This window comes from Mesorhizobium sp. LEGMi-168a (genome assembly GCF_058312955.1).
This window is the reverse complement of record NZ_JBZEGV010000039.1, coordinates 1-48,819: the sequence shown is the minus strand read 5'-3', so window position 1 is coordinate 48,819 and position 48,819 is coordinate 1. Positions and strand designations below refer to the sequence as shown.

The following is a 48,819-nucleotide window of genomic DNA, read 5'->3' as shown; positions in this document are numbered from 1 at the left end:
TCTTCGACAGGCTGGGCCTGCCCCAGCTTGCCAGTTGACCTCAACCCAACGAACCGCCCGGTGCGGACCCGCATGCCGGGTGGTGTGGCAGGGGACGTGGAGATAACCTCCACGCCCCTATGCCGATTCTGGAACTCCTTCCACTCAGACCGTCAGCACGACCTTGCCGATCGGCCGGGTGGCAAGGAAGGCTTGGGCGGCGCCCGCCTGATCGAGCGGGAAGGTTTTCGCCACATGCGGCGACAGCTTCTTCGCATCGACCAGCTTGGCGAGCTCGACAAGGCCTTCGCGGTCAGGCACCACCGACATGCGCTCGACGCGGATGTGCCGATCCTTTGCCTTCGCCTTTGTCGCGTCATGGACGTTGAGCAGCGAGACCAGCACGCCGCGCGTTTCGCAGCACCTTCAGCGAGTCTTCGGCGTGATCGTCGCCGAGCGTCTCCAGCACAAGATCGAAATCGCCGGCATGCTCCGCGAAATCACTCTTTGTATAGTCGACGACCTCATCGGCGCCGAGCGAGCGGACGAAATCGAGCTTGTCCGGGCTGGCGGTCGAGACGACATAGGCGCCGCGCGCCTTGGCGATCTGCACCGCCAGATGGCCGACGCCGCCGGCGCCGGCATGGATCAGCGCGCGCTGGCCTGATTGAATGCGGCCGTGGCGGACAAGACCCTGCCAAGCGGTGAGACCGGCGAGCGGCAGCGCCGCCGCATGGACATGATCGATGCCGGCGGGCCTAATGGCGATCTCGTCCGCCGGCGAGGCCGCGAGCTCGGCATAGGCTCCTGCCTGTTTGGGAAAGCGCGGCATGCCGAACACCTCGTCGCCGACCTTGAAGGCGCCCATGCCGGCGCCCAGCGCCTCGACGGTTCCGGAAATATCCCAGCCGAGAATGAAGGGCGGTTCGCCAAGCCGCGGGTAAAAGCCGCCGCGCACGGCGCCGTCGACTGACGGAGCTTGGGCAGAACCTGGCGGGGCTGCTCAGCCAGATCCGCTCCTGGGCTGAAGAACATGCGCCCGACATCAAGGAGGCCCGCGCACGGGCATCGGCGGACCATCAGGATGATATGGCAATGCAGCCCTGAAGGGGAAGCGCGAGCAGGATCCGTCCTGGCGCGGTTCAAGGGCGACGCCGGCCGGCCCCGGCGATAGCGGCTAAAGCGCGTCGCGATCTTTCAGATTCGCTCCGTGCGCTTTAGGTTTTTGATTTTACGCATGTCTTTGTCCCGAAACCGGTCCCACTTTCGGAGACATGCTTTAGCGCGCTGGCTCAGCCGATCATGGCGCTGCGGCCGCCCATATCCGCATCGCGGATCTTGCTGTCGCGCGATTCCAGCATCTCCGCCTTGGAAAGCTCCGCTTCAGCTTCGCCGAGTAGTGATTCGGCCATGGTTCGTTGCTGGGCGAGGTCGCCCTGCGAGTTCCTGAGGTTGTCGCGGCGCAGGCGCGCCGCCTTGGCGAAGGTCGGATAGGCAAAATGATTGATGTCGGTGATGCCGGCTTTTTTCTCTTCGGCGACGATCTGCGCCTCCAATTCGACGGCCATGCGTTCGAACTCGGCGATCATCATGTCCAGCTGCAAGAGCTGGCGCCGTTTCTCATTCACCTGAAACTGCTTCAGCCGAACGAGGTTTTCACGTGACTTCATGACTCGGTACTCCGCAAAACGCACACCTGCATATCGTCCCATCGGCCTGGAAAGGCCCATGCGTTGCCCGTTTCCCCCGGCTTTCCCCCCACTATGGGAAACAAAGCCCTAAAGATTTTTGCCGGCGGTAACCATTCGTTTACGGGCATTGTTAATCATACGGGCGAGGACTTAAGGCCGGGTAAAAATTCCGGCGTCGGCGGGAAGCGCGGCCTGCGAGTCTCTGGAGTCACTTAGGCTGGCTTATTAATGTGGTACGTGAGCGATTTGGGTCCGTGATTCGTTATTAGATTCAAGTGGGTGTAGAAAGGGGTTAAAAAATCTGATATCGTGACCAGCACGAAATTAGGATTTGTTAACCAGTCGGTGGCACCTTCTGTTCAGGCAATCACTGCTCCGGGTTCCGGACGGGTCGTGACGCGGTCCGGCAGCAGAAAAGGGGAATGAAATGCGTGTTCTGCTGATTGAAGACGACAGTGCAACCGCACAAAGCATCGAGTTGATGCTGAAATCGGAAAGCTTCAACGTCTATACGACCGACCTCGGCGAAGAAGGGGTCGATCTCGGCAAGCTTTACGACTACGACATCATCCTTCTCGATCTCAATCTTCCCGACATGTCGGGTTACGAGGTGCTGCGCACGCTTCGCCTCTCCAAGGTCAAGACGCCGATCCTGATCCTCTCCGGCATGGCCGGCATCGAGGACAAGGTGCGCGGCCTCGGTTTCGGCGCCGACGACTACATGACCAAGCCTTTCCATAAGGACGAGCTGGTGGCGCGCATCCACGCCATCGTGCGCCGCTCCAAGGGCCATGCCCAATCGGTCATCACCACCGGCGACCTGGTGGTCAATCTCGACGCCAAGACGGTCGAGGTCGGCGGCCAGCGCGTGCACCTGACCGGCAAGGAATACCAGATGCTGGAACTGCTCTCGCTGCGCAAGGGCACGACGCTGACCAAGGAAATGTTCCTCAACCACCTCTATGGCGGCATGGACGAGCCGGAATTGAAGATCATCGACGTCTTCATCTGCAAGCTGCGCAAGAAGCTCGACGCGGCGTCCGGCGGCCAGAACTACATCGAGACGGTCTGGGGTCGCGGCTATGTGCTGCGCGAGCCGGAAGACATCCGCGTCAGCGCCTGATCTACGACCAAGCGATTCAAAAAACCCGGCTCCGGCCGGGTTTTCGTTTTTTGGTATCGAAAGCTTCAGGCTGCGATCTTCAGGAAGCGGAAGCTCTCGAGCAACTGTGCCCGATTGAAGGGCTTCAAGAGATAGCCTTGGGCGCCGGCACGCTTCGCCCGCATGATCGAGCCGACGTCGACTTCGACGAGCGAGACCAGGATCTGCGGCTTGACGGGGCTTTCGATGGCACGGATGCGGCGAATGAGGTCGACCGCCTGCATGTCCGGCAAGCCGCCGTCGACAACGACGACATCGGGCATGTCGCCGGAGCAAATCTCGATCGCATCAAGCCCGGTGGCCGCTTCGACGACCATGATGTCCGAACCGCCAAGGATACGCTTTGCGACCTTCCTGATGACGCTCGAATCGTCCACGAACAGGCAGCGCTTCATTTCCGGGCCCTCTTTGCCATCTGCCGAACCGGCAACCTCCGGTAACCGTGGGGCACCCTAGAGCAATCTGGTAAAGAAGCCGAAAAGCCGTTAGGTAAAGTTTTTCCAAATAGACGCATGGCACGGTTTTTCACCGCCATGCCAATACGCCGGCAATGGCAGAAATTGCTTTTCTCGCACTGCAAGCAGCAATATCACCGGAAATAAATACTTGGTCTGTTCTTGGCCTTTGCCTCAAGCCGCCGACAAGACGATCTCGTCGGCGGTTGCATGGATCGAGATCGTCATGTTGGCTTCACGCGCCAGAAGCAGCGTGTAATAGGGCTGGACCGTATGGGCGTCGATCGCTTCCTCAGGCTTGTGGCCGGAATGCAGCTCGAGGAATTTCGGCGGCACGCGCAGCATCGGGCCGCTGGCCGACAGCGAAAAACGCGGTTCGGTCTCGAGGTTCTCCAGCGTGACCACCAGCTTGCCGCCGCGCGGTATGGCCGCATTGGCGACGAGAATGAGATTGAGCAGCAGCTTGACCTTGTTCTTGGGTAGCAGCGCGCGGGCACCGTTCCAGATCAGCTCCGGCTTTTCGTTCTTCAAAAAGGCAATGGCCACAGCCTCGGCGTCGCCGGTGTCGATCATCATGCCGGCCGAGCCGGCGGCGCCGAAGGCGATACGGGCAAATTGCAGACGCGCCGAGGCGTTCCTGGCGCTCTGACGAATCAGTTTCATGGCGTCTTCGTCGGCACCGCCTTCGTCGAGCAATTCGAGGCCGTTGTTTATGGCGCCGACCGGCGAAATGATGTCGTGGCATACGCGACTGCACAGAAGCGCCGCCAGATCGGGGGCGGAGAGGGTGAAGAGCTCGGCCATCGGAGAATCCCTGCTAGTTCACATATTCATGGCCGAGCGACCGATTTCGCGCCCGCCACGCGAATCACGCTCTTTCCAAGGCTTTCTGAATACACAGCGCCCGCCCGCGCATCAACAAATCCGCAACCGCGGATGGCGAAAATGCTGCATTCACGCCGCGAAAAGCAAGCCGAAGGGGCCATGTCGGGCCGCAAGCCTTCGAACCGCCATCTTCCTGCGCCAGCTTAATGGTTGAAAAAGGATTACGGCATAGTTTGCCCGTGATAGTCATCTCGAAGCGGCCGCCAAGAGCCGTAGGGGTACGAGGCGTCGGCGAAAGTGCTCCCTGACGGAGATTGGAAGCATGTTTTCCCGATTCTATGACCGGACTCTCGTCCGCGTCCTCACCATGACGATCGCCCTCATGGGTGTTCTCATCTTCTCAACCTCCGCGTCGCGGGCCCAGGAATACACCGCGCAGGAGATCATCGATTCCGGCCACAAGTTCTTCGGCGCGACGTCGGGCGGCCTCGCCACCGTCGTGGAAAAGATCTTTGCGTCCTACGGCCTGCCCAACGGCTATCTGCTCGGCGAGGAGGGATCCGGCGCGCTGATCGGCGGCCTGACCTACGGCGAGGGCACGCTCTACACCAAGAACGCCGGCGACCATAAGGTGTTCTGGCAAGGCCCATCGCTCGGCTGGGATTTCGGCGGCGAAGGGTCGCGCGTGATGATGCTGGTCTACAATCTCGACGACATCAGCAGCCTCTACAATCGCTTCGGCGGCGTCGCCGGCTCCGCCTATGTCGTGGCCGGCGTCGGCTTCAACGTGCTGCAGAGCAACAGGGTGCTCATCGTTCCGATCCGCACCGGCGTCGGCGCCCGGCTCGGCGTCAATCTCGGCTACCTGAAGCTTACGGAACGGGCGACCTGGAATCCGTTCTGAGCGGACAGGATTGCCACAACCGCCCGGATAAGACCGATCGCGCCGCGGCATGCTCTTGCCGCGGCGCTGGATTTCCGCCATGCCAAGATGGCACAGTCGGGCATTGGCGGATTGCCGCCTTGCATACGGAATAGTCCACCTTGGTCCAGTCGATCCTGTTCTTCGCACTCGGCTTCCTCTGCGCCGTCTTTCTGGTGTCGCTGATTGCGCCGGCCGTCTGGCGGCGGGCCGTCGTTCTGACGCGCAGGCGCCTCGAGGCCTCAATGCCGCTGACGCCCGCCGAGATCCTGGCTGAAAAGGACCGGGTCCGCGCCGAATTCGCCATGAACACGCGCCGGCTCGAGATGAACATCAAGAGCCTCAAGGAGAAGGCGGCCGAGCAACTGGTCGAGATCGGTCGCGGCCGCGAGGCCCTGAAGGGGCTGGCGGTCGAGACGAAGGACAAGAACCAGGCGCTTTCGGACCTGCAGGCCAGGAACGCGGAGCTCCGGCAGCGCGAGGAAGAACTGCGCAAGCTGTCGGAAAAGCTGGGGCAAACGGAGCGCTCCCTGGAGAAGCGCGCGCTGGAGCTGCAAAAGCTCGAGCAGATGTATGATGATGCCAGCTTCTCATCCAGCAACCGCCAGATCGAGCTCGTGGCTCGTGAATCGGAACTGGACAAGCTCGCCAATGATATTGCGATGCTGCGCAGCCAGCGCAAGGAAGCGGACCGGCGCAATCAGGAAATCGCCGCGGAAGGCAAAGCAGTCCGAGACACGCTCAAGGCGGAAAAGAAGCGGGCAGCCGAACTGGACAAGAAAGTCGAGCGGCTGCTTGCGACCCTTGCCGACCGCGAGGAAAAGCTCGACAGGCGTGAGAAGGAGCTTGCCCGGATGCGCGAACGCTCAAAGCAGGGTGCCGAGGCAAACAATGGAACGCGCCAGGTTGGCGAGGTCGAAGGCATCGACAAGGCCATCGCCAAGCTCGAAGGCGATCGGGAGCGGCTGGAGGCGAGGCTGACGGCGCTGGCGCGTGAGAACAAGCGGCTCAAGACCGACCTTGCCACGCTCGAAACGGCGAGGCCCGAACAGGCCGGCGACGCGCGACGCGCCGGTGCGGCGCTTCGTGAACAGATGAACGAACTGGCGGCCGAGGTCGTCAACCTGACGATGAAGCTGGACAGGCCGGATTCGCCGATTGTGAAGGCCTTGGCGACCCCTCGCGACGGGCAGCAGGGCGCGGGCGAGCGCGGCATCAGCCTCGCGGACCGTGTAAGGGCCCTTCAGAAGGCCGACCCAACCAGCTGATCCAAACGCAGCCAGTCGGCCAGGCGGCGCTGTCCCTGCTTGCTGGACAGCTATCGTTTCGAGAAGTGGTGCAGAGCGATGGCCGAAGCGGCGGCAACGTTCAGGCTGTCGAAACCCTCCGCCATGCCGATCCGTACCGTCCGCAGCCGGATGAGCAGGGCTTCAGGCAGGCCTTCGCCTTCCGTGCCGAGATAGAGCGCCAGCCGCGACGTTCTTTGCGCGGCGCGAATGTCGGTCTCGCCGTGCGGCGAGAGCGCGAACTGGCTGAAGCCCAGCCGGTCGAGCATCGCAATCAAGCTCATGGCGTCGCCGAAGGGGGCGAAAGGGACTTTTAGCGCCGCGCCGACCGAAACGCGGATCGCCTTGCGGTAGAGCGGATCGCAGCAGGTGGGATCGAGAAGCACGGCGTCCGCGCCAAAGGCCGCGGCGTTGCGGAAGATCGAGCCCATATTGTCGTGATTGGATATGCCGACCAGAACCACGACCAGCGCGTTTGCCGGCAAGGTTTCGAGCAAAACCTCCGCTGGTCGAGGAGTGCCGCGAACGCCGATCGCCAATATGCCGCGATGCATATGAAAGCCGGCGATCCGGTCCATGACCTCGCCCTTGGCGACATAGACCGGAAAGTCCGCCGGCGCCTTGCGCAAGACGCCCTCCAGGCCCGCCAGCCTGTTTTCCAGAATGAGAGCCGACTCCGCCGCAAAGCGTCCGGCCGTCAACAGAAGATCCAGCACCACCTTGCCTTCCGCGACGAAGCGACCGTGGCGGCCGACGAGGTCGCGCTCGCGGATGTCGAGGTAGGCGGCGACACGCGGATCCTGCGGGTCGTCGATGGGGATGAGGTTCATGCAAATCTCGCCGGCGAACGATCGTCAGCGAGGTAAGGGGCTTTGGAGAGCGCGGGTCAAGCCCCGGCGCGGCGCATCCTGTAGGCCATCTGGGACAGGTCGCCGTCGCCGAAAATGCCTTCCAGCATGCGAAGCAGCTCGCGTACCGCATCGGATTTGCAGGAATAATAGATCATCTGGCGGTCGCGGCGCGTCTCGACAATGTCGAGCGCTCTCAGCTTGGCCAGATGCTGCGACAGAGCGGACTGGCTCAACCGGACTTTCTCGGCGATGGCACCGACCGACATTTCGCCTTCGATCAGATAGCTGACGATCAGCAGCCGCTTCTCGTTGCCCATGAGTGTCAGAAACGCGGCAGCCGATTCGGCATTGGCGACTAGCTTGCTCGAGATCATAGATGCCCCATGTTTTCTGGCTCATCCAGCCGCCATGGGGGCAATGGTGGCTGATTCCACGATGTTCAGGTCAGGAAGCGCCGCTGAATCAGCGCTGCAACGAAAGGTAGATCATTTTATCTAAATCTCAAGAGTTGCTTTCGATCTGGGGCGATTAACTTTCGCTACTGTGCCTAGCCCGCGGCGCGCCCGCTCTTTGCCATCTCGACCAGCACGGACCGCAACTCGCGGGCAGTGCTCAAAGGCTGCGGGAAGAAGATCCTGCAGATGGCATCCGAAGAAGCCAGATCCATGCCGTCGGCATCGAAACCCGTGGCGATCCAGCCATCGCCTTCGGCCCGGCCGAAATGGCGCGCATAGAGGCAAAGCGCATCGCGATGGTCGGCGTTCATGTGGTCAAGCGCCGACTGTTCGCTCACCGCAAGCTCCTCGACGATCGGACCGCCGGTGATCAGGTCGGCGCGATCCAGAAGATAGGCCTTGCCGAAACCGCCATTGAGACCGGCGCGTTCGGGCTCGAGCCGGAATATCGAGAAGTCGCCAAGCCCGGCATAGAGCTTCGCCTTCGGATTGCGGTTGAGATAGCGCCGTTCGGCGCGGGCGTGATCGGCCGAGCCACGCTCCAGCCGCAGCGCCCGGCATGTCAGGCTGATGCGTGGATGCGCCAGCGGATCGCCCTTGCCGGGTTCGCCAAGCAGCAGCGAGCAGCGCGGGTCGGCGAGAAGCGCGCCGGTATGTGCGGACAGCATCGAGACCAGGATCAGCGGCGCGCCGTCGATGTCGGTCGCCACGCCGACCCGGCTTGCGAGCGGCGCGCCGGTGCCGGGCTCAATCACGGCGAGCGCGCCGAAGCGGGCCGAGCGGATCAGCGTCTTCGCCAGCCTGATGGCCTCGGCGTCGGTCTCGCGGATGACATCCTTCCTGGTCTCGGTCAAAGCGCTCCCCTTTTCGGTCGAAACACTTTCAGGATAAGCTGATTTCTGGTCTCCGGTTTATTGGCCAAACAGGCCGGACCTGACAAGGGCCGCGATTTCACTTTCGCTCATGCCGAAGCGCGCCAGCACGGTTGCCGGCTGACGATCGGCAGCGGTCGGCGTCGTGGCAAGAGTTTGGGGAGCTTCCGAGAAGCGCGGCGAAGGGGCCGGACGTTCGAGCCGGTAGGATCTCACGAAGCTCTGCCTTGCGCGATTGTGAGGGTGGTCCCTGGCTTCGCTCAGCGACAGAACCGGAGCGACGCAGGCATCGGTCGAGTCAAAGACGTCGACCCACTCGTCGCGCGTCTTCTCCCTGATCCTGCCTGCGATCACGGTTCGCATGTCGGGCCACGATGCCCTGTCATATTGGCTGCGGACAAAACGCTGGTCGAGCGGCAGCAGCCTCGCGAATTCGGCGAAGAACTGCGGCTCGAGGCAGCCGATGGCGACATGCCGGCCGTCCGCGGTCTCATAGGTGTCGTAAAAAGGAGCGCCTGAATCGAGCAGGTTCTCGCCGCGTCGGTCGTTCCAGAGGCCTGCCGTCATGAAGGCGTGGATCGGAGTCGCAAGCATCGATGCGCCCTCGATCATCGCGGCGTCGATCACCTGGCCCTTGCCGGTGCGCGAGCGCTGGAAGAGGGCGGCAAGCACGCCGGCGATCAGCATCATGGCGCCGCCGCCCTGGTCGGCGACGAGGTTCAGCGGCGGCACGGGCGGCGCTCCCTGCCTGCCGATCGCGTGCAGCAGGCCGGCATAGGCGAGATAGGTGATGTCATGGCCGGCACGGCGCGAGAGCGGTCCGTCCTGGCCAAAACCCGTCAGGCGGCCATAGATCAGCGCTGGATTGTGTTCGAGCACGACGTCGGGACCGAGACCCAGCCGCTCCATGACGCCGGGACGAAAGCCTTCGATGAGAATGTCGGTCTTTTCCGCCAGACGCAGCAGCAGCCCCACGCCGTCCGGTCGTTTCAGGTCGAGCTTGAGGATAGAGCGGCCGTGGCGGTCGAGGTCGTAGGCCTCCGGCAAGGACAGAAGCGGCTCTTTGGCGTCCGCCCGCTCGATGCGCAGCACCTCGGCGCCCATTTCCGACAGCATGAGGGCGGCGAGCGGCACGGGGCCGAGGCCCGCCATCTCGATCACTTTCACGCCGGCCAGCGGCCCTGTCTTGTCGGCGGCGGCGCCTGTCTGCGGCGTGGTCATTGCCTTCTATTTCGGCGCCATGCGGATGGCGCCGTCGAGGCGGATCGTCTCGCCGTTCAGCATCTGGTTCTCGATGATGTGGAGCGCGAGCGCGGCATATTCCGAGGGCTCGCCGAGGCGGGGCGGAAAGGGGACCGAGGCGCCGAGCGAATCCTGCACCTCCTGCGGCATGCCGGCCATCATCGGCGTCTTGAAGATGCCGGGGGCGATGGTGCAGACGCGGATGCCGGAGCGCGCGAGGTCGCGCGCCACCGGCAGCGTCATGCCGACGACGCCGCCCTTGGACGCCGAATAAGCGGCCTGTCCGATCTGGCCGTCATAAGCGGCGACCGATGCCGTGTTGACGATGACGCCGCGCTCGCCGCCCGCGAGCGGATCGAGCTTCGCCGCCCGGTCGGCGACGAGGCGGATCATGTTGAAGGTGCCGATCAGGTTGATCTCGATCACCTTGCGATACTGGTCGAGCGGGTGCGGACCATCCTTGCCGACCGTCTTCACGCCGATGGCGATGCCGGCGCAATTGACCAGAATGCGCGGCTCGCCGAGTTTATCTGCCACCTCGGCAATGGCGGCGGCGCCGCTGTCGCCGCTGCTGACGTCGCACTGAACGGCGATGCCGCCGATATCGGCGGCAACCTTCGCCGCGCGCTCTATGCCGACATCCAGTATGGCAACTTTGGCGCCCCTGGCGGCAAGGGCGCGCGCCGTCGCTTCGCCCAGGCCGGAGCCACCGCCGGTGACGATCGCGATCTGGCCATTCGGGTTCATGCAGGCGTCCTCCCAGGATTTTTGGTCATGCTACGAAGCCCGCCCGCGAGGCGCAACCTGCATCGGGGATCGATCCGGCGGGATCATTCGCGGGGCGATTGACGGGATCAATCGACAATGTCGATTAACCCGTGAGTCACGCCATTGCCGGGAGTTGCTCGGGCAGGCGGGCCGTGTCCGCATGGCAGACCTCGCCGACGAACCGGGCCACCGCGCCAGGCTTTATTTCGTGATGGAGCAAGCGGTCGAGATCGACCGGCCGCGGCATGGTAATCTGCCCGCGCGGAAAGCGCTTGAAACCGAGCGGCCCATAATAGGGTTCGTCGCCGACCAGCATCACGGCCGGCGCTCCGGCCTTGGCCGCGACTTCCAGTGCGATCGCCACCAGCCGGCGGCCGATGCCGAGATTCTTGAACGCCGGCCGCACGGCGAGCGGTCCGAGCATCATGGCGCGGCCGGCGCCCGCCGCCACGCGCGTCATACGCACGGAAGCGATTACGGTGTCGCCCTTGACCGCGACAAAAGACATCGAGCGGTCATGCCCGCCGGACTCGCGGATCTTGTAGGCGGCAAGCACGAAACGGCCAGGCCCGAAGGCTTCCTCGTTTATGGCTTCGATTTCAGGATCGTGCGCCGGGGTTTCCGGAAGATATTTCACGTCGGCAAGGCTCATGGTCTTTGCGTTCCGGTATGCGAGGAAAGGTTTGCTGCAAGCGGCAGCGTTCGCCAGTCAGCGCTTCATCAAGCGCGGGCGCCCTTTCGTCGTCGGTCGAACCGGATCAAGGCAAAGTCGAACATGGGCGCCTCCGCTAGCATCAATTTTTCCCGGCTGCAATCGGCGCTTTTCACCTTTCTTTCCACCGCTTGACGATCTGGTTCGTCATTTGACGAACTGGTTCGTCGTTTGACGAACTGTTCAGCGCCTGAGGGTTTCGACATTTCGGCCAAGCGCCTAAATACCATGCGGACCGATAGGGAGATTTCGCATGGGATTGCTGATTGAAGGCAGATGGCAGGATCGGCCGGTTGCCACCGACAGCGGCGGCAGATTCGTTCGGGCCGAAGCGCAATGGCGCGACTGGGTGACGCGTGACGGCGCGCCGCCAGAAGGTCGAAGGCGCGGCTTCAAGGCCGAGCCCGGCCGCTATCATCTCTACGTCTCGCTCGCCTGCCCATGGGCGCACCGGACCTTGATTTTCCGCGCCTTGAAGAAGCTGGAAGACATCGTCTCGGTCTCCGTGGTGCACCATTTCATGGGCGAGAACGGCTGGACCTTCAAGGCCGAGGACGGCGCCACCGGCGACACGCTCTACGGCCTCGACTTCCTGCACCAGATCTATGCGAAAGCCGATCCCGCCTATTCCGGCCGGGCGTCGGTGCCGGTGCTGTGGGACAAAAAGCAGGAGACTATCGTCAACAACGAGTCCTCCGAGATCATCCGGATGCTGAATTCTGCCTTCGACGAATGGGGCGATGCGAGCCTCGACTTCTATCCGCCGGCGCTGCGGACCGAGATCGACAAGATCAATGCGCTGGTCTATCCGGCGATCAACAACGGCGTTTACCGCACCGGCTTCGCCACCACGCAGGAAGCCTATGAGGAAGCGTTCGGCGAATTGTTCTCAGCACTCGATACGATCGAAGAGCGCCTTTCGAAGCAGCGCTATCTGGTCGGCGAGCGCATCACCGAGGCCGACTGGCGACTGTTCACCACGCTGGTGCGTTTCGATCCGGTCTATGTCGGCCACTTCAAATGCAATCTGCGCCGCATCGCCGACTATCCGAACCTGTCGAACTATCTGCGCGACCTCTACCAGGTGCCCGGCGTTTCAGGCACGGTCAATTTGCATCACATCAAGTCGCATTATTACGGCAGCCACAAATCGATCAATCCGACGGGCATTGTCCCGGTGGGGCCGGAACTCGACTATGCGGCGCCGCACGATCGCGGCAGGTTCAAGAAGGCGGCTTGACTACCAGTAGACTGAGATCGGCTCGCCGCCGAAAATTTCGGCAATCCGTCGTCGAGTCGCCGGCGTCGTGTCTTCCGGCAGGCGGTCCAGCGGAAAGAAACCCGCTTCGGCAATCTCATGGTCCGGCAGTTTCGGCGCCGTCTGGCCGAACGCTTCGACCAGATAGAGGCCGACATGGTCGCGGCGGCTGGAGCGGCGGTTGAAATGCATCGATTTCAGCATCGGCGGCGCCGTCAGCGCGATGTTGCCTTCCTCGGCCAGTTCGCGCGCCAGCGCCTCCAGCAGCGTCTCGCCTATCTCGACGCCGCCGCCCGGCAATTGCCAGCCCGGAACATAGGTATGGCGGATGAGGAAGACGGCGTTGGAGGCGCGGTCGTAGACGAGGCCGCGCACGCCAAGCGTCATCGGGCGCCGCAGCAGGAAATAGAGATGGAACAGCCTTGCCCGCAGTCCCGCCCAGCCCGTCTGGCGGAACGCCTCTTCGGTGTCGGGCGAGCCGGTCATCCGGCAATCGCCAAGCGAACAGCAAACGGTGAGTGGAAAGCCTGAACCGTGTCGCTTAAGAAGGGGCTATGCTCAGGCTCGCACATATTTCCGATGTCCATCTGGGGCCTCTGCCCGATGTAACCTATCGCGATCTCGCGTCCAAGCGCGTGCTGGGTTACGTCAACTGGCAGCGCAACCGCCGCCGGCATATGCATGACGCCGTCATCGACACGATCGTCGCCGACATCAAGGCCAACGCGCCCGACCATCTCGCCGTCACCGGCGATCTCGTCAACCTGGCGCTCGACGGCGAGATCGAGATGGCGAAACATTGGTTGGAGACGCTTGGCTCTCCGAACGACGTGTCCGTGGTGCCAGGCAACCACGACGCTTATGTGCCGGGCGCCTTCGACAAGGTCTGCCGGTCCTGGGCGCCGTGGATGACGGGCGACGGCGTCAACAGCCCGGTCGACCGCAATTCCTTTCCCTATCTGCGTGTGCGCGGCGACGTCGCGCTGATCGGCGTCACGACGGCGCGGGCTACGGCGCCCTTCATGGCCAACGGCTTCTTCATGGAGGGCCAAGCGGAGCGGCTCGGCAGGATCCTCGATGCCACGGCCAAACAGGGGCTGTTTCGCGCCATCATGATCCATCATCCGCCGGTGCGCGGCGCTGTCTCGCAGCATAAGCGGCTGTTCGGCATCGCGCGCTTCAACAAGGTCATTCGCCGGCATGGCGCCGAGCTGGTCCTGCACGGTCACTCGCACCTGCCGTCGCTGTTCACCATCGGTCCGCGCGGCGCCAAGGTGCCGGTGGTCGGCGTGGCCGCCGGCGGCCAGGCACCGGGCGGCAGGCATCCGGCCGCTCAATACAATCTGTTCGAGATAGACGGGGGAAAAGACAACTGGAGCATCCGCCTGACACGCCGCGGCCTGACCGGTCCGGCACTGCCGCCCTCGGATATTCAGGTGATGGAGCTCGGCGTCGATATGCCTGTGGTTCGGGAGCCCCTCGTCAGAAGCTGATCTTCATCTGGGCGATGCGGTCCCAGAACAGCACCAGCGATACCGCCAAGCCCACAAGGGCGCCGGCGGCGATCAAACCAATGCCGGCGAAGAAGGTCGTCCAGCCGTTGCGGCGCGCTGCGGATCGCAAGGGCGGCTCCGCTTCCTGGACATCGGCGCGATGCAAGCCAGGCATGGCGCTCTCGACTCCGCCTTCCATCATCCGCTGCCGCTCGACGACACGTTCGGCCACGTAGCGTGTCACGGCGTCCGAAACGGGCTTCATTTCGATGGATTCGGCCAACACCACGCGGCCGATGCGCGTGTCCTTGAGGAAGCGGAAGGTGCGGCGATCCCGCCCCATGGCGACGTGGCTGACGGCATCGATCCACAGCCGCGGCTGCAGGCCCGACGAGACCGCGAAGTCGAAATTGTCGATGTCGGCCGGCACATCGGCAAAGACGGGCGCGAGCTCGGCAGCCAGAAGTTCGAGCCGCATGCGGTGCGCCTCGCGCATGTCGACCACCACATCGTCGCGGTCGGCGAAGGCGTTCTTGACGTCGCGGACCGCATCCGCGAGCTTTCGCGACGGCTCGATCGGGGTGATTTTGTCGCCTGCGTCTTTCATGGCGGCTGCCTCGCTGTTGGTAAACAGCGAGTTAACACAGTCGCCGGCAAAATGCACTGCGAGATGAGGTTCAGCTCGCCGCGGCGCCCAATACAGGCCGCTGGCCTCGGCTGCGCCGCCGCGTGTTGCGGCGCACGACCTCCGCGATCAGGTCGGGCGCCTCCTCGACCAGCATGTGGCCGGCCTCCAGCACGTGGTGCAGGTGGAAATGCGCCGGCAGGCTTTCGGCCTGGTCGACAGGCAGGACGGGATCGTTCGTTCCCCAAACCACCATCACCGGCATGCTCAAGGTCTCCAGCCGTTCGCTCGGGATGACGCCTTGCCGGTCATCCCTGGTCATCGCGGCCGCGATATCGACAAGGCTCTGCAACTGGCCCGGCCGTTCGCGCATGCGCAATAGCGCCTCCACCACGTGTTCAGGAGGCACGCTCCTCGACCCCGACATGGTGGCAAGGCATGCACGAATTTCGTCTCTGTCGGCCGCGGCGGCATAGCGGCGCAGCAACGGACCGTTGATCTCGGGGCCGAAGCCGCCGGGCGCCAGCAAGGTCAGCGAGGCAACCCTTTCAGGATCGGCGAGCGCCATCAACGTCGCGATCGCGCCGCCCATGGAATGGCCAACGAGGTGGACCTTGCCCCGCCGGCGGGCGGCCAGATCCGCGAGGATGGCCCGCGCCGCCTTTTTGGCGCTCCCCTCTTTGCGATGTTCCAGGGAGTTTCCGTGGCCGGGCAGGTCGTAGGCCAATGCCCTTACCCCGGGCACCAATCCCGCAATCACGTCGCGCCAGATCGAATGGCAGCTACCGAAACCGTGCAGGAAGACGATCGTCTTCGAGCCGGCACCGCTTTCGGCGACATGAAGGGACGGGAGCATCAAATTTAATCAAAATTATTAGCTGCGAGACGAAACAAGGCGGCAAAATCAAGATGCGGCTGGATTGCTCCCTGGGCGGACCGATAGCCAGTAAAATTTTCGCGACTGGGATCGTGGCTCAACCGAATGTCGAAGCGAGCCCAATACTTATTGAATTTCGGCCCACTTTGCCGGGCGGAGTCAGCACGGCGGGCACGGATCCAATTTGTAACGCGCCAGCGAACGGCCTGCGGCCGCTCAACTCGGATTGCCGATCCCGGCAGAGCGCAGGGCCTGCACCAGCCGATCGGTGAGATCGGCGGGATATTTCCTGTCGATGAAGGTCGCGCGCGGGTCGGCGGCGAATTTCGGGAATTCGGCCGCGAGTTCGTTTGCCAACTCGCTGGCGAGCTTGTCGCGGCCGGAAATCTTGGCGCCGATCAGGCGCGCGGCAAGGTAGTGCGATTTGGAGGTCGTGGTTCTGAGCGACTCGCTGGCAATCGCCGCCCGCTTCGTGTCGCCTTGCATCAGGGCTCCGAGAAACAGACCGTAATCCCACCAGGTCGGGTGGCCGCTGAATGTTTCGACGGCGTGGCCGAGGATCGGCGTACCTTCCTGATATTTGCCGGCGAAGATCAGACCGTAGCCATAGGCGGCGGCCATACCGAGATCATAGGGGTTGAGCTCATAGGACTTGCGCATCCAGCGGATCGCTTCGTCGGTATTGCCGAGACGCGAGTTGAGATAGCCATAGGCGCGATGCGCGTGCGGGCTCATCGGCCCCATTTGAATGGCGCGATGAGCAAACGACATGGCCTGTTCGATGGTCGCACTGGGCGGATAGGCGTAGTGGTTGTTGACGGCTTCCAGTTGCAGGGAAGCCAGTTCCGAGTAGACGAGCGATGATTTCGTGCCTTCGCCGGCCAGCTTCTCCAGGCAGCGATACGCAGCCTCGTGCGTCCTGGCGCTCTGGTCGAGATAGTAGCGGTCGTTGAGCACCAGACATCCGATCTGGCTGGTCTGGATGTCGCTCTGGTCGATATAACTGTAGATCGCGCCGGAAGCGGGGATGGTCGAAGTCAAAAGACTGGCGATGTTGTTTTCGACCGCACCAGGCGCGCTTTCAGCCGACGTCAGGTTGCGCGACAGGAGAACCCGTCCCGTCGCGACGCTCTGCAATTCGATCATCACGTCGCCGGCGGCGGGTCCGGGAATGACGTCGAAGACGAAGCTGATCGGATCGGCGGAAGTTTCGCGCGTGGCGTCGGCGTCACGCCCGATGAAGTCTATGGTATCGAAGCCGGCGAGGCCTGCGCGCAGCGAAGAGGCGACACGGGCCGCCTCAGGGCCATCGGCTTTGATGGCCATGTAGATCAAGGGCAAGCTCTCGAACGGCTGCGAAGCAACGCTGCCGGTCGCACCTGCCGTTTCGACCGGCGCGGCTGCATCGCGATCGTGGAAAAAGGCGTTGCCCTGGCGGACGACAAGGACACCGAGCATGGCGATGACCAGAACCATGGCTGCCCAGAAGAACCGCAATTGGCGCGTCAGCGAAGAGGCGGATGCCGCCGGGGCCGTCATCAACGGCGCGGCATCGGTGGGTGCGGAATTATCGAGATGTTCGGCCGATGGCGGCGCGGCCTGGCCGCTACCGGCGGGTTTGGCTTCGGCGCCCAGCCGGATCGCATTCAGCTCGTAGGAAGGTACATAGCCGCCACGCGGGATTGCGATACGCACCGGCTCGGCAATGCCCTCATTGGCGAAATAATGCTCCAGAAGCTCACGCAGCCGCCCGGCCTGGACCCTGACGACGGCGTCGGTCGCCGAGTCGAAATCGCCGTCCTTGCCGAAGACGTCCATGGCGATGGAAAGGCCCTTCAGCCTGTCGCCTTCGCCGGCCTGCTCACGCTCCACCAGATAGCGCAATAGCCTGCGAGCACGCTCGGAGCGTCCGAACGTTTCGCTGGCAAGCAGTCGCTCCAATGTCTCGCGCACTGCGGGGGCGGCAGGCGTGGCAGGCTCCAAGTGTCGAACCTTTCAAAGTCGGCACAGGTTAGGACGCGATAATATAGCGCTCGCGCCAGCACACAAGAATGCTTCTGTTATGCTTTCGCGTAAGCCACCGCAAATTTCCCTGCCGGTTAATGAAATGGCAGGGAAATCGCATGGTTTGCAGGGTGGCGCGCTTGGCGGACGCGCCGCGTTCAAGGGCTAAAATGTTCAGCCGGTCTTGCGGCCGAGGATGCGGTTGGCGGCCGAAACCACGGCCTCCAGCGAGGCGGCGACGATGTTGGTGTTTATGCCTGCGCCGAACAGCTTGCCGCCCGGATATTCCATCTCGACATAGGAAATGGCCGACGCGTTGGAACCCCGCTGCAAGGAATGTTCGGAATAGTCGAGCACCGACATCTCCACGCCGACATGGCGCGAAAGCGCATCGACGAAGCCATCGATCGGACCGGTGCCGGAACCGGTGATGGTCATCTCCTTGCCATTGTCGAGGATGACCGCCTCCACCATGCGCCGCCCCTTCGCTGTAGTGTCGGGGTAGGTGTGATGATCGAGGAATTTCAGCCTGGCGCCGGGCTGGTCGACATAGGCTTCGAGGAAGCGCTCGTGGATGCGCTTGGCCGGCACTTCCTTGCCTTCGGCATCGGTGATCGCCTGGATCGCCTGGCTGAACTCGATCTGCAAATTGCGCGGCAGGTTGAGGCCGTAGTCGGCATGCAGCACATAGGCGATGCCGCCCTTGCCGGACTGCGAGTTGATGCGGATGATCGCCTCGTAGGTGCGGCCGACGTCGGCCGGGTCGATCGGCAGATAGGGCACTTCCCAGAGCGGCGTGTTGGCCATGCGCAACGCCTTCATGCCCTTGTTGATGGCATCCTGGTGCGAGCCGGAGAAAGCGGTGTAGACAAGCTCGCCGACATAGGGATGGCGTTCCGGGATCTTCAACTGATTGGAATATTCGTAGACGTCCTTCATCCGGTTGATGTCGGAGCAGTCCAGCCCGGGATCGACCCCTTGCGTGTACATGTTGAGCGCCAGGGTGACGATGTCGACATTGCCGGTGCGCTCGCCATTGCCGAACAGCGTTCCCTCGACGCGGTCGGCGCCGGCCATCAGGCCGAGCTCGGTGGTGGCGATGCCGGTGCCGCGGTCGTTGTGCGGATGCAGCGAGATGATCAGCTTGTCGCGGTTGTCGAGGTTGCGGCACATCCATTCGATGCGGTCGGCATAGACGTTGGGCGTCGACATCTCGACGGTCGAGGGCAGGTTGATGATCAGCTTGTTGTCGGCCGTCGGCTTCACGATCTCGGTGACGGCGTTGCAGATCTCCAGCGCCACCTCGAGCTCGGTGCCGGTGAAGCTCTCCGGCGAGTACTCGAAACGATAGCCGCCGCCTGCCTTGGCCGCCATGTCGGTGATCATCTTGGCGGCGTCGGTGGCGATGCGCTTGATGCCGGCGACGTCCTTCTCGAAGACGACGCGGCGCTGCAGCTCGCTGGTCGAGTTGTAGAAATGCACGATCGGGCGATGGGCGCCCTTGAGTGCTTCGAAGGTCCGCGTGATCAGCTCGGGCCGGCACTGCACCAGCACCTGCAGCGACACATCGCTCGGCACGCCGCCTTCCTCGATGCACCAGCGGGCGAAATCGAAATCGGTCTGCGAGGCCGACGGAAAGCCGATCTCGATCTCCTTGAAGCCCATGTCGATGAGCAGCGCGAACATGCGCGCCTTGCGCTCATGGCCCATCGGGTCGATCAGCGCCTGGTTGCCGTCGCGCAGGTCGACCGAGCACCAGATCGGCGCCTTGTCGATGACCTTGGACGGCCAGGTACGATCGGCGAGATTGACGGTCGGGTAGGGTTGATATTTGCGGGCGGCATCCGACATCTGCCCCGGCGCTTGCGCGCCCGTTTCGGCCTTGCCGGCGCGGATTGCTTCTCGTCTATTCATCGTCGTTTCTCCCGGCGGCTCGTGTGACCGCCTTCAGGCGGATTGGTGCCGAGCGGCGCCTTTACCAAAGTTTCATTCGCTTGATGTGACTTGCCAGTCTGGCCAAGGAGCATGCGCCCTGAGCGGCGGTTTTCGACCGCCGGGCGCTCCTTCAGCGAACCCGGCGATCGCCGATAAGGCCGAGAAGAAGCAGGGTCGAAGCAAGCGCGCGCACGGTCTCGCCGGCAAAGCCGGGGCGAGGAGAAGCGACGGAGCGGGTGCGCGTGGTCATGCCGGCTCTCTTACAGGAGCAGCTATCCGGAGGCAAGTGCCGGGCCGGGCGCGCGAAGCCCGGCACTTCCCCGCATCAGGCAAATGCGCCACACTCGCTCCGGAGGACGTGATCTCAGGGGGAGGCCGTGCATGAATTTCGTGTTCTTCTCGCCGCATTTTCCGGCCAACGGCGCCGATTTCTGCGACCGGCTGAAGAAGGCGGGCGCCACTGTGCTCGGCATCGGCGACGCGCCCTATGAGACGCTGGGCAGCAAGCTCAAGACAGCGCTTTCGGAGTATTACCGCGTCGCTGACATGGAAGACTACGACGCCGTCTTCCGGGCGATGGGACACTTCATCCACAAATGGGGCCGCATCGACCGCTTCGAATCCCTGAACGAGCACTGGCTGGAGCTCGAAGCCAACATCCGCACCGACTTCAACATTTTTGGCACCAAGCTCGATTTCGTGAAGAATTTGAAGCGCAAGAGCCGCATGCGCGCCTTCTTCCGCAAGAGCGGCGTCGAGACAATTCCGCAGCGAAAATGCTCCGACCGCGCCGGGGCCATGACCTTCATCCGCCGCGTCGGCTATCCGGTAGTGGTCAAGCCGGATTCCGGCTCCGGCGCCTCGAACACGTTCAAGATCTCCAACGCCAAGGAGCTCGACCAGTTCTTCAGGGACAAGCCCGAAGGCGTCAGCTTCGTCATGGAGCAGTTCATCGAAGGGTTGGTGGTGACCTTCGACGGTCTGGTCAACCGTGACGGCGAGGTGGTGCTGGCGGCGAGCCACCGCTACGATCAGAGCGTCATGGAAGTGGTCAACCGCGACCGCCACATGAGCTACACCTGCTTTCCCGAGATCACGCCGGCGGTCGAGGAGGCGGGCAGGAAGATCCTCAAGGCGTTCGACGTGCGCGAGCGCTTCTTCCACATTGAATTGTTCGAAACCAGGGACAAGCGCGTCATCGCGCTCGAGGTCAACATGCGCCCGCCCGGCGCCTGGATGACCGATGCGATCAACTACACTTTCGATATCGACGTCTATGGCGAATGGGCCGACATGGTGGTCAAGGACGCAGCCGGCGGCCCCTACAAGGGCAAGTATTTCACCGCCTATGCCAGCCGCAAACGCCACCTCGACTATTTGCACAGCCATGAGGACGTGCTAGCCGCGCACGGCGACAAGATCGTCCACCACCAGGCCATCGAAGAGGTTTTCAGCCGCGCCATGGGCAACTACGCCTACCAGATGCGCTCGAAGGACCAGAAGGCGTTGCGCCAGGCGGTCGACTATATCCATGCGGAAAAGGCGTGAGGCGATGGACGTTTCCTATCACAAGGGCCATGCCCGCAACCTCGGCCGCGACATGGAGTACAAGCGCTACGGCCATGCCGGGCGGCCGGTGGTGGTGTTCCCGACCTCGCAGGGGCGTTTCTACCAGTTCGAGGATTCCGGCGGCGTCGGCGCGCTCGCCGAATTCATCGATACCGGCCGCATCCAGCTGTTCACGCTCGACGGTATCGATTCGGAATCCTTCTTCGACAAGCATGGCGATCCGGCCAACCGCATCGCCCGCCATGAAGCCTATTTCCGCTATGTGCGCGAGGAGGCGCTGCCAGAACTGCAGGCGGTAGCCGCCAAGGCCAATGGCGGACGCAGCTTGAAGCCGCTGTTCTGCGGCTGCTCGATGGGCGGCTATCACTCGTCGAATTTCGTGTTCCGTTTTCCGGAGCTGGCGAGCGGCGTGATTTCGCTGTCGGGCGTCTATTCGACGCGCGACTTCTTCGGCCGGACGCTGGAGGGCAGCATCTTCTACAACTCGCCGCTCGATTATCTGCCCGGCATCGTCGACCAGAAGCTGCTCGGGCGGCTGAGGGCGCTCAGGCTGATCTTCTGCTGCGGGCAGGGCGCCTGGGAAGAGCGCATGTTGGTCGAAACGCGCGAGCTGGAACAGGTGCTGCGCGACAAATCCATTCCGGCCTGGGTCGACTATTGGGGCGGCGACGTCAGCCATGACTGGCCGTGGTGGCATAAGCAGCTCGTCTATTTCTTCGGCCGCTGGCTGGACGACGACCTCATGCACAGGCTGGACTGATGACCACACCCGATCCGATACGCCGTTTCGTCGAAGCCACCAATGCCGGCGACACCGAGGCCTTTCTCGAAACCTTCGCGGCCAACGCCTTTCTGAGCGACTGGGGCCGTTCTTTCCGCGGGCGCGAGCAGATCGCACGCTGGAACCAGACCGACAATATCGGCGTGCAGTCCCGTCTCGACATCGTCCGCATCGCGCAGTCGGACGGCGCCTATCATGTGCGCATCAAGGTGGCCGGCAACGGCTTCAATGGCGAAGGCGACGTGACCTTCACGCTGGACGGCGACCGGATCGCGAGCCTGGTGATCGCCTGACATCGCTCTTTCAGCCATCCATCGGTGGCCGGTTTCTAAAAATATGACTATTATTGTCATCTTTTAGTGGAAAGGCCGCCGTTGCTGTGGCATGTCCGCCAGGACGATGGCGCCGGCCCCGATGGCCGTATCGCCTCAACCCTTGTCGAAAGGCCTGGCGATGGTTCAGCTCAGCGCGCAAACCCATATCCGCAACGACGCCATCCGGGCAGTCATGGACAGGCTGCGCGCCGAGCACAGCGAATATGAGATCGACACCGGCATCAACGATCGCTGGGAGCTCCGCATGCATTACGGCTCACTGCACGTCGCGTTCGAAGACGGCGGCATGTCGATCCGGGTCGCGGCGCAAGACGAGACCTGCCTTTCCTACATGAAGATGATCGTCGCGGGTCATATCGCCGGGCAGCTGGGAACCACCGGCGGCCTGCGCTGGCAGGGCGACGGCAACGACGCCGGCACGCCCATCTTCTTCCGCGAGATCACCGTGCAATCCTCGACGCGGCTGTCGCCGCATATGCAGCGCGTCCGCTTCTCCGGTCGCGACCTCGGCCGCTTCGCCCATGGCGGGCTGCATGTACGGCTGTTGCTGCCCCCTGCCGGACGCCAGCCGGTGTGGCCGTCGATGGGCGCCGACGGCATGATCGTATGGCCGTCGGGCGAGGATGCGCTCACCGTCCGCGTCTACACGATCCGCGCGCTCAATGTCGCCGGCGGCGGGCTCGACATCGACTTCGTGCTGCATCCCGGAATCGAAACGCCGGCCGCGGATTTCGCGCAGGGCGCGCGGGCCGGCGACGTCATCGGCGTGATCGGTCCCGGCGGCGGTGGCGTGCCGGAGGCGCAAAACCTGCTCCTGGTCGGCGATGACACGGCGCTTCCCGCCATCGGCAGGATCCTCGAGGAACTTCCGCCAGCGGCTTGCGCCGAGGCCCTGATCGAGGTCGACGGTCCGGAAGACCGGATCGCGCTGACGCAGGGCGATAACATCGCCATCCACTGGCTCTACCGGCACGGCCGCGAAGCGGGCTGCGCCGGCCTGCTGCCGGCAGCGCTGCGCCAGCGCGGCCATGCAGCCGACGGTCTCTTTGTCTGGGCCGGATGCGAGTTCGCCGACTTCCGCGAGATCCGCAGGATCGTGCGCAAGGAATGGGGTTTTGCACGCGACCGGCATCTGGTCACCGCCTATTGGCGCAGGGGCGCGCAAGGCGAGAGAGGGAGCGGCGAGGAATAGGACAATCCACGAATCGTGGATTTGTCCTCGCCGCCCGTTTTTCAAAGGTCAGCGCGGCCTCAGAAGCGGTAGCGCAGGCTGCCGAACAGCGAACGACCTTCGTCGCGGTAGCAATAGCCGGCCGAGCAGATCGTCTGCTGGTTGTCGAAGAGGTTCTTGGCGTTGACCTGCAGCTTGACCCCTTCCAGCTTCGGATTGCGGTAGCCGAAATCGTAGGACAGCGAGGCGTCGACGAAGGCGCGCGTATCGTTCTTGAAGGTGTTGGTGTCGTCGCCGTAGCTGGCGCCGGCAAAGCGGACGCCGGCGCCGAGCCCGAGCCCAGCAAGCGTGCCGTTCTCGAACTGGTAATGGCCCCAGAGCGACAGGATATGGTTCGGCGTCGCCGACAGTTCCTTGCCGTCGGTGCCTTCGGCGCCGCGTTCGATCTTCACGCGCAGATAGGTGTAGGAGGCGATGACGCTGAACCCGTTGTCCAAAGAGGCGTTGGCTTCCAATTCGACGCCGCGCGAGTTGAGGTCGAGCTGGCGCTGCTTGTTGATGCCGGACGATGCGTCGAAGACGACGCCGTCCTTCTGGTCGATGTCGAACAAAGCCGCGCTGACGGTCGCGTTGTGGTCGGGTATCTCGTATTTGACGCCGATCTCCTTCTGCGTCGCGATCGTCGGGCGGGCGACGCGGCCAACGGTGCTGGTGACGTCGTCATAGACGAAGCCGATGTTGGGCGAGAACGAGGTCGAATAGTTGACATAGGGGATGATGCCCCATTCGGTCCGGTAGGAGAGGCCGAGCCGGCCGGAGAACGCGCTGTCCTTCTGCTTCGACTGGCTGAAATCGGCCGCGGTCGAAGTGGTGTCGACCCAGTCGTAGCGGCCGCTGGTGAACAGGGTGAAATCGCTCCACTCCATCTGGTCGTGCAGGTAGACGCCGAGCTGGTTCATCTGCTGGCCGCCGGAATAGGGAACGGGCGCTGCCTTGATGTCTTCGACCGAGACATAGGAGAGGCCGCTGCCGGCATCGTAATCCGACCAGGCATAGTCGATGCCGCCGACCGCGGTGTGCCGCACCGGACCGGTGTCGAATTCGAGCTGCGCCATATTGTCGACGACGAAATTCTTCATCGTCTCGGTATAGTGGCCCCAGTAGCGCTGCAGCGGCTGGTCGGCGCCGACCGAATAATGGCCGCTATATTCGATGTCTGAGTCGACGGCGTTGTAGCGAAGGTTCTGGCGCACGGTGAGCCAGTCGTTGAAGCGGTGCTCGAATTCGTAGCCGATGCGCCCCTGGTCCTGGCTGAAGTCGTTCCAGGCCGGATCGCCCTCATAGACGTTCGACAGCGCGCCATAGGCCGAGTTGTAGAAGGCGGCCGTGCCGCCGGTGACCGACTTCGAATATTCGCCGAGGATGGTGAGCTTGGTGTCCTCGTCCGGCTTGAAGGTGACGGCCGGCGCCAGATGGAGCTTGTCGTCGGGGTAGGCCGGCAGATCGGTCTCGCCAAGCCGACCAAGGCTGGTGAAGCGGTAGAGGATGCTGCCGTCGTCATTGACCGGCCCGGAGGCATCGAGGGCCGCCTGGGAGCGGTTGTGCTCACCGGCCAGCAATTCGATCTCGCGGAAAGGCTCGTCCTTGGGCCGCTTGGTGACGACGTTGACGATGCCGCCCGGGCCGCTGACGCCGTAGAGCGAGGACGCCGGGCCCTTGAGGATGGTGACGCCCTCGATGCCGTAAGGCTCGGTCTTGAACCAGGCCGAGGGTCCGTTGTACTGGCGCAGCCCGTCGCGGAACATGCCGTTGTAGAAGGCCGGGAAACCGCGCAGGAAGAAGGCGTCGTAGCGCGTGTCGAAGCCGAAGCTGTTGGGATTGGCGCTGGCCGTATAGCCCAGAGCATCGTTCAGCGTGCGCGGCTTCTGGTCCTCGATCTGCTTCTGCGTCACGACCGACACGGCCTGCGGGATCTTGACGATCGGCGTGTCCACCTTGGTGCCGATGCGGTCCTTCTTGGCGACATAGCCGTCCTGCACCAGGATCTCGTTGCTTTCGGCGGTCACCTCGATTTTGCCCAGAACGGTGGCGTCGCCCCCTTCCTGCGCAGTCGCCGGCCAGGCCTGGCCAAGGATCGCGGTGCCCGCCAGCAATGATATCGCTTGATGCGATATCTTTGGGCGCCATGCCTTCGGCCGCTGTCGCATAAACTCGTCTCCAATTCTCATGTTTAATTGCGTTCCCGCGCTCTCAAATATGAGTAACTGAGTCAAGTATTTTTTGATGCCCGTGGCGCAGCCAGGCCGTGACCCTGGGTTATCCGATGCGAAAAGGTGACGCGGGCCGCTTTCGTCGGTTCCCTCAGTAGGTCGCGCGACCGCCGGAAAGATCGAAGGTGGCGCCGGTGGTGAAGGAGTTCTCGTCCGAAAGCATGAATGCGACCATGGCGGCGGCTTCTTCCACTTCGACGAAGCGGCCGCGCGGCACCTTGCCCAGCATGTAGGTCACCTGGGCTTCGGTGAGTTGCTCGAGAATGCGGGTGCGGGCGGGCGAGGGCGTCAGCGCATTGACGGCGATGTCATGCCCGGCGAGTTCCTTGCCGAGCGACTTGGTCAACGCCAGCACGCCGGCCTTGGCGGCCGAATAGGCGGCGGCGTTGGGATTGCCTTCCTTGCCGGCGACGGAAGCGACGTTGACGATGCGGCCGTAGTTGCGCGCGATCATGCCCGGCACCAGGCGCCTGCAGCAGTAGAAGACGCCGTTCAAGTCGATGTCGACGATCTGCCGCCAGGCGGCCGGGTCATAGTCCACCACGGTCGCGGCCGGCCCGGCAATGCCGGCATTGTTGACGAGAAGATCGACGGGCCCAAGCGCCCGCTCGGTCTCGGCGGCGGCTCGGTCGACGGCCTCGACCTGCGACTGGTCGCAAAGGAAAGCTTCCGTGCGGCCAACCAAAGCAAGTTCGGCGACGGCGCTCATCATCGCGGCCTGGTCGATGTCCCAGATGGCGACGCGTGCGCCCGACGACAGCAGACGCCGGGCGACGGCAAGGCCGATGCCTTGCGCGCCGCCTGTCACGACGGCAACACGGCCTGAGAGATCGACGGCGTTCAAACGGCGGGTCATGGGCTGCCTCCTTTGTTCCCCAGAGCAGTTCATCATTTCACGGAGACGCTGAACTGCTCTAACTATTTGTTTTTACGCAATTCCGGACGGAAAACCGTTACACACTTTTCCTGGAATTGCTCTAGCAAAGGGATATCGCGGATTAGTCCTTGACGTTTCGCGCCACCAGCCTGGCTACGCTTGGCCCAATGAGCAGCACGACCAGGAAGCGGGCCGACTGCAGCGCCATGACGAAAGAAATGTCGACGTTCTGCGCCGCGGCGGCGATGATGGCGACGCTGTCCATGCCGCCGGGACTGGTGGCGAGATAGGCCGTCAGCGGGTCGATGCCGAGCACGCGGCTGATGACGAAAGCCAGCCCGCCGCAGAAGGCGATCAGTGCCACGATCGAGGCGACGATTTGCGGCAGGGCGCGTGCCGCATGACGCAGGATCGGCCGGGTGAAGTTCAATCCGATCGACCAGCCGACCATGGCGTAGCTGATCGCGAGCAGCCAGGGCGGCAACTGCATCGGCACGCCGAAGCCGAGATGGACCATGGCGCCGAAGATGAAGGTGCCGAGGAAGAAGGGCGAGGGCAGCCGCAGCAGCCTTCCCAGCAGGCCGCCGACAATTGCGATGGCGAGGGTGGCGGCGAAGGCAATCGGGTCGATCGGCGGAAACCAGACGATGGGCGGCACTTCGACGCCTGACGTGTCGACCCACATCTTGGCGACGAGCGCCGCCGTCATCGAGACGAAGATGACGCGCAGATATTGCATGAAGGCGACGAGGCGCTGGTCCGCGCCGAAGGCGCCGGCCATCAGCACCATGGCGGTGGCCGCGCCCGGCGAAGAGCCCCAGACGGCGGTGGTGCCGGGCAGGATGCGCCAGCGGCTGATCAGCCAGCCGAGCAGGCTGGAGGCGGCGAGGGTCTCGACCACCACCGCCAGGAAAAGCGGCCATTCGGCATAGAACACGGGGAAGATGTCGGCCGAGATCGAGCCGGCAACCAGGCAGCCGACGATCGCCTGGGCCGCGCCGAACAGCGGTCGCGGCACGCGCACCGTGGCGCCGTTAGTGCCGGCGAGGATCGCGGCCATCATCGGGCCGATCAGCAGCGCCGCCGGCAGTGCGGCGAGTTCCAATGCACCGGCAAACAGCAGCGAGAACGCCAGCAGCACAAGCCACTGCTGCGGCAGGCGCAGGCGCGCCATACGTTCAACAGGAGGTTGTTCCGGGGACGGTTGTTCCGGCGTGGAGTCCATATACGGCTCTTAGAGCAATTCCGGGAAAAGTGTGAAACGGTTTTCCGTTGGGACTTGGCGCCAGGACAAAGAGATGGAGTGGCTCGGCGATTCCATGAAACGCTGAACCGCTCTTAGTTCGCGGCGCCTTTTTGCTTTGTGATGATGGCGGCGGCAGGCGCGGCCGGCGTTTCGGCCGCCGCTGCCGGGGCCGGAGCCTGAGGCGCATCCGGTGCCTGAGGGCTGTTGTTGGCGAGATCGACCGAGATGCCGAAGAGCTTCCACTGGTGGTCGGCAGGAGCGAAAAGCAGCTCGACGTTCAGCCGCATGGGCACGGACGGGAAGAAACCCGCCATGTGCAACATGCCGTTGGGCTCGATCCGCGGCAGCAAGGTCAGCTGGGGCTCCAACACGGCGACGCCGGCGAGGTCGGTGCCCTGCTTGCGCTGGCTGGCAAATATCTCGGCCAGTTGCGCGGCGGTGTTGGCCTGCAAGCCGGGCGAGCCGAGATCGCGCAGCACGGTGTAGTTGCCGGTCTTGTTGGCCTGGTCGACCGCCAGCAGCCCGGACCGCACCAGGATCAGCACGCCGTTCCTGTCGATGTTGGCGGGCCTCGGCTTGTCCGGTCCGGTGGGTTTCGCCGCGCGTTGCGTCTTCTTCTCTTGCTGGGCTGTCGCCGGAAGCGGCTGCGCCACAGCAATAGGCAGCGACAGCGCCATCGCGAGCAGGAGGCGGGGCAGGATCGGTTTCATCGGGCCGCTCGGCTTTCGGGCTGTCCGGGCAGGCGGTTGCATTGCGCCATCGGGCCGCCGCAAGTCACCAGGCGTAGGTCAGGCCGGCCCGGCCGCCCACCGTGCCGGTCGAGCCGAGGCCTACGCCGCCATGGACCATGAAGCTCTCGCTGATGCGCGCCTGGGCGGTGCCGGCGAAGGCGTTCTGTCCCTCGAAACCGCCCCAGTTGATGGAGACGGCGTAGTTCTTGTCGGACGGCATCGCCGGCGCGGCCATCGCCATCGCCATTGCCGCGCCTTCGAAGGCCTTGTCGATGCGCCCGTCCAGCTTGGCGAATCCGCCCTCGACGCTGGCTTCAAGACCGGTGAGGCGGCCGTCGAGGTTGGCGATGTCCTGCGTGTTCGTCGTCACCCGGCTGTCAAGGTCGGTGATCTGGAGCGTGTGGGTGTCAAGCGTGGCCTGATGCGCCGCCAGGCTGTTGTCCTGCTCGACGTTCTTGGCATCGACGCCATCGAGCCGGCCGTCCTGCTCGACGTTCTTGGCCTCAACGCCGTCGAGCCGGCCGTCCTGTTCCGTGTCCTTCGCCGCTCCGCTACTTTCCAGACTGTCGACATAAGCCTTTGTGGCCGCATCCGTTCCGGCCGTCGGCGTGCCGACATTCTGGATGCGGTTGCCGTTCATATTGACGGTGGCGCCGGAGGCAGCGCTTAGGCTGCCGCCAAACGTGCCCTGATTGATCGTCGCCTGGTCGGCCTGGATCAGCCCATTGACTTGCACATTGGCGTTAAACGTCGCCTTCGCGCCAAAGGTAGCCTCACCCGTGTTTGCGTCCAGGTTAATCTGGCTTCCTGTGGGGCCAACTTGGATAAACGGCGCGGGCATGAATGAGACGTCGGAACCCGAGCAATCATCGTTCATTGTGGTGCCGATCTCACTGGCATAGCTACACACCGTGTTTTCCGTGTCGCCGGCGTCTCCGCCGAAGGAGACTTGTGCCGAAGCTGGCACTGTCCCCGAAAAAGCCATCAGGAGAAGTAGAAATAGCAGCAAGAACGGCACGCCAACGCCACGGTCTGAATGACTCTCGAAAACATTCCAAATCGAATCCATGATCCCCTCAAGTGCAGTATCGCCAAATCTTCGGGCGCCGGCCCCTCTTTGTCCGTCCGCTAATCTCAAGAGCGAACCGCTGACGCATCGGATTCGTCCGACAGGCTCAATTTCAGGCCGCCTTGTCGCGACTGACCGACTGGATTTTTTCCCAGGCGATTGCGGACTCGGGAACATCGACGTCGAAGACCGTTTCGAACGTGTCGGCGAGATGATCCGCGCTCGTGATTAGTTGTTCGCTGATGCTGTCTGCCGTCACACGACGCAGGCAATCATTTTGCAGGGCGATGTAGCCGTCCGTGGTATGCCGCAGCATCGCCAGCGCGTTTGTGAACGGCGAGCCGGGATCCTGCGTCAGCCAGCCAAACGTGGCGGCCATGGCGGCCTCGTCGCTGTGATCGGGCCGGAAATCGAAACTGGGCGCGAGGCCATTCGAGTGGTTGTTGAAGCGCAGCCAGCCGTCGTCCGTCGGCACGATCGAAAAATCGAATCCGCGCTGGCTGAACGGCCCGACGGCAAGCGGCACAGGTTCGACGATGCCGTCCGCCACGCCGACCTCGGCAAGATATGGGCGGTCGAGATCGACACGCAGGGTCAGATGGTTGCCGATGACGATGTCGCCCAGCGTTTCACGATTGACGCCACCGCACAGGCGGGTCACGCGAAAGCCGAGCGCTGCGAGCGCCGCGCCGAACAGACCGTTCATCTCGTAGCACCAGCCGCCGCGCTTGCCCTCCACCATTTTGGCGAAGGCGGCGGCCGGGGCGATTGAGGACGGCCATCCCATGAAAGCATCCAGCGCCTCCCAGGTGAATGCCATCAGATGGGCGCGGTGAAGTTTCGACAGGCTGTCGACGTCCAGAGAAACCGGTCGGCCGACCCCGATCCTTGCGAGATAGGTGTCCAACTGGCCGGACGTCAGGGTCATTTCACTTTCGCCTGAAGAGGTGCGCGTCATCCTTCGGTTCCTTTCGATGGGCCGTATCCGAGGTTTCCGCCGCGATCAGCAGGTGCCAATCACGCGGCGGACAGGGCTTTTTGGGAAGATCCCAGCACGAAGTCCTCGATTTCCGCGACGAGCCGCGCAGGCCCCGGTCCTTCCTCGGCGATAGCACGCCCAAGTGCCGACGCCCGCTCGGCGAAGCTCGGCTCGGAAAGGACGCGCCGCACGGCCTCGCCGAGCATTTGCGGGAGTACTGAAGGATCGAGGCGCAGGCCCGCACCGTGATAGTCCACGCGCGCGGCGTTGTCGTTCTGATCGCGCCCCATCGGCAGAACGACGAGGGGGACGCCGTGGCTCAGCGATCGCATGATCGTGCCGTGCCCGCCATGGGTGACGACGGCACGGGCTTTGGTCAGGATTTCGTCATGCGCCGCACCGGGAAGAATTGTGACATTCGCCGACGAGCGAAGGCGAAGCCCCTCGAGTGCTTTGCCGAGGGTGACGACCACCTCGACCGGCTCCCCAGCCAAACCGGATATCACCCGCTGGAGCACATCGGCTTGCCCCTGATTGGTGGTGCTGAACGATACCAGGACGAGTGGCCGTACCTCGCGCGCTGGCGGGCTCGTCCAGCGCTCGTGGGCCCAGCTCGGCATTTCCAGCAGCGGCCCCACATAGCGCACGCGGTCCGGCAGGCGCTCGGTGGGAAAGTCGAAGCTGCTGCTGGTGGCGAGGAGATGGCGTCCGGCGCTCAAGGGCTGTTCCCGGACATGGGCCAGCGGCGCGAGGCCGAAATGAGCACGGGCGGCGTTGAGGCCAGGCAGGAAGCCGTCCCACAATTGCTCGGCCATCGCCGAAACCTCGGCGTCGCGCGCTCTGTCAGCCGCCGACCGGGTCGGCTGAAAGCCCGGACCGAACGGCGGATGTCCGGGGAGAGGCCAGAGCGAGACGTTGCTTGCGAGCAGGGCCGTCGGAACCTTCGCAATTTCGCCCGCGAGCATGCTGCCGAACAACATATCCGAGCCGAGAAGGATATCGGACGGCTCCGTTGCCAGCGCTTCGAGAATATCCTCGGCATAGGATTGCGCCGGTCCGACGAAGACCCGTTCGCACGCTCTTTGGAAGCCGGCCACGGGATCGGCGGTCTCCCAATCGCGCACGAAGCAGCTTTCGGGTGAGCGATCAGGACGGTTCGGCGCTCGCTTCCATGGCAGGAATCGAGCTCCCGCCTCGATCGCCTCCGCTCTCATCGTGTCGTCGGCGATAAGGCGCACGTCGTGGCCTCGGCCGGCGAGCGCTCGCACGGCCCCGAGCGTCGGCGGCACGTTGCCGCCGCCTTCCCAGCAGACCGCCAGGATGCGCAGATGCGGCGCCCCATCCGTCGTCTTTGCCATTGCCTTGGTCCTCTCCCGATGGAGACCGGATCGGTTCGTCCTAATCCTCACGCAGCAGGCGCTCGATCGCCTGCGTCATGAGCCGGTGTGTCTCCGCCGCCGTATGTCCTTGCGCCCGACGCAGCAGATGCCAGATCCAAACATCGGTCTGGGCCAACAACTGCGCGAACCGATCCCCGCGGGCCTGGCCGTCGAGCTTGTCGAGCCAGGCCCTGAACATGTCTTCGATCCACTGACGATGACCTTTGCGCCCCTGATCGAGGACGGCGGCGAACTCTGGAATGCGGGCTTCCTGCCCGAGCGTCCGCACGATGATGTCACCGGTGCGTTCATAATCGTCCATCAGGAGCGCGACGATATCGGCCACGCTTTGTGTGGGCATGCTCCAACGCTGGGCCCGGATCGAGACATCCATCCGGGACGCCATGGCGCTGAGCACGCCGGTCTTGCTGCCGAAACGCCGTATCACGGTTTGGCGAGTGGTGCCGGCCGTTGCGGCGATGTCGTCGAGAGTAATCTCGTCGAACCAGCGCTCTGCGAGGAGCGCGGTCAAGGCGTCGACGATCTGCTGCTCGGTATCCTGAACCGCGTTGGCGCGCGCCAACTGGCGATAAGCTCGCGGAGATATAGCGTCGCCCCTCCTCTCCAATTTCGTGTTACACAACGTAACGCGAAATTGGAGAATGTCAACGGGGTTGGCGACGCGCGGAGTTTCAACGTTGGGCTGTGCTCTGCGTGATTGCAGGAAGAACCGCCCCTGCGACCTTGTGTGGCCTGTTGCCCGCTAACGCCACTAAGCCCTTACGGCCTCTATGGAAACGCGTGTCCTGACCGGTCTGCTCGCGGGGGCAGACGTTGCAACAAGTGGCGGACGCGCTCGGGGTCGCGCGAAGCACCGCGCGCACGCATCTCGACAATATCTTCGCCAAAACCGGCGTGGCGCGACAGGCCGACCTCATCCGCGTAGCTATGCAGACCGCGACGATTGTCAGGTCGTAATGGTCCTTGGCCGCCCTATGAAGTAGGCGATGCAATGCTCACCCATGCCGACCGTGGGTGTGCTCGGGCGGGGGTAATGCAAAGCAATTTCCTGCGGAAGTTACCTGACTAACCGGCCTCTTGCGACGGCAGGCCGAAGCCGCCGACCGGATGGGTCTCGACCTGGAATTCGAAGCCGGCAATGAAGGGACGCGCCTTGGCGATGGCCGCCTGGACTTCCGGAAGTTGCAGCGAGGCCTTGTGGCTTGCCTGGTCGGTCCACACTTCTGTGACCCAGATCGCATCGGCGTCGACGGGATCGGTGGCGATGATGTAGCTCAGGCAACCGGGGAGCGCGGCGGTGCTTTCGCGCAGCACGTCCATGACCGCGTCGCGCTGGCCGCGTGCCGCCCGCATCTTGCCGATCAGTCCGAACATGCTTTCCTCCAGGTTGTATGCCGCCCGAGTATGCCGGTCTCGGCTCACGGCATCAACTGGCCGCCATTGACCTCGATCACCTGGCCGATGATGTAGCCGCTCAAGAGCTCTGAGGACAGGAACAGATACGCGCCGACGCAATCCTGCGCCGTGCCGGCGCGGCCCTGCGGTATGGTGGCAACCATGGCTTTCATCTGCTCGGCGCTCGAATAGCGCTCGTGGAACGGAGTCAGGATGGTGCCGGGCGCCACGGCGTTGACGCGGATGCCGAAGCCGATCAGTTCTTTTGCCATGCCGCGCGTCACATTGGAGACGAAGGCCTTGGATGAGCCGTAAAGGCCGGCGCCGCCGCCGGCGCCGTTGCGGGCGGCGATCGAGGTGGTGTTGATGATGAAGCCGCCCTGGCGCTTCAGCCATGGAATCGCCTTGCGCGAGGCGGTCAGCACCGAGCGGGCGTTGAGGTCCATCACCGCGTCGTAGTGCGCTTCGGTCTGCTCGGCATAGGCAACGCGGCCGAGCATGCCGCCGGCATTGTTGACCAGCCCGTCTAGCCGGCCGAAATGTTGCGCACTCTCTTCGACCACACGCTCGACGTCGGCGGCAACCGAAAAATCACCCTGGGTCAGGAACACCTCGCCGCCGCCGTCACGGATGGTTTTGGCGAGGCCCTCGGCGGCTTCCCGACTCGAATTGTAATGCAGCGCGACACGACATTGCTGCTCGGCATAGGCGAGGGCGAGCGCGGCGCCGATCCCGGTCGAGGCACCGGTGACCAGCACTGCCTTGCCGGCAAGGTCTGGGATGAGAAGTGTGTTGGGCACGTCGATACCTCCGGGATTTGCGCTGGCAATTGGTAGCCGCTCGCCGGCCAGGCGTTCAGGTCAAAGGCGAAACCGGGGGCGCGATCACGGCCGGAGATAGACATAGCCCTGGCGCTGCAGTTCCGCGAGCTTGACGACGCCGCCCTTGTCGGCGACCTGGAAGCCGGCGAGCAGATCGGCAAGCGTGATGTCCATGCCGCGCAATGTGTTGCCGCAGGCCTGCGGAACGAGCCCCTGCTGGACGAGGCCGGCAAAGCGGCTTGACGTCGCGCCGGAAGCGCTCTTTGTCTTGAAGGCGGCGAGGGCCGGACCGTGCACGACCAGCACGATCTCGACATCGCCGCCGGTGCCCTCATAGTGGTTCTTGATGTTGCCGAGGACGAAATTGACCTTGTCGGCGTCGCTGAGATGATAGGCGACCTTCAGCCCTTCCTCGCCCGTGGCGGCGCTCGCCCGGCGCAGACCGAAAAGGCCGGCCGCTCCGGCAAGACCGGCGCGGAAAATGTCACGGCGCAGCATCGCATCCCTCCTTCATCCGCCGGCTCGCGCAATTTTGCGTGGCTCGAGCTTTGCCAACCCGTTGTCTTTACGCAATTCCGGACGGAAAACCGCTACACACTTTTCCTGGAATTGCGCCTAGACTAGCATAAATCACAGTCCGGTCGGTGCGAGGAGGGAACACATGACGTCGAGGACCCTGGCGGGCGCGGTGCTTGGCGCTTCCCTCGCTCTTGCCGGCGCGGCGCGCGCCGATGACTTGCCCAAGCTTCCCGAACTCAGCCCCAACGGCGCCGATGCCTGTTTCGGCCGTGTCTACGATGCCACGCACCTCAAGGCGCATTCGCACCAGAAGGTGGCGCGCATCTTCTTCCACTACGGCCATGATCCGGTCAGCCGGCCGAACGAGGAGCCGAGCACGCTCGGCGACTCCGCCTATAACGGCTTCCTCACCACCACGGTGCGCGGCGCCAAGAAGCCGGATTGGGCGGCTGGCTGGTGCAACAAGGAGGATCCCAGCGACAAGGCGAGCGGCATCCGTTGCGGCATGGAATGCGACCGCACGCTCGCCTCGCTCAAGGTCGACGACAAGGGCCGGCTGATCCTCTCCAACGTGCAGCCTGACGTGTATCTCGACGCCGGCGCGGAGGAGGATCTCGGCAAGGCGAAGTACAACGAGCAGGCGCTGGGCAGCGAAGACGACAATTTCCGTCTCGACCCGATGCCGGCCGCGACCTGCAAGGCGGAATTCGCGCGCATCGATCCGATCGATCCGGCGCTTGGCGCCCCGCTGCGCGAGCGGCTGAAGCCGGACCAGGCTTTCTGCTACGGCCGCGACTACGATGACGCGCATTTGAAATCGCATCCCGACCAGGTGACGCAGTCGATCCGCGTCTTCCGCGGCCCGATCGAGCTCGCCTCCTTCGCCGCCGGCGGCGATACCGCCAACTGGCCCGACGGCGCCGATATCGCCGTCTCGGTGACGACCAGGCAGAAGGGCGCCAAGGTCACGCAGACCTACTCCTGTCAGGGCGAGGCCGATCAGTGGCGCTGCTCGGCCAGCTCGAAGATGAGCGATTTTTCCTGCGACATTTCGCAGAAGGAGATTTTCCTCAAGCGCGGTGCCAGCGGCACAATGATGCTGGCCAACCCCAACAGCGCGCTTGCCATCGTCGATCTTTGCTCGAAGGCGGCCGCGGGCAAGACCAAATCCGACGACAAGATCTATAGGCTGAATCCAATGCCGCAGTCGGCCTGCACCCCGTGAGGCCTGGAGCTTCGTCATCCTATGGTCTGCGCCACGGAGCTTCGCTCCTGCTTCGCTCAGGGATGACGACGTTGGCGGTCGTTACGCGAAAGGCACCGCCGTGGTGCCTTTCGGCAGCTTTGCCTCGTCGTCCGGCTCGACATGGATGGTGACGCGCACCGAGGGGATCTCGGCTTTCAGCGCATCCTCGATGCGGTCGCAAATGACATGGCTGGCGCCGACCGTCATGTCGGCGTCGACGACAAGGTGGAATTCGATGAAGGTCGCGCGCCCGGCAATGCGGGTTTTCAGGTCATGCACCTCCAGCGCGCCCTTGGAATTGGCCGAGATGATGTCGCGGATCTGCATGTGCTCCTGGGTGTCGACGCCGCGGTCCATCAGTCCGCTCATTGACGAGCCGATGACATGCCAGCCCTGCCACAGGATGTTGAGCGCGACGATCACGGCAAGCGCGGGGTCGAGGATCTGCCAGCCGGTAAGCACCGCGCCGACGAGGCCGCCGAACACGCCGACGGACGTCACCACGTCGGTCATGATGTGCTTACCGTCGGCAACGAGCGCGGGCGACTTCGCACTTTGGCCGGTGCGGATTAGCATCCAGGCCCAGAAGGCGTTGATGACCGTCGCCACGCCGTTGACCGCAAGACCCTCCCAAGGCTGCTCGAGCGGGGCAGGATGCTGCCAGGATTGCCACACCTCGTTGAGGATCAGGAGTGCCGCGACGACGATCAGCACACCTTCGAGAACGGCCGAGAAATACTCGGCCTTGTGATGGCCGAAGGGATGGTCCTGGTCGGCTGGCTTGTAGCTGACCTGGATCGCCCAGTAGGCGGCGGCCGACGCAATCACGTTGACGATCGATTCCAGCGCATCGGAATAAAGCGCGACGGAGCCGGTGATGTACCAGGCGGCAAGCTTGAGGACGAGCACGACGCCGGCGACGACGATCGACCAGAAAGCAAGGGCGGCGACCTTTTGCCTGGCTGCCGCCTTTGTTTCCGCTGTCGTCATCGTAGTCGCCGCATTCATTCCAGCGCGCCGCTCTAGGCGGCCTTCTCCTTGGCCTTGCGCGGCAGATGCGCAACGATGTTCTCGATGATGCGCATGCCGGCGTTGTGGCCGAGCGTCATGATCGATTCCGGGTGGAACTGCACCGCCGCGATCGGTTCCTTGCGATGCTCGAAGGCCATGATGACGCCGTCTTCGGTCTCGGCGGTGACGACGAAGCCATCGGGCAGGCGCACCGGGTCGGCGAAGATCGAGTGGTAGCGGCCAACCGTCACTTCCTTCGGCAGCCCTGAGAAGATGATGCCGGGCTTCGAGACGCGGATGCGCGACGGTTTGCCGTGCATCGGGATATGCAGTTGCCGGAGCTCGCCGCCATAGGCTTCGGCCAGCGCCTGCAGCCCAAGGCAGACGCCGAAGATGGGCAGATCGCGAGCGCGGGCCTTCTTGATGGTGGCGGCGCAGTCGAAGTCCTTCGGCGTGCCGGGTCCGGGGGACAGCACGACGAGATCGGGCTTCAGCCGCTCGAACACCTCTTCCGGCACAGGCGTGCGCACGGTGGAGACATTGGCGCCGGTCTGGCGGAAGTAGTTGGCCAGCGTGTGGACGAAGGAGTCCTCGTGGTCGACGAGCAGGATGTTGACGCCGTCGCCGACGCGCGCGGTGGTGCGTTCGGTGCCTGCGGCGTTGCCGGTCTTGGCGTCGCGGATGGCGGAGAGCATGGCGGATGCCTTCAGTTCGGTTTCGGCTTCTTCTTCCTCGGGAACGCTGTCGAAGAGCAGCGTCGCGCCGGCGCGCACTTCGGCGATGCCGTCCTTGATGCGGATGGTGCGCAGCGTCAGCCCGGTGTTCATGTCGCCGTTGAAGTTGACCATGCCGATCGCGCCGCCATACCAGGCGCGTGGGCTCTTCTCGTTCTGCTCGATGAAGCGCATGGCCCAGAGCTTCGGCGCTCCGGTGACGGTGACCGCCCAGGCATGCGACAGGAAGGCGTCGAAGGCGTCCATGCCCTCGCGCAGCCGCCCCTCGATGTGGTCGACGGTGTGGATCAGGCGCGAATACATCTCGATCTGGCGGCGGCCGATGACGCGCACCGAGCCCGGCTCGCAGACGCGCGACTTGTCGTTGCGGTCGACGTCCGAGCACATGGTGAGCTCGGATTCATCTTTCTTGGAATTGAGCAGCTTGAGGATCTGCTCGCTATCGGAGATGGCGTCGTCGCCGCGCTTGATCGTGCCGGAGATCGGGCAGGTCTCGACGCGGCGGCCGTTGACGCGCACGAACATCTCCGGCGAGGCGCCGATCAGATATTCGTTTTCGCCGAGATTGATGAAGAAGGAATAGGGGGAGGGATTGATCGACTTCAGCTTGCGGGAGATGTCGGAGGGCTGGGTCTCGCAGCGCTCGTAGAACATCTGGCCGGGCACCACCTCGAACAGGTCGCCGCGCTTGAAGCTTTCCATCGCCCGGCGCACCAGGTTCGCGTATTCGCCCGGCTCATGGTCGCCGCGCGGCGGGATGCGGTCGGTGGTCTTGAAGGGCTCGACATGGGCGTCGCGGGGCAGGCCTTCGGTCGAGAAGCCTTCTCCGGAATAGTCGTAACGGTCGGTCCACGCCTTGGTCGAATAGTGGTCGACGACCAGGATCTCGTCGGGCAGGAAGAGCACCAGGTCGCGCTGGCTTTGCTTGCGCTCGAGCTTGTAGTCGACAGGGTCGAACTGGAAGGCGAGGTCGTAGCCGAAGGCGCCGTAAAGGCCGAGATTGGCGTCTTCGGCGGTCTTGAACAAACCGGTAATGGCGCGCAGCACCGTGAAAACGGACGGAACGCGGCTGCGCTCCTCCTCGGTGAAGACGCGGCCGGGCTTGGCGACATCGAGGCGAATGAGCTTCTTCGAGGCCTCGGCGATCGTCACCTCGCTCAACGCTGCGAGCGTCTTGCCGATCATCGGCAACAGCGCTTCGCCACGGGCGTTCAGCGCCTCGATGCGCACGGCGCGGCCGCGCGCCGAGATCACCAGCGGCGGATCGATGATGGCGGTGTCCCAGCGCGTGTAGCGGCCCGGATACTCGTAGTTCGAGGAAAACACCGCGCCGCGGCGAGAATTGAGCCCTTCGACATAGGCGTCGATGGCGCCTTCGTAGGGCTGGTCATGGCGTTCGCGGGTGATCGTCACCCCGCCCGCGGTGATGAAGCGCTCGGCCCCGTTGTCCAGAACTTTAGTCGTCATTGCCGTCTCCATCAGCGTTTTGGGCAACGGACCCGGGAATGGCTTGAAAAAAAACAAATGGCCGCCCGGACATTCCGTTGCGGCCACCCTCTCTTTACGCACGCGCGTTCGAATCGGCCGCTGTCAGCGAGCCCACCACCAAACGGTCTTGTTCGAACGCATGTTCATGGCGACTCCCATAGCGGCGAATGGAGACCTACGCAACTGGATTTAGCGCAGATGGTGAAAGCGGACGCCCTCAGTCCTCCAGCGTGCCGGAGCGCGCGTCGCCGCTTCGCTTGTCGCCTGCCAGCTTCAGCAGATCCTCGCCGGCGCGGATGATACGGCGTGAGCGCCGGGTCAGGATGAGTCCGGCCTGCGGCGAAAACACCTCGGTGCGGCCGCCGGCTTCGCCTGGGGCATGGACGATCGTGGCGAGCCTGTCGTCCTTGGCGACGCGGTCGCCCGGCTCGACGTGGTAGAGGATCGCGCCAGCCTTGGGCGAAGGCATCATGTCGATGTTCTCGATCGGCACGACGGCCCCGGTGAAGTTGCCGGGCTTGGATACTGACCGATCCTGAATGACGCCACGTGCGACGAGCAGCCGATAGAGGCCTTCGGCATCGGCCTCGGCGAGCGCGCCGTCGACATCGAGCATGCCGCGATATTCGACCGTGGTGGCGACGCGCCGGTCGAAGCGCGCGACACTCGCCGGGACGTTCTGATAGGGCAGGATCGAGGCGCCCTCGAAGGTGCCGCTGCTGTCCTCGCTCCACAGCAACACGGCGTCGACGCCCATGGCCGCCGCGCAGTCGGCCATATACGGCCACAGGCTGGTGTGGATGTAGAGATAGGCGAGACCTTCGTCGTCGCAGTGCAGATCGAGCACGATATTTTGGCCGAGCGAGAGCTCGACGAGCCGGTTCTTCAGCCGGCGGTCGGCGCCGCCGAGGCTGACGTCCGGCAAGAGCTTGGCGTCCGGCGCGGCAAGCAGCGGAAAGCTGCGGTTGAAATTGGTGCGGGTGCCGAGATTGAAGCGGCCCTGATGCTCGCCGAAATGATACTGCGCCCGGCCGATCGGGTTGGCCCACGGCACGACGGTGATGGCGCCCTTGATGCGGCCCTCGGCCTCAGCCTTGGCCAGCATCGGCATCAGCGCGTCGATGGCGACGACGCCCGGCAATTCGCCGGCATGCAGGGCGGCCTGGAGATAGGCGGTCGGAGCCGCCTTGTCGGCGCCCTCGAAGCGAAAGACCGGGAATTCGTAGGCGACGCCCTCGCTGTCGCCGGCGATGCGCTCGATTGTCTTTTGCATAAGGTGCCTCCGATGGAGAGGCCAGACATGCATGTTTGCGGCAGGACTGTCGAGTGGTCCAGCCGGGCCGGGCTGTCGGGGCAGAGCGGCGACGGCGAAGACGCCGAGCCTTGCTACGGCGAAGACGCCGAGCCTTATTCGGCCGGCTGCGGCTGCGGCACGGCGCGGCGGTCGAGCGCCCGCGAAAGCACCGCAACGGTGACGGCGAGCAGCGCCAGCGCGGCGCCCACCAGCGGCAGGTTGGCGTAGGATATGCCGAAGGAAATGGCGAGGCCGCCGATCCAGGCGCCGCCGGCATTGCCGACATTGAAGGCGCCCTGGTTGAGCGTGGCGGCAAGGTTCGGTCCTTCGGAAGCCGCCTCGACGACACGGATCTGCAGCGGCGGCACGACGATGAAGATCAGCATGCCCCACAGGAAGACGATGACAATGGCGACCGCGGCAATCGCGCCGAGCTTGGCGAAGACGACGAACAGCAAGGCCATGGCGAGCAGCGTGCCGATCACCGTCGGCATCAGCTTCCAGTCGGCAAGTCGGCCGCCGATGATGTTGCCGATGGTCATGCCGGCGCCGAAGAGCAACAGCACCCAGGTGACGGTCGCCGTCGACAGGCCGGAGACCTCGGTGAGATAAGGCTTGATGTAGGTGAAGACCGCGAACAGGCTGGCGGAAGCGAGCGAGGCGATCAGCATCGCGAGCCAGACCTGCAATTTGCCCAGCACGCGCAGCTCGCCGAGCAGGCCGCCGCCGCTGGGTTCCGCGACATCCGAAGGCACCAGCCAGGCGATGGCCGCGACCGAGATCAGTCCGATGCCGACGACGGCGAGGAAGGTGGCGCGCCAGCCGAAGGCCTCGCCGAGCGCGGTGCCGGCGGGAACGCCGAGGATGTTGGAGAGCGTCAGGCCGGCGAACATCAAGGCGATGGCGCTCGCGCGCTTGTTGCGCGGCACCAAGCCCGCGGCAACGACCGAGCCGATGCCGAAGAAGGCGCCGTGGCCGAAAGCGGTGAAGACGCGCGCCGCCATCAGCAGCCAGTAGTTGGGCGCAAGCGCGCAGAACAGATTGCCGATGACGAACAGCGTGGCGAGGCCGACCAGCACTGGCTTGCGCGGCAGGCGGGCGGTGGCCATGGCGACGATCGGCGCGCCGAAGACGACGCCCAGCGCATAGCCGGTGACCAGCAGGCCGGCCGAAGGGATCGAGACATTGAGGTCGGCGGCGACCTCCGGCAGCAGGCCCATGATGACGAATTCTGTGGTGCCGATGCAGAAGGATGCAATGGCAAGCGCTAGGATCGGCAGCGGCATGGGAGGTCCGGACTGAATCGGTTCAAGTCGCCAGACTGAGGGCGAATGCGACTGGCGTGCAATCGCCATTGTTGCAATGCTGCATTGCAGAAATAGGAGGGCGCCCCTTTTAAGCGCCTAGGTCAGAGGTTTCAGCTCCTGGGCAATCGTCGGCAGAAGCTCCGAGACATTGGGGTGGATGTGCATGGCGCGCGCGAGCGTCGAGATCGGCGCCTTGGCATACATGAGGTCGAGCACGCAGTGGATCGCCTCGTCGCCACCCGGCCCGAGCACCGAGCAGCCAAGGATCTCGCCGGTGTCGGCATCGGCCAGAATCTTCATGAAGCCTTGCGTCTCGCCCTTTTCGACGGCGCGGCCGACACGGGTCATCGGCCGCTGGCCGACCAGCGCGCGGCGGCCCGACTTTTTCACCGCCGCCTCGGTCATGCCGCAGCGGCCGAGCGGCGGATCGATGTAGAGCGCATAGGCCTCGATGCGGTCGCTCACCTTGCGCGGATCGTCGTCGAGCAGATTGGCGGCGACGATCTCGTAGTCGTTGTAGGAGGTGTGGGTGAAGGCGCCCCTGCCGTTGCAGTCGCCCATCGCCCAGATGCCGGGCACGCTGGTACGCAGCTGGTCGTCGACGACGATGTAGCCGCGCTGGTCGACCGCGACGCCGGCCTTGTCGAGGCCGAGATCGTCGGTGTTGGGGACGCGCCCAAGCGCGAGCAGCACATGCGAGCCGACGGCCGGCGGCTTGCCTGCGGAGAAGGTCACGGCAATCTCGTTGCCCTTCCTGGCAAAGCCGATGTCGTCGGCGCCGACATGGACGGCGATGTCTTCGTTTTCGAGAATCGACTGGATCGCGGCCGAGGTATCCTCGTCCTCGCGGCCGGTCAGCCGAGGCGCTTTCTCGATCACTGTGACCTCGGAGCCGAAGCGGCGGAACATCTGCGCGAATTCGAGCGAGATGTAACTGCCGCCGACGACGACGAGATGGCTGGGCAGCACATCGAGGTCCATCATCGAGGAGTTGGTGAGATACGGGATGTCATGGACGCCGGGCAGGTCGGGCACGGAGGCGCGGCCGCCGGTGTTGAGGAAGATCTTTGGCGCGGTCAGCAGATCGTCGCCGACGCGCACGGTGTCGGCGGTTTCGAAACGGGCATGGCCGCGATAAAGCGTGCAGCCCTTCATCCCGGCGATCCAGCCTTCGAGATTGCCGCGCGCGTCGTTCGTGACCTTGTCCTTGCGCGCCTTGATCTTCATGTAATCGACGCCGACGGGACCGGAGAGCGCCACGCCATAGTCGGCGGCGCGGCGGGCAAGATGCGCGGCATAGGCGCTCGCCACCATTGTCTTGGTCGGCATGCAGCCGGTGTTGACGCAGGTGCCGCCGACGAATTTGCGCTCGATCAGCGCCACGCTCATGCCGGCGGCATCGAGCCGGCCGGCGAGCGGAGGGCCGGCCTGGCCGGCGCCGATGACGATGGCGTCGAAGCGCTTCGCCGTCATGCCACGGCCGCCACGATGAGCAGGCCGCCGATGATCGCGACCGCGTCCTCGATGAAGGCGGCCGGCGGATCCTTGCCGAAGGCGGCAGCCAGCCGGCCACGCGCTTCGGCGCCGCCCAGCGTGCCGATGACCGCGCCGATCGCGCCGGCGATCAGGCCGCCGATGGTAGCGCCGGCGGTCGCGCCGATCACTGCGCCGGTGAAGGCTCCCATAATGATGCGGGCGCCGAATTGCTGTGGCACCTTGCGGCTCGGCGTCGACGGCAACTGGTCGGTGACGAGCTCGATGATCGCCAGGATGGTGAATATGCCAACCGCTGCCCAATGGCCCATGAAACTGGCCCAAGTGCCGGCAACCGGCAGCCAGCCGAGATAAGAACCCCAAGCGACGGCCGCGGGCGCGGTCATGGCCCGCAGGCCGGCAATGACGCCGATCAGCAATGCAAACAAGTAAAGCATGATTGACCCCCTCAAAATCGGGACCTCGCACGATCCCGACATGGCAGGCTAGCATAGACCGGGTGTTTGGCCATGGGCTTTCGACTCAGGACGGATTGTGTTTTGGCAGCAGGCGGCATCGGAGGAGCGGTCATGACAAGCGAGCGCATGAAGATGGCGGCGGGCGAATGGTACACCTGCATCGATCCGGAGCTGGAAGCGCTGCGCGTTGCCGCGCGCGATGCCGTTTTCCAGCATAACGGCATGCCGCCCCGGCAGCGCGGCGACATCGGCCCGGCCCTGCGCGTACTGCTCGGCGGCGCGGGCGAGGGGGCGCGCATCGAGGCGCCATTCCACTGCGCTTACGGCTTCAACCTGTTCCTCGGCGACGGCGTCTTCATCAATGCCGGCTGCACCGTCCTCGATACCGCGCCGGTGCGCATCGGCAAGGGGACGATGCTCGGGCCCAATGTGCAGATCTATTGCGCCGAACATCACCGCGAAGCCGCCGGCCGACGCGCCGGCTTGGAGATCGCCAAGCCGGTGACGATTGGCGACAACGCCTGGATCGGCGGCAGCGCGGTGATCCTCGCCGGCGTCAGCATCGGCGAAGGCGCCATCGTCGGCGCCGGCGCGGTGGTGACGCGCGACGTGCCGGCCAATGCGACCGTCGTCGGCAACCCGGCGCGGGCGGTCACACGACGTTGAGAGTGACCTGAACGCTCCAGCACTTGTTCTTACGCAGTTCCGGACGGAAACCGGCTCAGCACCTTTCCCGGAATTGCTCTTGAGAATTCGCGCCGATACTGCATGGGCGAGGTCCTGAGCCGCGCCGCGAAATGCTGGCGCAGCGAGGTGGCGCTGCCGAAGCCGGCCTCGAAGGCCACCATATCCATCGACTTGTCCGTCTGTTCCAGCAGCCGCTGCGCCAGCGCCACGCGCTGGTCGGCCAGCCAGTCGCCGAAGCTGGTGCCGGTCGTCTTCTGGAAGCGGCGCGTGAAGGTGCGGCGGGTAAGGCCTGCCGCTTCGGCGACGCTGTCCAGGCTGTGGGCATCGCCGGGGGTTGCCCGCACTTCGTCGAGAGCCTTGGCGAACCTGTCGACGCTCGGCGTCGGCGCGAGCGGACGTTCGATGAACTGGGCCTGTCCGCCTTGCCGGTGCGGCGAGAGCACGACGTGGCGGGCGAGCCGAAGCGCTGCCTCGGCGCCGTAGCGGGCGCGCACGATGTGCAGGCAGCAGTCGAGTCCCGCGGCAACGCCGGCGGAGGTGACGATGTCGCCGTCGTCGACATAGAGCACGTCGGCATCGACCGCGATGTCGGGGTGAAGCGCCTGGAGCTGATCGGTATAAGCCCAATGCGTGGTTGCCTTGCGTCCGGCAAGCAGCCCGGCGGCGGCGATGGCGAAGGTGCCGAGGCAGAGGCCCACGATCAGGGCGCCGCGCTGATGCGCCCGTTCGAGCGCATCCTTTAGCGGCGCGGCCAGAGGGGCCTCGAGATCCTTCCAGCTCGGGACGATGACGATTTCGGCGTCGTCAAGCGCCGAAAGATCGTGCGGGACCGAAATGGTCAGACCGGCATCGGTATGAATAGGCCCTTGTTCGGCCGCGCAGACGCGGAAGTCGAAGCGCGGCAGGCCAAGCTTCGTGCGGTCCGCGCCGAACACCAGGCAGGGAACGGAAAGGTGGAACGGGCTGATGCCGTCGAAAGCGACGGCGGCGATAATCGGATCGCGCATGGCAGACACCATTGGGTTGGGATGAGTGTCCCAATTCTTTCGAATAATGTCAATCGGGCCACTTTATGCGTGTGGATGTTCGACCTAGCTTTGCGCCATCAACTCGGTCGAAAGGAAAACCGCTATGTCAGCACCAGCCACCCAGCCGCGCCGCACGCTCGTCGTCGTCGATGTCCAGAACGACTACAACGGCGGCAACCTCGCCATCCAGCATCCGCCCTTCGCCGACAGCGTCGCCAATGTGGCGCGGGCGATGGACGCCGCGGCCGCAGCCGGCATCAAGATCGTCGTCGTCAGGCAGATGGCGCCCGAAACCTCGCCGATCTTCGCCAAAGGCAGCCATGGCGGCGAGCTGCATCCCGAGATCGCCCGGCGTGCCCGCGATCACTATGTCGAAAAGACGCTGCCCTCCGCCTTCACCGGCACGGACCTCGAGGGCTGGCTGCGCGCAAACCACATCGATACGATCGCGGTCGTCGGCTACATGACGCATAATTGCGATCTGTCGACCATCATCCACGCCGTGCATATGGGCTTTGCCGTCGAATTCCTCTCGGATGCCAGCGGCTCGGTGCCCTACGCCAACAGCGCCGGCTATGCGTCAGCCGAGGACATCCATCGGGTGGTGAGCGTCGTGCTGCAGTCGCGTTTCGCGGCGGTGCTGAAGACCGCCGAATGGATCGATTGCCTGAAGACCGGTGCCCTGCCGGAGCGCGACACCATCTATGCGTCGAACCAGCGGGCGCTGGCGCGCAACGCTGCCTAAAAGCGCGTCGCGATCTTTCAGGTTCGCGCCGTGCGCTTTTAGGTCTTGATTTTACGCATGTCTTTGTCCCGAAACCGGTCCCACTTTCGGGAGACATGCTTTAGGCCGGACTGCTCCGACACAACAAAGGCGCCGCAGCGATGCGGCGCTCTTTTTCCATGGAGATGCTTCCAGCGATCGCGATTTATCGTGCCCGGCATTTCCTTTTCGGGCAACTCGCTGCTCAAACAACGCCGCGCCGATCACAATTTTTGCCGTTGTGCTGAAGCAAATGGAAACCATGTAAAGAGTGATGTATTTCACAGACGTCGCCGTCGTCTTGCCGCAAAATAAAATTTGAGCTTTAATTCAAGTTCGATTGGTAGGCTGTGGGGCTAGCAATTGAAAGCGCGGGTTGCACGAAATGCGGTGGCCGCAGCGTTAGTTTGTGTTGCGACAGTCCTGCCGCGGCCTGCTTTCGCTCAAGTTCCCCCGCACGCTCCAGGGACAATCTGTTTTACTCCGAATTTCTGGTGTTGGGCGCAGCCTCCAGGCCCGCCTGGATCGCCCTGTGGATGCCCTAGTCCCTATGGCTTTGTGCCTGGGTGGCTTGGCTGAGGAGGTCGCTTGGCGCAAACGACACAAGCCGTCGAGGATCTGCTCTTGGAAGCGGACCGGCTTGTCGCGGAGGCGGCAAGCAAGGGGAGGTCGCGCAACGAGAAACTCATATCTGCGCAAGAAAAGGTTGCAGCGCTTCCGGCTGAGCAAAGAAAGATTGACCACGCTGATGTTATTGCCCTGAAAGCTGAAATAGAAGCGGCGCAGTCATCCTTGAAGGGCGCTAACGACAACCCCGTCTCTCGAGGTATGGTCTATACCTGTATTTTTCTTTCAATGCTGCTCATGTTTCTGGTCGGATCCCTGTCTCTGGTGTACAACAAGGGTGTCGCCTTGCTTTCGGAAGTGCAAACCTTGGCGGCACAGCAACCGGATCGCCGATTTGGCCAGTTGGAGCGGCAGCTGCTTGTAGCTCAGGATGACTTGTTCTCTCCGGACCAGATGCAACTCGCGAGCCTTCCCGTTGAATTGGGTGGAAAGCCGGAAGACCCTAAGGTCCCTGCAAAAAGGCCGATCGACGAACTGGCGCGTGAATCATCCTACCTGACCCTGCACGAACTTCGCGATCTGAATTTCAAGCTGAAATCCCTGGAAACAAGAGTGGGCGACTTCGAGAATTTGTCAGCCTCGCCATTTCCGGGAGTGTTGAAGCTCGAAACCTACGTCAGCACGGCGATGGCGAGCGGCCGGAATTTTGTCGGCGCATTCAAAACCGCGGATGTCACCACGGCGGGGCCGCCTTCATCTGAGACAATGCCGGGCAGTGCCGGCAATGCAGGGGCCGCCAAACAAACGCCTGCCGGAAACGACACCATGAACTTCTTTTGTCGGGCTCAACCGGCGGCGAAACTGGAAAACAAAGGCGGCAAAAGCGTAGACGGCGCCACGACGCAAGCAACCTCTCCGGCTGAGCCTGCGATGCAAGCCTCCGACTCTCAGGTCCTTGGGATGGACATGAGAAAGATTGTCTATCAAGCCTGCAAGTATTCGCTGAACTATGTCTCGATGACGGTGCCATCGGTGGATTCGTGGGCCCTGAGGATAAAAGACGCCATCGATCCCTACGCCGTGTGGATATTGCCGTGTCTTTATGCAGCCTTGGGCTCAATGATCTACTATATGAGACTTATTCTGGATACGACTCAGCCAAATCCGCCGGTTTATCGCATAGCCCATCGTATGGCGCTGGCCGCGCTGGCTGGAATGATCTTAGCCTGGTTTTGGGGCCCGACGTTCGGCAGCAACAGCGAGTTCAAGTCCGTAGGTTTCGGCCTCTTCACCTTCGCCTTTGTGGTTGGGTTCAGCATAGACGTCTTTTTTGCGCTGCTCGACCGTCTGGTTTTCATCTCCACGAACGCAATCAGCAAATTCGGCGGGAATTAGCGATCGGTGAGCCGTAAGGATTGGCAGCGCGAGATGCCAATCCTTGCTTCAAGCTAAGGCGCTTCCATCGCAGTCGGTAGCCGGCATCACGAAGGTCGTCGAAGTAAAAAGGGCGCCGCGATGAGGCGGCGCCCTTGGTCATTCCGTTCGAACGATGCTTAGAGCGCTTCATCGTTTCACAGAAACGCCGATGCGCTCTAAGTATTTGTTTTGACGCAATTCCGGACGGAAAACCGCTGCGCACTTTTCCTGGAATTGCTCTAGAACAGACCTTCGATCTGGCCCTGCTCGTTGAGGAAGATTTTTTCCGACGACGGCGCCTTGGGCAGGCCGGGCATGGTCATGATCTCGCCGCAGATGATGACGACGAAGCCGGCACCGGCCGCAAGCCTCACCTCGCGCACCGGCACGGTATGGCCGGTCGGCGCGCCGCGCAGGTTCGGGTCGGTCGAGAAGGAGTACTGGGTCTTGGCCATGCAGACCGGCAGGTTGCCGTAGCCGGCCTGCTCCCAGGCATGCAGCTGATCGCGGATCGACTTATCGGCGATCGCCTCGTCGCCGCGATAGATGCGCTTGACGATGGTGTTGACCTTCTCGAACAGCGGCATCTCGTCCGGGTAGAGCGGCGAGAACTGCGAGGCGCCGGATTCGGCAAGCTTGACGACCCTGTGGGCCAGGTCCTCGATGCCGGCAGAGCCTTGCGCCCAGTGCTTGCACAGGATTGCATCTGCACCCATCGAGGCGACGAAATCCTTCATCGCCTGGATCTCGG

48 protein-coding genes and 1 pseudogene are annotated in these 48,819 nt (G+C 63.7%); 14 read left to right on the top strand and 35 right to left on the bottom strand.

All coding sequences use genetic code 11. The features are described 5' to 3' along the window. Positions 1 to 144: 144 nt before the first annotated feature. The 3 genes from AC4FWB_RS31060 to AC4FWB_RS31050 all read right to left on the bottom strand — a co-directional run bounded on the left by AC4FWB_RS31060 (position 145) and on the right by AC4FWB_RS31050 (position 1,649). Positions 145 to 384, bottom strand: coding sequence for a zinc-binding dehydrogenase (locus tag AC4FWB_RS31060; protein ID WP_491030039.1), 240 nt, complete (start codon positions 382 to 384; stop codon positions 145 to 147). Beyond that, positions 356 to 937, bottom strand: a complete 582-nt coding sequence (locus tag AC4FWB_RS31055; RefSeq protein ID WP_491030038.1) for an NADP-dependent oxidoreductase — start codon at positions 935 to 937, stop codon at positions 356 to 358. The genes AC4FWB_RS31060 and AC4FWB_RS31055 overlap by 29 nt, the downstream gene beginning before the upstream one ends. A 334-nt stretch (positions 938 to 1,271) precedes the next feature. After that, positions 1,272 to 1,649: a flagellar export protein FliJ gene (locus tag AC4FWB_RS31050; RefSeq protein ID WP_320230015.1), complete on the bottom strand. Its 378-nt coding sequence runs from the start codon at positions 1,647 to 1,649 to the stop codon at positions 1,272 to 1,274. A gap of 448 nt (positions 1,650 to 2,097) precedes the next feature. On the opposite strand from AC4FWB_RS31050, the gene ctrA reads away from it, so the two are divergent. Continuing rightward, a complete protein-coding gene (gene ctrA, locus AC4FWB_RS31045) occupies positions 2,098 to 2,793 on the top strand; it encodes a response regulator transcription factor CtrA (protein WP_006203583.1) in 696 nt (231 codons plus the stop codon). Between the two features lie 65 nt (positions 2,794 to 2,858). Here ctrA and AC4FWB_RS31040 read toward each other — a convergent pair whose 3' ends face one another. Then, positions 2,859 to 3,227 (bottom strand): response regulator, encoded by a 369-nt coding sequence (locus AC4FWB_RS31040; RefSeq protein WP_491030037.1) that lies wholly within the window; start codon positions 3,225 to 3,227, stop codon positions 2,859 to 2,861. 234 nt (positions 3,228 to 3,461) lie between these two features. Continuing rightward, the gene (gene chpT, locus AC4FWB_RS31035; RefSeq protein WP_491030036.1) at positions 3,462 to 4,091 is read right to left on the bottom strand and encodes a histidine phosphotransferase ChpT; all 630 of its coding nucleotides are present in this window, start codon (positions 4,089 to 4,091) and stop codon (positions 3,462 to 3,464) included. Between the two features lie 343 nt (positions 4,092 to 4,434). On the opposite strand from chpT, the gene AC4FWB_RS31030 reads away from it, so the two are divergent. Together AC4FWB_RS31030 and AC4FWB_RS31025 are read left to right on the top strand one after the other, a co-directional pair. Further along, positions 4,435 to 5,016 carry a DUF1134 domain-containing protein gene (locus tag AC4FWB_RS31030; RefSeq protein ID WP_491030035.1) on the top strand — a complete coding sequence of 194 codons (582 nt, stop codon included), beginning with the start codon at positions 4,435 to 4,437 and terminating at the stop codon, positions 5,014 to 5,016. 140 nt (positions 5,017 to 5,156) lie between these two features. Continuing rightward, complete coding sequence (locus AC4FWB_RS31025; RefSeq protein ID WP_491030034.1) at positions 5,157 to 6,302, top strand: coiled-coil domain-containing protein; 1,146 nt, start codon at positions 5,157 to 5,159, stop codon at positions 6,300 to 6,302. Between the two features lie 50 nt (positions 6,303 to 6,352). Here the strand turns inward: AC4FWB_RS31025 and AC4FWB_RS31020 are convergent, their stop codons facing one another. The 6 genes from AC4FWB_RS31020 to AC4FWB_RS30995 all read right to left on the bottom strand — a co-directional run bounded on the left by AC4FWB_RS31020 (position 6,353) and on the right by AC4FWB_RS30995 (position 11,160). Next, positions 6,353 to 7,150, bottom strand: a complete 798-nt coding sequence (locus AC4FWB_RS31020) for a TrmH family RNA methyltransferase (RefSeq protein ID WP_491030033.1) — start codon at positions 7,148 to 7,150, stop codon at positions 6,353 to 6,355. Between the two features lie 56 nt (positions 7,151 to 7,206). Continuing rightward, positions 7,207 to 7,545, bottom strand: a complete 339-nt coding sequence (locus AC4FWB_RS31015; protein ID WP_491030032.1) for an ArsR/SmtB family transcription factor — start codon at positions 7,543 to 7,545, stop codon at positions 7,207 to 7,209. Between the two features lie 173 nt (positions 7,546 to 7,718). After that, positions 7,719 to 8,480 (bottom strand): HugZ family pyridoxamine 5'-phosphate oxidase, encoded by a 762-nt coding sequence (locus AC4FWB_RS31010; RefSeq protein WP_491030031.1) that lies wholly within the window; start codon positions 8,478 to 8,480, stop codon positions 7,719 to 7,721. Positions 8,481 to 8,537: 57 nt separating this feature from the next. Continuing rightward, positions 8,538 to 9,719: a CaiB/BaiF CoA transferase family protein gene (locus tag AC4FWB_RS31005; protein WP_491030030.1), complete on the bottom strand. Its 1,182-nt coding sequence runs from the start codon at positions 9,717 to 9,719 to the stop codon at positions 8,538 to 8,540. 6 nt (positions 9,720 to 9,725) lie between these two features. Beyond that, the gene (locus AC4FWB_RS31000; RefSeq protein ID WP_491030029.1) at positions 9,726 to 10,487 is read right to left on the bottom strand and encodes a 3-hydroxyacyl-CoA dehydrogenase; all 762 of its coding nucleotides are present in this window, start codon (positions 10,485 to 10,487) and stop codon (positions 9,726 to 9,728) included. A gap of 136 nt (positions 10,488 to 10,623) precedes the next feature. Continuing rightward, positions 10,624 to 11,160 (bottom strand): GNAT family N-acetyltransferase, encoded by a 537-nt coding sequence (locus tag AC4FWB_RS30995; RefSeq protein WP_491030028.1) that lies wholly within the window; start codon positions 11,158 to 11,160, stop codon positions 10,624 to 10,626. Between the two features lie 313 nt (positions 11,161 to 11,473). Between AC4FWB_RS30995 and AC4FWB_RS30990 the strand changes: the two genes are divergently transcribed. Next, positions 11,474 to 12,460 (top strand): glutathione S-transferase family protein, encoded by a 987-nt coding sequence (locus AC4FWB_RS30990; protein WP_491030027.1) that lies wholly within the window; start codon positions 11,474 to 11,476, stop codon positions 12,458 to 12,460. On the opposite strand, the gene AC4FWB_RS30985 is transcribed toward AC4FWB_RS30990, so the two are convergent. Continuing rightward, positions 12,461 to 12,964, bottom strand: coding sequence for an NUDIX domain-containing protein (locus AC4FWB_RS30985; RefSeq protein WP_491030026.1), 504 nt, complete (start codon positions 12,962 to 12,964; stop codon positions 12,461 to 12,463). It abuts the gene before it with no gap. A 68-nt stretch (positions 12,965 to 13,032) separates the two neighbouring features. On the opposite strand from AC4FWB_RS30985, the gene AC4FWB_RS30980 reads away from it, so the two are divergent. Then, positions 13,033 to 13,971 (top strand): metallophosphoesterase family protein, encoded by a 939-nt coding sequence (locus tag AC4FWB_RS30980; protein ID WP_491030025.1) that lies wholly within the window; start codon positions 13,033 to 13,035, stop codon positions 13,969 to 13,971. Here the strand turns inward: AC4FWB_RS30980 and AC4FWB_RS30975 are convergent. The 4 genes from AC4FWB_RS30975 to leuA all read right to left on the bottom strand — a co-directional run bounded on the left by AC4FWB_RS30975 (position 13,961) and on the right by leuA (position 19,328). Continuing rightward, positions 13,961 to 14,578 carry a hypothetical protein gene (locus tag AC4FWB_RS30975; protein ID WP_491030024.1) on the bottom strand — a complete coding sequence of 206 codons (618 nt, stop codon included), beginning with the start codon at positions 14,576 to 14,578 and terminating at the stop codon, positions 13,961 to 13,963. The genes AC4FWB_RS30980 and AC4FWB_RS30975 overlap by 11 nt on opposite strands. A 70-nt stretch (positions 14,579 to 14,648) precedes the next feature. Continuing rightward, positions 14,649 to 15,452 (bottom strand): alpha/beta fold hydrolase, encoded by an 804-nt coding sequence (locus tag AC4FWB_RS30970; RefSeq protein ID WP_491030023.1) that lies wholly within the window; start codon positions 15,450 to 15,452, stop codon positions 14,649 to 14,651. A gap of 237 nt (positions 15,453 to 15,689) precedes the next feature. Next, positions 15,690 to 17,456: a tetratricopeptide repeat protein gene (locus tag AC4FWB_RS30965; protein ID WP_491030022.1), complete on the bottom strand. Its 1,767-nt coding sequence runs from the start codon at positions 17,454 to 17,456 to the stop codon at positions 15,690 to 15,692. Positions 17,457 to 17,651: 195 nt separating this feature from the next. Then, positions 17,652 to 19,328, bottom strand: a complete 1,677-nt coding sequence (gene leuA, locus AC4FWB_RS30960; protein WP_491030042.1) for a 2-isopropylmalate synthase — start codon at positions 19,326 to 19,328, stop codon at positions 17,652 to 17,654. A gap of 465 nt (positions 19,329 to 19,793) precedes the next feature. Here leuA and AC4FWB_RS30955 point away from each other — a divergent pair, with 465 nt between their 5' ends. The 4 genes from AC4FWB_RS30955 (at position 19,794) to AC4FWB_RS30940 (ending at position 23,289) form a co-directional block, all read left to right on the top strand. Next, entirely contained in the window at positions 19,794 to 20,960 is a 1,167-nt protein-coding gene (locus tag AC4FWB_RS30955; protein ID WP_491030021.1) for an ATP-grasp domain-containing protein, read from the top strand. Positions 20,961 to 20,964: 4 nt separating this feature from the next. After that, a complete protein-coding gene (locus AC4FWB_RS30950) occupies positions 20,965 to 21,741 on the top strand; it encodes an esterase family protein (RefSeq protein ID WP_491030020.1) in 777 nt (258 codons plus the stop codon). Beyond that, on the top strand, positions 21,741 to 22,055 hold the full coding sequence (locus AC4FWB_RS30945) for a nuclear transport factor 2 family protein (protein WP_491030019.1): 315 nt from the start codon (positions 21,741 to 21,743) through the stop codon (positions 22,053 to 22,055). The genes AC4FWB_RS30950 and AC4FWB_RS30945 overlap by 1 nt, the downstream gene beginning before the upstream one ends. 121 nt (positions 22,056 to 22,176) lie before the next feature. Then, entirely contained in the window at positions 22,177 to 23,289 is a 1,113-nt protein-coding gene (locus AC4FWB_RS30940) for a siderophore-interacting protein (protein WP_491030018.1), read from the top strand. A gap of 59 nt (positions 23,290 to 23,348) precedes the next feature. Here AC4FWB_RS30940 and AC4FWB_RS30935 read toward each other — a convergent pair whose 3' ends face one another. The 8 genes from AC4FWB_RS30935 to AC4FWB_RS30900 form a co-directional block, all read right to left on the bottom strand. Next, positions 23,349 to 25,421: a TonB-dependent siderophore receptor gene (locus AC4FWB_RS30935; protein WP_491030017.1), complete on the bottom strand. Its 2,073-nt coding sequence runs from the start codon at positions 25,419 to 25,421 to the stop codon at positions 23,349 to 23,351. Between the two features lie 208 nt (positions 25,422 to 25,629). Next, a complete protein-coding gene (locus AC4FWB_RS30930; protein WP_491030041.1) occupies positions 25,630 to 26,382 on the bottom strand; it encodes an SDR family NAD(P)-dependent oxidoreductase in 753 nt (250 codons plus the stop codon). A gap of 154 nt (positions 26,383 to 26,536) precedes the next feature. Continuing rightward, complete coding sequence (locus AC4FWB_RS30925) at positions 26,537 to 27,589, bottom strand: AbrB family transcriptional regulator (RefSeq protein WP_491030016.1); 1,053 nt, start codon at positions 27,587 to 27,589, stop codon at positions 26,537 to 26,539. Positions 27,590 to 27,753: 164 nt separating this feature from the next. Next, positions 27,754 to 28,371, bottom strand: coding sequence for a hypothetical protein (locus AC4FWB_RS30920; RefSeq protein WP_491030015.1), 618 nt, complete (start codon positions 28,369 to 28,371; stop codon positions 27,754 to 27,756). 64 nt (positions 28,372 to 28,435) lie between these two features. Further along, a complete protein-coding gene (locus AC4FWB_RS30915; RefSeq protein ID WP_491030014.1) occupies positions 28,436 to 29,461 on the bottom strand; it encodes a YadA C-terminal domain-containing protein in 1,026 nt (341 codons plus the stop codon). A gap of 112 nt (positions 29,462 to 29,573) precedes the next feature. Continuing rightward, the gene (locus AC4FWB_RS30910) at positions 29,574 to 30,419 is read right to left on the bottom strand and encodes an arylamine N-acetyltransferase family protein (protein WP_491030013.1); all 846 of its coding nucleotides are present in this window, start codon (positions 30,417 to 30,419) and stop codon (positions 29,574 to 29,576) included. A 59-nt stretch (positions 30,420 to 30,478) separates the two neighbouring features. Then, entirely contained in the window at positions 30,479 to 31,798 is a 1,320-nt protein-coding gene (locus tag AC4FWB_RS30905; protein ID WP_491030012.1) for a nucleotide disphospho-sugar-binding domain-containing protein, read from the bottom strand. Positions 31,799 to 31,838: 40 nt separating this feature from the next. After that, a complete protein-coding gene (locus AC4FWB_RS30900) occupies positions 31,839 to 32,402 on the bottom strand; it encodes a TetR/AcrR family transcriptional regulator (RefSeq protein ID WP_491030011.1) in 564 nt (187 codons plus the stop codon). Positions 32,403 to 32,647: 245 nt separating this feature from the next. Between AC4FWB_RS30900 and AC4FWB_RS30895 the strand changes: the two are divergent. Beyond that, positions 32,648 to 32,797 (top strand): annotated as a pseudogene (locus AC4FWB_RS30895) (LuxR C-terminal-related transcriptional regulator); the annotation flags it as partial. A 108-nt stretch (positions 32,798 to 32,905) separates the two neighbouring features. Here AC4FWB_RS30895 and AC4FWB_RS30890 read toward each other — a convergent pair. The 3 genes from AC4FWB_RS30890 to AC4FWB_RS30880 all read right to left on the bottom strand — a co-directional run bounded on the left by AC4FWB_RS30890 (position 32,906) and on the right by AC4FWB_RS30880 (position 34,554). Continuing rightward, on the bottom strand, positions 32,906 to 33,214 hold the full coding sequence (locus tag AC4FWB_RS30890; RefSeq protein ID WP_491030010.1) for a putative quinol monooxygenase: 309 nt from the start codon (positions 33,212 to 33,214) through the stop codon (positions 32,906 to 32,908). A gap of 44 nt (positions 33,215 to 33,258) precedes the next feature. Beyond that, positions 33,259 to 34,041, bottom strand: a complete 783-nt coding sequence (locus tag AC4FWB_RS30885) for an SDR family NAD(P)-dependent oxidoreductase (protein ID WP_491030040.1) — start codon at positions 34,039 to 34,041, stop codon at positions 33,259 to 33,261. Positions 34,042 to 34,119: 78 nt separating this feature from the next. Continuing rightward, positions 34,120 to 34,554, bottom strand: coding sequence for a DsrE family protein (locus AC4FWB_RS30880; protein WP_491030009.1), 435 nt, complete (start codon positions 34,552 to 34,554; stop codon positions 34,120 to 34,122). A gap of 163 nt (positions 34,555 to 34,717) precedes the next feature. Here AC4FWB_RS30880 and AC4FWB_RS30875 point away from each other — a divergent pair, with 163 nt between their 5' ends. Beyond that, positions 34,718 to 35,800: a hypothetical protein gene (locus tag AC4FWB_RS30875; RefSeq protein WP_491030008.1), complete on the top strand. Its 1,083-nt coding sequence runs from the start codon at positions 34,718 to 34,720 to the stop codon at positions 35,798 to 35,800. An 81-nt stretch (positions 35,801 to 35,881) separates the two neighbouring features. On the opposite strand, the gene AC4FWB_RS30870 is transcribed toward AC4FWB_RS30875, so the two are convergent. The 6 genes from AC4FWB_RS30870 to AC4FWB_RS30845 form a co-directional block, all read right to left on the bottom strand. Next, a complete protein-coding gene (locus AC4FWB_RS30870; protein ID WP_491030007.1) occupies positions 35,882 to 36,811 on the bottom strand; it encodes a cation diffusion facilitator family transporter in 930 nt (309 codons plus the stop codon). A 32-nt stretch (positions 36,812 to 36,843) separates the two neighbouring features. Further along, the gene (locus AC4FWB_RS30865; protein ID WP_491030006.1) at positions 36,844 to 39,033 is read right to left on the bottom strand and encodes an anthranilate synthase; all 2,190 of its coding nucleotides are present in this window, start codon (positions 39,031 to 39,033) and stop codon (positions 36,844 to 36,846) included. Between the two features lie 238 nt (positions 39,034 to 39,271). After that, positions 39,272 to 40,327 (bottom strand): M14 family metallopeptidase, encoded by a 1,056-nt coding sequence (locus AC4FWB_RS30860; protein WP_491030005.1) that lies wholly within the window; start codon positions 40,325 to 40,327, stop codon positions 39,272 to 39,274. 134 nt (positions 40,328 to 40,461) lie between these two features. Continuing rightward, positions 40,462 to 41,634: an MFS transporter gene (locus AC4FWB_RS30855; protein WP_491030004.1), complete on the bottom strand. Its 1,173-nt coding sequence runs from the start codon at positions 41,632 to 41,634 to the stop codon at positions 40,462 to 40,464. Between the two features lie 117 nt (positions 41,635 to 41,751). Beyond that, positions 41,752 to 43,128 (bottom strand): FAD-containing oxidoreductase, encoded by a 1,377-nt coding sequence (locus AC4FWB_RS30850; RefSeq protein ID WP_491030003.1) that lies wholly within the window; start codon positions 43,126 to 43,128, stop codon positions 41,752 to 41,754. After that, complete coding sequence (locus tag AC4FWB_RS30845; RefSeq protein WP_491030002.1) at positions 43,125 to 43,586, bottom strand: DUF4126 domain-containing protein; 462 nt, start codon at positions 43,584 to 43,586, stop codon at positions 43,125 to 43,127. Before AC4FWB_RS30845 ends, AC4FWB_RS30850 begins: the two co-directional genes overlap by 4 nt. 132 nt (positions 43,587 to 43,718) lie before the next feature. Between AC4FWB_RS30845 and AC4FWB_RS30840 the strand changes: the two genes are divergently transcribed. Beyond that, positions 43,719 to 44,273: a sugar O-acetyltransferase gene (locus AC4FWB_RS30840; protein ID WP_491030001.1), complete on the top strand. Its 555-nt coding sequence runs from the start codon at positions 43,719 to 43,721 to the stop codon at positions 44,271 to 44,273. Positions 44,274 to 44,302: 29 nt separating this feature from the next. On the opposite strand, the gene AC4FWB_RS30835 is transcribed toward AC4FWB_RS30840, so the two are convergent. Further along, on the bottom strand, positions 44,303 to 45,301 hold the full coding sequence (locus AC4FWB_RS30835) for a helix-turn-helix domain-containing protein (protein WP_491030000.1): 999 nt from the start codon (positions 45,299 to 45,301) through the stop codon (positions 44,303 to 44,305). Between the two features lie 124 nt (positions 45,302 to 45,425). Between AC4FWB_RS30835 and AC4FWB_RS30830 the strand changes: the two genes are divergently transcribed. Both AC4FWB_RS30830 and AC4FWB_RS30825 read left to right on the top strand, forming a co-directional pair. Then, a complete protein-coding gene (locus tag AC4FWB_RS30830) occupies positions 45,426 to 46,067 on the top strand; it encodes a cysteine hydrolase family protein (RefSeq protein WP_491029999.1) in 642 nt (213 codons plus the stop codon). Between the two features lie 606 nt (positions 46,068 to 46,673). Then, positions 46,674 to 48,047 carry a hypothetical protein gene (locus AC4FWB_RS30825; protein ID WP_491029998.1) on the top strand — a complete coding sequence of 458 codons (1,374 nt, stop codon included), beginning with the start codon at positions 46,674 to 46,676 and terminating at the stop codon, positions 48,045 to 48,047. 260 nt (positions 48,048 to 48,307) lie between these two features. On the opposite strand, the gene AC4FWB_RS30820 is transcribed toward AC4FWB_RS30825, so the two are convergent. Then, positions 48,308 to 48,819: formate--tetrahydrofolate ligase (locus tag AC4FWB_RS30820; protein ID WP_491029997.1), on the bottom strand; the 512-nt coding region annotated here is incomplete at its 5' end.

Excerpts from the sequence above, each read along its gene's own strand:
- AC4FWB_RS31050 (WP_320230015.1), bottom strand. The coding sequence starts at position 1,649 with ATGAAGTCACGTGAAAACCTCGTTCGGCTGAAGCAGTTTCAGGTGAAT.
- ctrA (WP_006203583.1), top strand. The coding sequence starts at position 2,098 with ATGCGTGTTCTGCTGATTGAAGACGACAGTGCAACCGCACAAAGCATC.
- AC4FWB_RS31040 (WP_491030037.1), bottom strand. The coding sequence starts at position 3,227 with ATGAAGCGCTGCCTGTTCGTGGACGATTCGAGCGTCATCAGGAAGGTC.
- chpT (WP_491030036.1), bottom strand. The coding sequence starts at position 4,091 with ATGGCCGAGCTCTTCACCCTCTCCGCCCCCGATCTGGCGGCGCTTCTG.
- AC4FWB_RS31030 (WP_491030035.1), top strand. The coding sequence starts at position 4,435 with ATGTTTTCCCGATTCTATGACCGGACTCTCGTCCGCGTCCTCACCATG.
- AC4FWB_RS31020 (WP_491030033.1), bottom strand. The coding sequence starts at position 7,150 with ATGAACCTCATCCCCATCGACGACCCGCAGGATCCGCGTGTCGCCGCC.
- AC4FWB_RS31015 (WP_491030032.1), bottom strand. The coding sequence starts at position 7,545 with ATGATCTCGAGCAAGCTAGTCGCCAATGCCGAATCGGCTGCCGCGTTT.
- AC4FWB_RS31005 (WP_491030030.1), bottom strand. The coding sequence starts at position 9,719 with ATGACCACGCCGCAGACAGGCGCCGCCGCCGACAAGACAGGGCCGCTG.
- AC4FWB_RS31000 (WP_491030029.1), bottom strand. The coding sequence starts at position 10,487 with ATGAACCCGAATGGCCAGATCGCGATCGTCACCGGCGGTGGCTCCGGC.
- AC4FWB_RS30995 (WP_491030028.1), bottom strand. The coding sequence starts at position 11,160 with ATGAGCCTTGCCGACGTGAAATATCTTCCGGAAACCCCGGCGCACGAT.
- AC4FWB_RS30990 (WP_491030027.1), top strand. The coding sequence starts at position 11,474 with ATGGGATTGCTGATTGAAGGCAGATGGCAGGATCGGCCGGTTGCCACC.
- AC4FWB_RS30985 (WP_491030026.1), bottom strand. The coding sequence starts at position 12,964 with ATGACCGGCTCGCCCGACACCGAAGAGGCGTTCCGCCAGACGGGCTGG.
- AC4FWB_RS30980 (WP_491030025.1), top strand. The coding sequence starts at position 13,033 with ATGCTCAGGCTCGCACATATTTCCGATGTCCATCTGGGGCCTCTGCCC.
- AC4FWB_RS30975 (WP_491030024.1), bottom strand. The coding sequence starts at position 14,578 with ATGAAAGACGCAGGCGACAAAATCACCCCGATCGAGCCGTCGCGAAAG.
- AC4FWB_RS30970 (WP_491030023.1), bottom strand. The coding sequence starts at position 15,452 with ATGCTCCCGTCCCTTCATGTCGCCGAAAGCGGTGCCGGCTCGAAGACG.
- leuA (WP_491030042.1), bottom strand. The coding sequence starts at position 19,328 with ATGTCGGATGCCGCCCGCAAATATCAACCCTACCCGACCGTCAATCTC.
- AC4FWB_RS30955 (WP_491030021.1), top strand. The coding sequence starts at position 19,794 with ATGAATTTCGTGTTCTTCTCGCCGCATTTTCCGGCCAACGGCGCCGAT.
- AC4FWB_RS30950 (WP_491030020.1), top strand. The coding sequence starts at position 20,965 with ATGGACGTTTCCTATCACAAGGGCCATGCCCGCAACCTCGGCCGCGAC.
- AC4FWB_RS30945 (WP_491030019.1), top strand. The coding sequence starts at position 21,741 with ATGACCACACCCGATCCGATACGCCGTTTCGTCGAAGCCACCAATGCC.
- AC4FWB_RS30940 (WP_491030018.1), top strand. The coding sequence starts at position 22,177 with ATGGCCGTATCGCCTCAACCCTTGTCGAAAGGCCTGGCGATGGTTCAG.
- AC4FWB_RS30925 (WP_491030016.1), bottom strand. The coding sequence starts at position 27,589 with ATGGCGCGCCTGCGCCTGCCGCAGCAGTGGCTTGTGCTGCTGGCGTTC.
- AC4FWB_RS30920 (WP_491030015.1), bottom strand. The coding sequence starts at position 28,371 with ATGAAACCGATCCTGCCCCGCCTCCTGCTCGCGATGGCGCTGTCGCTG.
- AC4FWB_RS30915 (WP_491030014.1), bottom strand. The coding sequence starts at position 29,461 with ATGGATTCGATTTGGAATGTTTTCGAGAGTCATTCAGACCGTGGCGTT.
- AC4FWB_RS30910 (WP_491030013.1), bottom strand. The coding sequence starts at position 30,419 with ATGACGCGCACCTCTTCAGGCGAAAGTGAAATGACCCTGACGTCCGGC.
- AC4FWB_RS30905 (WP_491030012.1), bottom strand. The coding sequence starts at position 31,798 with ATGGCAAAGACGACGGATGGGGCGCCGCATCTGCGCATCCTGGCGGTC.
- AC4FWB_RS30890 (WP_491030010.1), bottom strand. The coding sequence starts at position 33,214 with ATGTTCGGACTGATCGGCAAGATGCGGGCGGCACGCGGCCAGCGCGAC.
- AC4FWB_RS30880 (WP_491030009.1), bottom strand. The coding sequence starts at position 34,554 with ATGCTGCGCCGTGACATTTTCCGCGCCGGTCTTGCCGGAGCGGCCGGC.
- AC4FWB_RS30875 (WP_491030008.1), top strand. The coding sequence starts at position 34,718 with ATGACGTCGAGGACCCTGGCGGGCGCGGTGCTTGGCGCTTCCCTCGCT.
- AC4FWB_RS30870 (WP_491030007.1), bottom strand. The coding sequence starts at position 36,811 with ATGACGACAGCGGAAACAAAGGCGGCAGCCAGGCAAAAGGTCGCCGCC.
- AC4FWB_RS30865 (WP_491030006.1), bottom strand. The coding sequence starts at position 39,033 with ATGACGACTAAAGTTCTGGACAACGGGGCCGAGCGCTTCATCACCGCG.
- AC4FWB_RS30860 (WP_491030005.1), bottom strand. The coding sequence starts at position 40,327 with ATGCAAAAGACAATCGAGCGCATCGCCGGCGACAGCGAGGGCGTCGCC.
- AC4FWB_RS30855 (WP_491030004.1), bottom strand. The coding sequence starts at position 41,634 with ATGCCGCTGCCGATCCTAGCGCTTGCCATTGCATCCTTCTGCATCGGC.
- AC4FWB_RS30850 (WP_491030003.1), bottom strand. The coding sequence starts at position 43,128 with ATGACGGCGAAGCGCTTCGACGCCATCGTCATCGGCGCCGGCCAGGCC.
- AC4FWB_RS30845 (WP_491030002.1), bottom strand. The coding sequence starts at position 43,586 with ATGCTTTACTTGTTTGCATTGCTGATCGGCGTCATTGCCGGCCTGCGG.
- AC4FWB_RS30840 (WP_491030001.1), top strand. The coding sequence starts at position 43,719 with ATGACAAGCGAGCGCATGAAGATGGCGGCGGGCGAATGGTACACCTGC.
- AC4FWB_RS30835 (WP_491030000.1), bottom strand. The coding sequence starts at position 45,301 with ATGCGCGATCCGATTATCGCCGCCGTCGCTTTCGACGGCATCAGCCCG.
- AC4FWB_RS30830 (WP_491029999.1), top strand. The coding sequence starts at position 45,426 with ATGTCAGCACCAGCCACCCAGCCGCGCCGCACGCTCGTCGTCGTCGAT.